This window comes from Thalassolituus marinus (genome assembly GCF_020320395.1).
GTDB classification, from domain to species: Bacteria; Pseudomonadota; Gammaproteobacteria; order Pseudomonadales; family Oceanobacteraceae; genus Venatoribacter; species Venatoribacter marinus.
Genome location: NZ_JAEDAH010000020.1, coordinates 115,343 through 173,013, shown reverse-complemented (window position 1 = coordinate 173,013; position 57,671 = coordinate 115,343). Strand labels below are relative to the sequence as shown.

General features: G+C 51.5%; 48 protein-coding genes and 4 tRNA genes (1 of these 52 cut by a window edge). 22 read left to right on the top strand and 30 right to left on the bottom strand.

The features are described 5' to 3' along the window. Window positions 1–1,459, top strand: the final stretch of a protein-coding gene (locus tag I9W95_RS05100) for an ATP-binding protein (protein WP_225672510.1). Its footprint begins 3,467 nt before the window's first position; the window shows 1,459 of its 4,926 coding nt (coding positions 3,468–4,926); its start codon lies beyond the left edge, outside the window; it ends in the stop codon at window positions 1,457–1,459. 57 nt (window positions 1,460–1,516) lie between these two features. Here the strand turns inward: I9W95_RS05100 and I9W95_RS05095 are convergent, their stop codons facing one another. The 5 genes from I9W95_RS05095 to recC are packed head-to-tail and all read right to left on the bottom strand — an operon-like array spanning window position 1,517 to window position 13,797. Then, window positions 1,517–2,191, bottom strand: a complete 675-nt coding sequence (locus I9W95_RS05095; RefSeq protein WP_225672508.1) for a hypothetical protein — start codon at window positions 2,189–2,191, stop codon at window positions 1,517–1,519. Then, entirely contained in the window at window positions 2,188–4,440 is a 2,253-nt protein-coding gene (locus I9W95_RS05090) for a DUF748 domain-containing protein (protein WP_225672506.1), read from the bottom strand. Before I9W95_RS05090 ends, I9W95_RS05095 begins: the two co-directional genes overlap by 4 nt. 56 nt (window positions 4,441–4,496) lie before the next feature. Continuing rightward, the gene (gene recD, locus I9W95_RS05085; RefSeq protein ID WP_225672503.1) at window positions 4,497–6,449 is read right to left on the bottom strand and encodes an exodeoxyribonuclease V subunit alpha; all 1,953 of its coding nucleotides are present in this window, start codon (window positions 6,447–6,449) and stop codon (window positions 4,497–4,499) included. Beyond that, entirely contained in the window at window positions 6,446–10,261 is a 3,816-nt protein-coding gene (gene recB, locus I9W95_RS05080; RefSeq protein ID WP_225672502.1) for an exodeoxyribonuclease V subunit beta, read from the bottom strand. Before recB ends, recD begins: the two co-directional genes overlap by 4 nt. Further along, the gene (gene recC, locus I9W95_RS05075; RefSeq protein WP_225672500.1) at window positions 10,258–13,797 is read right to left on the bottom strand and encodes an exodeoxyribonuclease V subunit gamma; all 3,540 of its coding nucleotides are present in this window, start codon (window positions 13,795–13,797) and stop codon (window positions 10,258–10,260) included. Before recC ends, recB begins: the two co-directional genes overlap by 4 nt. 184 nt (window positions 13,798–13,981) lie before the next feature. Here recC and I9W95_RS05070 point away from each other — a divergent pair, with 184 nt between their 5' ends. Further along, the gene (locus I9W95_RS05070) at window positions 13,982–14,311 is read left to right on the top strand and encodes a hypothetical protein (RefSeq protein WP_225672498.1); all 330 of its coding nucleotides are present in this window, start codon (window positions 13,982–13,984) and stop codon (window positions 14,309–14,311) included. Window positions 14,312–14,335: 24 nt separating this feature from the next. Here the strand turns inward: I9W95_RS05070 and I9W95_RS05065 are convergent, their stop codons facing one another. After that, window positions 14,336–14,578, bottom strand: coding sequence for a DUF2164 domain-containing protein (locus I9W95_RS05065; RefSeq protein ID WP_225672496.1), 243 nt, complete (start codon window positions 14,576–14,578; stop codon window positions 14,336–14,338). Window positions 14,579–14,746: 168 nt separating this feature from the next. Here I9W95_RS05065 and speA point away from each other — a divergent pair, with 168 nt between their 5' ends. Together speA and I9W95_RS05055 are read left to right on the top strand one after the other, a co-directional pair. Then, complete coding sequence (gene speA / locus I9W95_RS05060) at window positions 14,747–16,687, top strand: biosynthetic arginine decarboxylase (protein ID WP_225672494.1); 1,941 nt, start codon at window positions 14,747–14,749, stop codon at window positions 16,685–16,687. A gap of 14 nt (window positions 16,688–16,701) precedes the next feature. Beyond that, window positions 16,702–17,166, top strand: a complete 465-nt coding sequence (locus tag I9W95_RS05055; RefSeq protein WP_225672553.1) for a GNAT family N-acetyltransferase — start codon at window positions 16,702–16,704, stop codon at window positions 17,164–17,166. Between the two features lie 9 nt (window positions 17,167–17,175). Here I9W95_RS05055 and I9W95_RS05050 read toward each other — a convergent pair whose 3' ends face one another. From I9W95_RS05050 to I9W95_RS05030, 5 genes are all read right to left on the bottom strand, one after another. Beyond that, the gene (locus I9W95_RS05050) at window positions 17,176–17,550 is read right to left on the bottom strand and encodes a hypothetical protein (protein ID WP_225672492.1); all 375 of its coding nucleotides are present in this window, start codon (window positions 17,548–17,550) and stop codon (window positions 17,176–17,178) included. A 301-nt stretch (window positions 17,551–17,851) separates the two neighbouring features. Then, window positions 17,852–18,208, bottom strand: a complete 357-nt coding sequence (locus I9W95_RS05045) for a hypothetical protein (RefSeq protein WP_225672490.1) — start codon at window positions 18,206–18,208, stop codon at window positions 17,852–17,854. Between the two features lie 64 nt (window positions 18,209–18,272). After that, window positions 18,273–18,647, bottom strand: coding sequence for a metal-binding protein (locus tag I9W95_RS05040; protein ID WP_225672488.1), 375 nt, complete (start codon window positions 18,645–18,647; stop codon window positions 18,273–18,275). A gap of 96 nt (window positions 18,648–18,743) precedes the next feature. Continuing rightward, window positions 18,744–19,334 carry a hypothetical protein gene (locus I9W95_RS05035; RefSeq protein ID WP_225672486.1) on the bottom strand — a complete coding sequence of 197 codons (591 nt, stop codon included), beginning with the start codon at window positions 19,332–19,334 and terminating at the stop codon, window positions 18,744–18,746. An 86-nt stretch (window positions 19,335–19,420) separates the two neighbouring features. After that, window positions 19,421–19,945: a hypothetical protein gene (locus I9W95_RS05030; RefSeq protein WP_225672484.1), complete on the bottom strand. Its 525-nt coding sequence runs from the start codon at window positions 19,943–19,945 to the stop codon at window positions 19,421–19,423. Window positions 19,946–19,989: 44 nt separating this feature from the next. On the opposite strand from I9W95_RS05030, the gene I9W95_RS05025 reads away from it, so the two are divergent. Next, window positions 19,990–20,985 carry a transposase gene (locus tag I9W95_RS05025; protein WP_225672482.1) on the top strand — a complete coding sequence of 332 codons (996 nt, stop codon included), beginning with the start codon at window positions 19,990–19,992 and terminating at the stop codon, window positions 20,983–20,985. 377 nt (window positions 20,986–21,362) lie between these two features. Here the strand turns inward: I9W95_RS05025 and I9W95_RS05020 are convergent, their stop codons facing one another. The 3 genes from I9W95_RS05020 to I9W95_RS05010 form a co-directional block, all read right to left on the bottom strand. Then, window positions 21,363–21,761 (bottom strand): hypothetical protein, encoded by a 399-nt coding sequence (locus I9W95_RS05020; RefSeq protein ID WP_225672480.1) that lies wholly within the window; start codon window positions 21,759–21,761, stop codon window positions 21,363–21,365. Window positions 21,762–21,882: 121 nt separating this feature from the next. Next, window positions 21,883–22,245: a hypothetical protein gene (locus tag I9W95_RS05015; RefSeq protein ID WP_225672478.1), complete on the bottom strand. Its 363-nt coding sequence runs from the start codon at window positions 22,243–22,245 to the stop codon at window positions 21,883–21,885. Between the two features lie 392 nt (window positions 22,246–22,637). Then, entirely contained in the window at window positions 22,638–24,956 is a 2,319-nt protein-coding gene (locus I9W95_RS05010) for a YgiQ family radical SAM protein (protein WP_225672476.1), read from the bottom strand. A gap of 291 nt (window positions 24,957–25,247) precedes the next feature. Between I9W95_RS05010 and I9W95_RS05005 the strand changes: the two genes are divergently transcribed. From I9W95_RS05005 to I9W95_RS04960, 10 genes are all read left to right on the top strand, one after another. Next, complete coding sequence (locus tag I9W95_RS05005) at window positions 25,248–26,258, top strand: AraC family transcriptional regulator (protein WP_225672474.1); 1,011 nt, start codon at window positions 25,248–25,250, stop codon at window positions 26,256–26,258. A gap of 273 nt (window positions 26,259–26,531) precedes the next feature. Beyond that, window positions 26,532–28,205, top strand: a complete 1,674-nt coding sequence (locus I9W95_RS05000) for a parallel beta-helix domain-containing protein (RefSeq protein WP_225672472.1) — start codon at window positions 26,532–26,534, stop codon at window positions 28,203–28,205. 94 nt (window positions 28,206–28,299) lie between these two features. Continuing rightward, window positions 28,300–29,463, top strand: a complete 1,164-nt coding sequence (locus I9W95_RS04995; RefSeq protein WP_225672470.1) for an SO2930 family diheme c-type cytochrome — start codon at window positions 28,300–28,302, stop codon at window positions 29,461–29,463. A gap of 99 nt (window positions 29,464–29,562) precedes the next feature. Next, the gene (locus tag I9W95_RS04990) at window positions 29,563–30,717 is read left to right on the top strand and encodes a hypothetical protein (RefSeq protein WP_225672468.1); all 1,155 of its coding nucleotides are present in this window, start codon (window positions 29,563–29,565) and stop codon (window positions 30,715–30,717) included. Window positions 30,718–31,037: 320 nt separating this feature from the next. Beyond that, a complete protein-coding gene (locus I9W95_RS04985) occupies window positions 31,038–32,420 on the top strand; it encodes a CmpA/NrtA family ABC transporter substrate-binding protein (RefSeq protein ID WP_225672551.1) in 1,383 nt (460 codons plus the stop codon). A 70-nt stretch (window positions 32,421–32,490) separates the two neighbouring features. Beyond that, on the top strand, window positions 32,491–33,495 hold the full coding sequence (locus I9W95_RS04980) for an ABC transporter permease (protein ID WP_404818743.1): 1,005 nt from the start codon (window positions 32,491–32,493) through the stop codon (window positions 33,493–33,495). Window positions 33,496–33,511: 16 nt separating this feature from the next. Next, window positions 33,512–34,378, top strand: a complete 867-nt coding sequence (locus I9W95_RS04975) for an ABC transporter ATP-binding protein (protein ID WP_225672466.1) — start codon at window positions 33,512–33,514, stop codon at window positions 34,376–34,378. A 38-nt stretch (window positions 34,379–34,416) separates the two neighbouring features. Next, on the top strand, window positions 34,417–35,580 hold the full coding sequence (locus I9W95_RS04970; RefSeq protein ID WP_225672464.1) for an alginate export family protein: 1,164 nt from the start codon (window positions 34,417–34,419) through the stop codon (window positions 35,578–35,580). An 85-nt stretch (window positions 35,581–35,665) separates the two neighbouring features. Continuing rightward, window positions 35,666–36,916, top strand: coding sequence for an NAD(P)/FAD-dependent oxidoreductase (locus I9W95_RS04965; protein ID WP_225672462.1), 1,251 nt, complete (start codon window positions 35,666–35,668; stop codon window positions 36,914–36,916). A gap of 240 nt (window positions 36,917–37,156) precedes the next feature. Then, window positions 37,157–38,512 carry a hypothetical protein gene (locus I9W95_RS04960; protein WP_225672460.1) on the top strand — a complete coding sequence of 452 codons (1,356 nt, stop codon included), beginning with the start codon at window positions 37,157–37,159 and terminating at the stop codon, window positions 38,510–38,512. 352 nt (window positions 38,513–38,864) lie between these two features. Here I9W95_RS04960 and I9W95_RS04955 read toward each other — a convergent pair. From I9W95_RS04955 to I9W95_RS04940, 4 genes are all read right to left on the bottom strand, one after another. Then, window positions 38,865–38,940: transfer RNA gene (locus I9W95_RS04955), tRNA-Gly, on the bottom strand. A gap of 46 nt (window positions 38,941–38,986) precedes the next feature. Further along, window positions 38,987–39,062 (bottom strand) — tRNA-Glu (locus tag I9W95_RS04950). A gap of 215 nt (window positions 39,063–39,277) precedes the next feature. After that, window positions 39,278–39,353: transfer RNA gene (locus I9W95_RS04945), tRNA-Gly, on the bottom strand. 13 nt (window positions 39,354–39,366) lie between these two features. Beyond that, window positions 39,367–39,442, bottom strand: a tRNA-Glu gene (locus I9W95_RS04940). 125 nt (window positions 39,443–39,567) lie between these two features. Here I9W95_RS04940 and I9W95_RS04935 point away from each other — a divergent pair. Next, entirely contained in the window at window positions 39,568–40,308 is a 741-nt protein-coding gene (locus I9W95_RS04935; protein ID WP_225672459.1) for a hypothetical protein, read from the top strand. A gap of 71 nt (window positions 40,309–40,379) precedes the next feature. Continuing rightward, a complete protein-coding gene (locus I9W95_RS18480; RefSeq protein ID WP_225672457.1) occupies window positions 40,380–42,455 on the top strand; it encodes a response regulator in 2,076 nt (691 codons plus the stop codon). Here the strand turns inward: I9W95_RS18480 and I9W95_RS04925 are convergent. The 3 genes from I9W95_RS04925 to msrB form a co-directional block, all read right to left on the bottom strand. Further along, window positions 42,433–42,891, bottom strand: coding sequence for a MarR family winged helix-turn-helix transcriptional regulator (locus I9W95_RS04925; RefSeq protein WP_225672455.1), 459 nt, complete (start codon window positions 42,889–42,891; stop codon window positions 42,433–42,435). The two genes, I9W95_RS18480 and I9W95_RS04925, sit on opposite strands and share 23 nt — an antisense overlap. A 9-nt stretch (window positions 42,892–42,900) precedes the next feature. Next, a complete protein-coding gene (locus I9W95_RS04920) occupies window positions 42,901–43,377 on the bottom strand; it encodes a glutathione peroxidase (RefSeq protein ID WP_225672453.1) in 477 nt (158 codons plus the stop codon). Window positions 43,378–43,450: 73 nt separating this feature from the next. Then, on the bottom strand, window positions 43,451–43,849 hold the full coding sequence (gene msrB, locus I9W95_RS04915) for a peptide-methionine (R)-S-oxide reductase MsrB (protein WP_225672451.1): 399 nt from the start codon (window positions 43,847–43,849) through the stop codon (window positions 43,451–43,453). Between the two features lie 201 nt (window positions 43,850–44,050). On the opposite strand from msrB, the gene I9W95_RS04910 reads away from it, so the two are divergent. After that, a complete protein-coding gene (locus tag I9W95_RS04910) occupies window positions 44,051–45,268 on the top strand; it encodes a pyridoxal phosphate-dependent aminotransferase (RefSeq protein WP_225672449.1) in 1,218 nt (405 codons plus the stop codon). Between the two features lie 10 nt (window positions 45,269–45,278). Further along, on the top strand, window positions 45,279–45,710 hold the full coding sequence (locus I9W95_RS04905; RefSeq protein ID WP_225672447.1) for a hypothetical protein: 432 nt from the start codon (window positions 45,279–45,281) through the stop codon (window positions 45,708–45,710). An 8-nt stretch (window positions 45,711–45,718) separates the two neighbouring features. Here I9W95_RS04905 and pdxB read toward each other — a convergent pair whose 3' ends face one another. Continuing rightward, window positions 45,719–46,861 carry a 4-phosphoerythronate dehydrogenase PdxB gene (pdxB, locus tag I9W95_RS04900; RefSeq protein ID WP_225672445.1) on the bottom strand — a complete coding sequence of 381 codons (1,143 nt, stop codon included), beginning with the start codon at window positions 46,859–46,861 and terminating at the stop codon, window positions 45,719–45,721. A gap of 74 nt (window positions 46,862–46,935) precedes the next feature. After that, complete coding sequence (locus tag I9W95_RS04895) at window positions 46,936–49,062, bottom strand: molybdopterin oxidoreductase family protein (protein WP_225672443.1); 2,127 nt, start codon at window positions 49,060–49,062, stop codon at window positions 46,936–46,938. A 488-nt stretch (window positions 49,063–49,550) separates the two neighbouring features. Between I9W95_RS04895 and I9W95_RS04890 the strand changes: the two genes are divergently transcribed. Then, window positions 49,551–52,343, top strand: a complete 2,793-nt coding sequence (locus I9W95_RS04890; RefSeq protein ID WP_225672441.1) for a bifunctional aconitate hydratase 2/2-methylisocitrate dehydratase — start codon at window positions 49,551–49,553, stop codon at window positions 52,341–52,343. Between the two features lie 57 nt (window positions 52,344–52,400). On the opposite strand, the gene I9W95_RS04885 is transcribed toward I9W95_RS04890, so the two are convergent. The 3 genes from I9W95_RS04885 to I9W95_RS04875 are packed head-to-tail and all read right to left on the bottom strand — an operon-like array spanning window position 52,401 to window position 53,866. Beyond that, entirely contained in the window at window positions 52,401–52,616 is a 216-nt protein-coding gene (locus I9W95_RS04885) for a hypothetical protein (protein ID WP_225672439.1), read from the bottom strand. A gap of 48 nt (window positions 52,617–52,664) precedes the next feature. Then, window positions 52,665–53,243 (bottom strand): hypothetical protein, encoded by a 579-nt coding sequence (locus tag I9W95_RS04880; RefSeq protein ID WP_225672437.1) that lies wholly within the window; start codon window positions 53,241–53,243, stop codon window positions 52,665–52,667. Then, the gene (locus I9W95_RS04875; RefSeq protein ID WP_225672435.1) at window positions 53,240–53,866 is read right to left on the bottom strand and encodes an AHH domain-containing protein; all 627 of its coding nucleotides are present in this window, start codon (window positions 53,864–53,866) and stop codon (window positions 53,240–53,242) included. Before I9W95_RS04875 ends, I9W95_RS04880 begins: the two co-directional genes overlap by 4 nt. 170 nt (window positions 53,867–54,036) lie before the next feature. Here I9W95_RS04875 and I9W95_RS04870 point away from each other — a divergent pair, with 170 nt between their 5' ends. Further along, on the top strand, window positions 54,037–54,177 hold the full coding sequence (locus I9W95_RS04870) for a hypothetical protein (RefSeq protein ID WP_225672434.1): 141 nt from the start codon (window positions 54,037–54,039) through the stop codon (window positions 54,175–54,177). Between the two features lie 270 nt (window positions 54,178–54,447). Here the strand turns inward: I9W95_RS04870 and I9W95_RS04865 are convergent, their stop codons facing one another. The 4 genes from I9W95_RS04865 to I9W95_RS04850 form a co-directional block, all read right to left on the bottom strand. After that, the gene (locus I9W95_RS04865; RefSeq protein ID WP_225672432.1) at window positions 54,448–54,594 is read right to left on the bottom strand and encodes a hypothetical protein; all 147 of its coding nucleotides are present in this window, start codon (window positions 54,592–54,594) and stop codon (window positions 54,448–54,450) included. After that, window positions 54,591–54,797, bottom strand: a complete 207-nt coding sequence (locus tag I9W95_RS04860) for a hypothetical protein (protein WP_225672430.1) — start codon at window positions 54,795–54,797, stop codon at window positions 54,591–54,593. Before I9W95_RS04860 ends, I9W95_RS04865 begins: the two co-directional genes overlap by 4 nt. A 114-nt stretch (window positions 54,798–54,911) precedes the next feature. Beyond that, a complete protein-coding gene (locus tag I9W95_RS04855) occupies window positions 54,912–55,532 on the bottom strand; it encodes a hypothetical protein (RefSeq protein ID WP_225672428.1) in 621 nt (206 codons plus the stop codon). A 118-nt stretch (window positions 55,533–55,650) separates the two neighbouring features. Further along, window positions 55,651–56,259 (bottom strand): AHH domain-containing protein, encoded by a 609-nt coding sequence (locus I9W95_RS04850; protein ID WP_225672426.1) that lies wholly within the window; start codon window positions 56,257–56,259, stop codon window positions 55,651–55,653. A gap of 362 nt (window positions 56,260–56,621) precedes the next feature. Between I9W95_RS04850 and I9W95_RS04845 the strand changes: the two genes are divergently transcribed. Next, entirely contained in the window at window positions 56,622–57,617 is a 996-nt protein-coding gene (locus I9W95_RS04845; RefSeq protein ID WP_225672424.1) for a transposase, read from the top strand. Window positions 57,618–57,671 lie beyond the last annotated feature (54 nt).

The following is a 57,671-nucleotide window of genomic DNA, read 5'->3' as shown; positions in this document are numbered from 1 at the left end:
CCACGACATTAACTTTGTTGGCCCACCGGTATCTGCCATGGAAACCATGGGCAACAAATCGAATGCGATTAACACCGCAATGCGTGTTGAAGTACCGGTTGTACCGGGTTCTCACGGCATTCTGACCAGCTCGGCTAATGCTGCTGCCGTTGCCGATGAAATCGGCTACCCGGTACTGCTGAAAGCGGTTCACGGTGGCGGTGGTAAAGGTATTCAGGTAGTTGAATCCGCCGATAAGATTCATGCCCTGTTCCACCAGATTTCCACCGAAGCCAAAGCTGCGTTCGGTAATGGTGACGTGTACCTGGAAAAATATGTGACCTCTCTGCGTCACATCGAAGTTCAGGTACTGCGCGACAGCCATGGCAACACCAAGATCCTGGGTCTGCGCGACTGTTCGGTACAGCGTAATAACCAGAAAATCTTTGAAGAATCCGGTTCCACCATGCTGCCGCGAGAACTGGAACAGGCTGCGTACGACTTTGCTGCCAAACTGGCTGATGCGGTTAAGTATGTGGGCGCTGGTACGGTTGAATTTATTTTCGACCTGGACGCCAACACCATTTACTTCATGGAAATGAACACCCGTCTGCAGGTAGAGCACCCGGTTACTGAACTGGTGTCCGGCATCGATATCGTCAGCACCCAGTTTAAGATCGCTGAAGGCGAGGCCATCGACGACCTGAAACCGGTATCCAACGGCTACGCTATTGAAGTGCGTGTGAACGCCGAAAAAGCGGTGCGCAAAGGTGACGACGTTGAGTTCGTTCCGACACCGGGCCTGATTCGCGATTGCGTCCTGCCGGAAGAAGATTACATCCAGCTGATTGCCATGGCGGCACCGGGCAAACAGGTGTCTCCGTTCTACGACAGCATGGTGGTACAGATCATCTGCTACGGCAAAGACCGTAACGATACCATCGCCAAACTGCGTGAATACCTGGAACGTGTACGTATTACCGGCGTCTGCACCAATATTCCGCTGCTCAAGCGCGTACTGGATGATAAAGTCTTCCAGGATGGTATCTACGACACCACCTATCTGCCGCAATTCCTCGACCGTATCGATGTGGATGCATTGATTACCGATATCGAAGAAGCCGCAGACATGGCTGCCAACGCCGTGGATGCCGATGCGCTGAAGATCGAAGGCTCTGACGAACTGAAAGTTCTGTCACCGTCCACCAGCATCTTCTACGGTTCATCATCACCAAGCGAACCTGCTTATGTGAAAGAAGGTGACGTCATCAGCATCGACCAGACTCTGTGTCTGATGGAAGCGATGAAGATGTTTACCCCACTGAGCCTTAAACAATTTAATCGTGCAGGTGCAGAGCTGTATCCGGCTGACCAGAAGTTCAAGGTCACCCGAATCATGAACAGCGATGGCCAGCAGGTTAACCAGGGCGACCTGTTGTTTGTGGTGAAGCCGGTAAACTCGGCGGAAAACGCAGCCTGATGACAGATTGAAAGCAGGCTGCTGTAAAAACTGAAAAAGCCGCGTAATGCGGCTTTTTCAGTTTTTGAGAACCCAATGCTCGACAAAGCTTACGGATGAATCTCCTTCCGCATAATTAACCAAGCGGAAATCCACAAGCTGCTCATTTTCAAATTCACCTCTGATTAAAACAAGGTGATACGAGCCTCGATTGATACGCTCGGCCGTTACCTGCTTTCCATTTCGTTCGAATGTGTGTTGTGAAATAACCGGCTCTGGCCAGGCTATGGAGAAATTCAGTTTCCATTCGCATGATGATGTGCAAGGTCCGGTTGCATCGCCCAGTTGCTGAAATACTTCTGTACGACGCTTTCCAATTGTAAAACCTGCTCCGTCCATAATTGGTTCTGGCAAGCGATCCGATTGCAAACAATCGTTGCTTACGTCAGATGAAATCTGATAGCCGTACAGATTATCGTAATCGTGAATGACACCTGTCAGAAAATGAATGGACTGAGATCGCTCTGAGTTGGTTACACACACACCAGATATCTCATGATGCGCATCTTCAACACCAGAAAATGGAACCCTCAGCTCGTCCATAATAGTACTCAGCGGAGTATCCAGAAGTTTGAAACCCAGCACAGTGTCATGTGGCAGATATCGCTGTTGGTCTGACAGTTCATCTGCACCTGCAGGCATACCAATCAGTGGCATCAAACAAAGTAAGTAACTTCTGATAAAGTTTCTCATTCAACCCCCAACACCACACTACCCGTGTCGCCCTGCTGTGGTTTGCACAGAGATACCCGCTGTGCCAGCGAGTTACCCTGCTCATCATTGATGGCGGCCAGCCAGGCCTTCACTGCCGCGCCACGGGCTTTTGCCAGCTGCGGCCAGTTATCGCCCTGCTGAGTTGCTTCTGCCTTGCTGACAAACGGACACACCTGCAACTCGAGACGGGTTTTGCCCTGCATAATCTCTGCAACTTTCTGCAGGTGGGCTGCATGCTCCTCTGTCAGTTCGGACGATTGAGCCGCAAAAACCAGATCGTCCAGACGAATAGCAAACAGGTAATCACCGGCGTAGCTCGCCACCGTCAACATGGTCGTGTAAGGCTGCAGGCTCTGGCGCAGGTAGTACATAGCGCCCTGACGCAATGCCAGCTTGCTCAGCTGGCGTGTCAGATCTTCCAGTCCGACATTCGGATCACTGAGATCACCAGACAACGGAATCGTAAGACGAACGTTGCCATTATCATCACGTAACAGATCCAGCGCGGTATCCACCGGCATAGAAATCTGTTTACTCAGACGCTCAATCGCAGCGTCATCCGCTGGCACAAAGCGGGCATTACGCAGCAGGATTTTTACTTCACCACTGAGTTTCGCCTGATCGAAGCGGATATCTGCCTCCAGATTCAGCATGCCACGTTCAACGTGATAGCCCATGGCCTTGCCCAGATAACCGTTAAACTGCACCAGATCCAGCTGGCTGATACTGGCCTGAACCTGCCCCTGCGGGAACAACTGCCCATCACGCTCAAACAATGACAGGTCACCATCCAGCGCAATACGGTTATAACTATCCAGACCCGCCAGCAGGTGCAGGCTGATGGGTTTATTCAACTGAAGGTTTTGCTCAAGCTGACCGTCCAGCGCCCCCACATCGACCTCATGCAGCGTCAGTGTCGCCGTCATCGGCGGCGTTACACTGCTGTCACTCATCAGAATTTCCCCGGTCTGCTCGCCCTGATGCAAACCTGACAACACGAACGCCAGCACCTGACGAACGCTTTCTGCACTGCTGTCAGAGCTATCGATCGCTTCTGTCTGAGGTTGAATATCGCTCCCTTCTGGCGTGTTTCCTTCCTGCACCTTGCTCGCTACCGATTTACCGGCAGACTCATCCTTTGTGCGATTGTCAGACGCTGGATTCAGATCCGGTGTATGCACCACAAGTCCCTGATACGACTGATCCCCAACACTGACATCGTTATCCTGGTAAGAGACACCATTGATACGGTACTGGCTCAGGTTCATTAAAGGCTGACCACCCTGTTCAACAGCCAGATCCGCCAGTGTTATCTGCTCTATAGCCTGTTGGCTGGCATTTGCATCCATGCCCTGCAGTACAAGTTCCGCCAGTCTGACGCTGATGCCTTGATTAGCGCTGGTCGACAGAGCCAGATCATTCAATAACAGATCGCCTTGCCATTGTGGATTCGTCAGCGGCTCCAGCAGCTGGCCCTGCAGGGTGATCTGCAGTGGAGCATCGCTGTCAGCCTCACCAAGATTCAGCGAAGTTTCGGCTCCGCCCTCTGGCGCCGCCAGGGTCAGTTCCGATTGCAGTACGCTCAGCGCAACCGACACCTGCACAGGGCGGTTATCGCTGTTAATGTCCGTCAGATGCAGTGTCTGAAGCTCAAGCTCACCACGGCTGTCAGCGGCCGGCAATGTAACCGACCAGCCCAGCTGCTGGTTATCCAGCTCGAGGCTCCGGATAACAAACTGCCATGGTACGACGTGGCTACTTTCTGCCGCCACATTGTCCTGGCCAGCCTGGTGTGGCGGCTGGCTGGGCGCTTTATCGTCAGCAGTCAGTGGAATATCAAGTCCGGCAATCGACAGCTGCTGACGCCCCTCGTGTTCAGCCAGCAGCGGCGTAACAGCAACACCCGCAACCCGTACGCGACCTACCTCAATACGACGATCAAGCAGTGCATACGGATTCACACTGAATAGCAGCTCATTAATGCGACTCTCACCCGAGCCGACGCCCGGATGTTTCAGTACCAGACCAGACAGACGGAAATCGCTGTTAAACGGAGCAAAAGACCAACCGCTTGCGCTCAGCTCGTAACCCTCGCCTTGCTGAGCGTACCAGTGACGCGCGAATGCCAGGCCAATGCCAGGAGCTGCGTACAGCAATAACAAGGAGAGCAATACCAGCACCAGCAAACTAACCATTAGCCAGCGGCTGATCCTTAAAGCGGTAATCATAAGAAACTTCCTGATATCCGGTGTTTTTGCAGATTCATAATGAGACGTCGGTGTATTCACTGCCACAAGGCATCACGCAGACCACTGGCGCGCTGAACGCGGGTCGCCAGGCCTTGCTGCCAACAGTTGTGACCAGAAAACAGGGTGAAGGTTTTCTTCGCCCGGGTAATGGCCGTATAAATCAGCTCGCGGGTAATCACGCTCTGCCACTGCTCCGGTAACAACAGACACAGATGATCAAACTCCGAGCCCTGGCTCTTATGCACCGTCATGGCAAAGGCGGTTTCGTGGGCAGGCAATCGGCTTGGTAATAAATAACGGACGCCACCGTCGGCATCGGGGAAGGCGACTTTTAAAGTCGGTTTACCCTGCTCGTCTGTCACAGGCAAGGCAATACCAATGTCGCCATTAAACAAACCAAGATCGTATTCGTTACGGCTGATCATTACCGGGCGACCTGCGTACCAGCCGGACGCTGACGCACGGGTATCGATTAAGCCCGCCGCCTGCAACAAACGCTCAGCACGCTGATTCACCTGTTCAACACCATACGGGCCCTGGCGCAGCGCCACCAGAATCTGAAAACGATTAAAGGCGCTGAACACATCATTCGCATCGGCTTTATTCGCGGCAAAAGCGCGTAACGCTTCGGCGTAATCACGGTAGCCATCGACCAGCGTCTGCTGCCATTGAGATTGTTGCCAGAAAGGTTGTTCGGCCAGCGGACTGACACCGACAAAACGCACATCTTCAAAGGTACGCAGCACTTCATCTGCCCGTTGCTGGGCGCTGTTATTAACCGCAGCCGCTAACTGACCGATACCACTATCGGCAGTAAAGCGATGGGATACCCGCAGTGACGCCACGGCATTCTGCATCGGGCTTACCGGCTCTTCCGTTACCGACGCTAAATCAAAGCCAGTCAGTTGCTGCAGACGCTGAGCGAAGCCGGCGTCCGGGCCATGCTGCACACCGGCATCACATAAATCCGCCAGCACACTACCGGCTTCTACCGAAGCTAACTGATCGCGGTCACCGAGCAGAATTAAACGGGTATCGGCGGCCAATGCCTGGAACAGGTGATACATCATCGGCAAATCGACCATCGATGCTTCATCCACCACCACACAATCGAATGGTAAATGGCGATTGGCGTTGTAACGAAAACCCCGTGGCGACCACCCCAGTAAGCGATGCAGGGTAAAGCTGTCGTCCGGAATTTGTTCGGCAAAAGGCAGCGATGTTTCACTGCTTTGCTGGGCGCGTAATTTGGCCCCACGAATAGATTCCGTCATGCGTGCAGCCGCTTTACCGGTCGGTGCGGCCAGCGCAATCGACATCTGCGGGTTCTGACTCAGCAAAGCACTGAGCAGGCGTGTCACCGTGGTGGTTTTACCCGTGCCCGGACCGCCGGTAATCACGGCAAAATTGCGGCTACAGGCACTGGCGGCAGCGACTTTCTGCCAGTCAATCACGGCTGTTGAATCAGCGTCCGAATTAACAGCAGCCGGTTCACCAAATAATTGCATCAGCGTGTGACTCAGCTCGGCATCGTTTAATTCCGGCTGCAGCGCCAAACGCTGGTGAATCTGGGTTAATACACCACGTTCATAGAAAAAGTAACGCGCCAGATAAAGGTTATTGCCGTGCAGCACCAATGGCTGCTGAGCGTAATCGTGAAAATCGCCAACGGCTGTTTTCAGCTTGGCGTCTGCCACATACACAGTACGGCAATCAGCCAACTGCGAACTGGCCAGTAACGAATGTTCCTGCCAGAACTCGCGCCATTCGGGCAAGGCACAGGATGTCAGCGGCAGACACACCTGCCCCTTACCCAACGCGACACTGACCATTACCGACGCCACGGCCAAACACAGCAGTGTTTGTGGTTCAGTATCAGCTGCGGCCTGCACTTCCCACTGCAGAACCTGACTGGCCACCTGACGATCAATATCACGCAGGTTTTTCACTTCAATGTCAGGCAGATATTGCAGCAACAGCGGATTCATACGCCGGCCTCCGCTTTGTTATCTGAGCTGTTACGCGTGCACACAGCATCCGGCAACAGCACCTGTCGCCAGCGTTGCAACGCTTCAATGTCAACGGCGTGGTAATACACGCCCGGCACCTGAGTCAGCGCCGGTGCGGCAAATAAATCCTGCTGTGAAGCGGCAGAGTCATCGGCGAGTAAACGCGGTGCGCTGTCACCCAGGTGCATACCGCGCAGCCAGAAATAATACACGCCGCCCAGATGCTGAGCCGGGTCGTAACCGGGCAAGCGCTGGCGCAGCAGCTGATCGAGCGCGACGGTATAGAGCCAGGCCTGCAAGTCATACTGATGATCAGCCATCGCCACGATTAAGGCCGCCGGGGTGTAGTCGTTGATGCTGAACCCCAGATGATTGGATTTATAGTCCGCCACGTAATAACGGCCGTTATGGCAGAAAATAAGGTCGATAAAGCCTTTTAAATAGCCGCTCAGGGTATCGAAGTGGAAGCGTCCGCCTTTCGCCGGGTCGGCTAACAGGCGATTAATATCCGCCGCCTGCAACTGCTGCACCGGCAGATAAAACTCCATTTCATCCAGGCGGTTGGCGGCAGAAATATCCGCTAGGCTGAATTGCTCGCCCTGATCATTCATCAGCGGGCTGTTCACCACCGCCTGCATCCAGCCGGCAACCTCATCGATCTGCTTTTGTTTTTCCTCAGCGCCGACTTCATCCTCACTGAGCGCTAAACCATAATGGCTCAGTTCACGTTCAGTAATGCTATGCAGCGCTTCGCTATCAACAAAATCCCAGTGCTCAAAAATAGCGTGCAGACAAGTACCGGCGTTTGCGCCTTTAGCAAAGGTCAGGGCCGCTGCTGTGGCATCAAATTCACGCTCGCTGATTTCGTTCAGCAGCGCTGCGTCAACAAATTCGGAAACCGATTCATCGCTATCTGTTTGCTCACTGCTTTCATCCATCACCAGCACATCATCGTGAGCAGTATGCCCACTATGATCATCGGCGGTTAACTGACTGTAACTGCTTACCCGCCAGCTATCCCAGCTATGTGGCTGGCACACTGCCGCCTGTGGCGCTTCCTGAACAACAGCCCGGCGACGCAGTTCATCTGTCGGCCACTCTGGCAAATCGGTAATTAAACATTCGCCACTGGCTGACTGTTTTAAGCCAGCCCAGTCAGGATCATTGTCCACGGCCAGTAAATAGCCGAGTGCGGTTTGCGCAATGCGGGATTTTTTCTCTTTTTTACTTTTGCCATCCACCGCATCGGTCAGCCAGATAAAACAGCCCTGCACGGCACGGGTTAAGGCCACGTACAGCAAGCGCAGAGACTCGGCTAGAGAATCGCGTACAGCCAGTGCTTTGGCTTCGTCATCCGGTTCCAGATTGAGCACCATGCCGTCCGTTTCACTGAAATACTGGGTATCGCTTTTCGGGTTTGGCAGATAACTGTCGTCCCACAGGAACGGCAGGAACACCAGCGGATATTCCAGACCCTTGGATTTATGGATAGTGACAATGGTGACCAGATTGGCATCGCTCTCAAGGCGCAGCTGTGCTTCGTCGCCGCTGCGGTTATCCGAGAAAATATGCTCACCAAACCAGCGCAACAGCGCTTCGTGGCCGCGCAAACGGCGGGCAGCACTTTGCAGCAATTCACCTAAGTGCATCAGGTTGGTAATGCGGCGTTCGCCATCCTGATGACGACGTAAACGCTGTGCACGGCCGTCTTCTTCCAGCCATTGCATAATGGCTGCCATCACACCGCGACGCTGCCATAGCTGATGGTAACTGTGGTTTTGCTCCAGCGTGCGTTCCCACGCCTGCTCATCGTTTAACAGGGCATCCAGTTGCGCTGCGGTTAAGCCCTGGGTTTCGGTGGCCATGGCGGTACGCAATGCACGCTCATCACTGGGATGAGCTACCGCCTGCAACCAGGCAAATAAATCCCGCGCTTCGAGACTATCGTAGACGCTGTCGCGGGTTAAAAACACACTGCCGATCTGGCGCGCGGATAACGCCTCGCGGATTAATCCCGCCTGCTTGCGGCTGCGTACCAGCACGGCAATATCGCGTGCCTGCACCGGCTCATCACCCAGCGTCGCATCACCGTGCATTAAGGCATCAATTTTTTCTGCACACTGTTCTGCGGCACTGAATTGCGCCCGGGCACGGGAATATTCTTCGCCGTCATGCCACAGCTGCAGCGGCGTTTGTTCTTCATCGCCAATTTTCAGTGGCCGGCCGTCCGGTTTACCTGCCGCGGAGACATTAACGAACTGAATATCCTGATCGAACACAAAGGGGCTGTCGTGGCCGGCAAATATCTGATTGACCCCGGCCACCAGCTGGCTATGACTGCGCCAGTTTTTTTCCAGGGTAAAACGGCGTTCTTCGTCCAGCTGACGGCGGGCTTTGATGTAGGTAAATATATCGGCGCCGCGGAAGCCGTAGATGGCCTGCTTCGGGTCGCCGATCATGATAAGACCATGCGTTTCTGCCAGTGCCTTCTGACCTACCTGCGTCGCCAGCGCGTTGTCAGCATCATCTTGCGGCGGATAAATACGGTTAAAAATTTCGTACTGCTGCGGGTCGGTATCCTGAAATTCGTCGATCATCGCCAGCGGATATAAACGGCGGATATGGCTGGCCAGTAACTCGCCCTGTTCGGCACGCAGCGCATTGACCAATAAGCGCAACAGATCATCCGGGGTTAAGGCACCGGCTTTTTCCAGCAGCTCGAAATAACGCTCTTTAATGGCATCCATCCACGCCGCTTCCAGCAGCAGGGCTAACTGATTGGCTGCCTGCAGAAAGTCTTCGGTGGCGTCAAAGGCTGCATGCTGCGGTAATTCACCACTGTCTTTCAGCTTTTCTGCCATACCGGTTGGTGTCATACGGTACAGGTTTTTCGGCGCCGGCATATAAAAACGTCCGCCGAAATAGCCGGCCGCTTCTGCCACCCAGTTCGGCGCAAAGCGTTTGCTGTAGGATTTTTTATCCAGTCCGGAATCGGCGATTAACTGCACCACATCAGCCGCACTGATTTGCGACCAGGCGGCTTTGGCGGTCATAAAGGCTGCTTCAGCATTGTGCCAGGCTTTGCTTAATCCTTGCGCCGAAACAGCAGGCACGACCGTCATATCCGGTCGGCTGATGCGCGAGCGTACTTTAGCCAGCACATCGTCCGGGCCGGCATAACGGCTGATTAAATAACGGCCCTGGGGTTCATCCAGGGTATAGGCCTGCTGGCGCCAGATATCTTCACAGGCCTGTTGCAGGTAGCTGTCGCTGTCGAGTACTAGCTCTGCGCTGAACACCACACCACTGTCGAAAGCAAACTGTTTGAGCATGCGCTGACAGAAACCATGAATGGTATAAATCGCAGCCTCATCCATTAATGCCAGATTGCTTTGCAGCCAGGGTTTCAGTTGACGGCATACAGCGTCGATATCGCTGTGCTGGGCATCGCTGTTTTGGCCTTCGCTGTGCTGGCCATCGTTGTTTTGGGCAGCCGCTAACTGCTGTAAATAGCGCAGCTGCTGCTCGTCAATCGGCTGGCCATTTTCCAGCGACAATAAATCTTCCAATGTATCGCGCAGGCGCTGACGGATACGGCCACGCAATTCTTCAGTGGCGGCGCGGGTAAAGGTTACCACCAGAATCTGATCGCAGCCTAAACGTGGACGGCCATGACCGAGCATCAGGCGGTTATACAAGCCCGTAATGGTGAAGGTTTTACCGGTACCGGCACTGGCTTCAATCAGCGACTGGCCGTACAGCGGAAAATCAGCGATGGATAAGGTTTTCATGCGCCCTCTCCTGTACTGATACTGGCACTGGCACTGGCACTGGCACTTGAGTCTTTATGCAATTCATCGGTCTTTATGTGTTTTTTCAGGCTGGTCAGCAAGATGCCCTGCTCAGCCAGCCACTGTTCGGGCGGCTGACTTTGCAACTGCGCGACAAAATCCGGCAGGCAGCGTTGTAAATAAGGCGATGCCAGTTCGCCAAACTCGCGCTGCACCAGATTAGTGATTTCTTTTTGCATAGCATCGGCTTGCATATCAGCATCGTCGGCGTGTTTCTCACCAATATATTCCTGCGCCTGTATCAGGCTCCACAGGGTATCGGGCAGATGGGCAATGGGTTTACACCAGCATTGCCAGTACCAGTCGACGGCCTGTTTAATTAAAGCCAACGCGGTGTCCTGTGCAGGCAGGCCCAGCTGTACTTGCCGTAACCAGGTATTGCCCTTGTCTTTGCTTAAACCGAGCAGACAGACATGACTGATGCTACCCGGGCTGGCCGCTGCCACCAGCAAGGCATCCAGCCAGGCCTGCAATAAATGTTTGCCATAAATATCACCGACGCGGTGATACAGCAGATAACCGCACTCATCACCGACATGGCTCACAAAGGCTTGCTGCAGTTCGCCCTGTACGGTGCAGTTTTCCAGCGCCACCGATAGTGCTTTTACTTCCATACGGAATTCAGATAACTCGACGATCTTCTGCGCCAGCGGGCGCGAATAATCAATCAGATCATCGCTCCAGACTTTACCCAGCGCATTCACCGGTAAGTGCCCCAGTGCCTGCTGGCGGCGGGTAAAGGCCAGCTCATCGCTTAATTCTTCACTATGGCCGTGCTGAATATCGGCCATGGCTAATTGCAGCCAGTCGTCTTTCAGCTGATATAAATCCAGACCATTTAAGGCGAAGGGCTCTTCGGTTTCGTGCTGTTGCCAATACACATCGAACGAGGCTTTTAAGCGGCGGGTCACAAAATATTTAAGCGGGTCTGCCAGGGCCTGCTTCACGTCTTCCCAGGCAACCACGCTGGTATCGATATCGGCCGGAATAGCCAGCGGCTCACTGAAGAAATGGTCGCTTTCTGTTTCCTGGCCAGCACCCTGCTCAGCAGCGACATCCGCCCACACCTGCTGATAGCTGCGCACATGGCGCTTTAATAAATCATCAGCCGCAAATGCCTGACGGTTGTAGGGCTGCAGTGGCAGCTCTTCCTGCAACCAGTGCAACATCTTCTGGCGGCTTTGCTGGTGCGGTAAATCCAGATCCTGCTCAAGGGCAAAACCATCGCACAAATAGTCGCGTAGCTCCGCCACCAGCACCGATGGCTGCAGTTCGGCATTTTCGCGCACATCGTGGCCACGGTAGCTGATGTAGAGATAATCCTGCGCCGAACACACCGCTTCCAGAAACAGATAACGGTCATCTTCACGGCGTGAACGGTCACCACGGCGACTGCGTCCGGCAACCATTAAATCGAAGCCCACCGGCGTTACCCGGCGCGGGTAATCTTCGTCGTTCATGCCGAGCAGACACACCGCTTTAAACGGAATAGAACGCATCGGCATCAGGGTACAGAAGTTCACCGGCCCGGCGAGAAAACGCTGCCAGCCGCCCTGCTGCCCTAATTGTTCGTTAAACCAGCTGCGCACCACAGGCGCGGATAATTCGCCGTTAAAACCGGCCAGGGTTAATTCTTCCTGCCAGCGCTGAATGGCATCGCGGATACGCTGCAGCGAGTTCTGTTCGAGATTGTCGGCCAGATACAGATCATCCAGCAGACTAAGTAAGGATGCAGACCAGTCCGCAACCTGACGCGGGCCGGCAGCAAACAGACGCTGCCAGTGTTCAAGCACGTCGATAAAGGCCATTAAATGCCCGAGCAATTCGCCTTCGTTGCCTTCGGTGGCCGCCACCGGAAAATCGCCCATAAAATCCTGACGGCTGTCCGGAGTCAGATAACCCAGCAGCAACTGGCGCAAGCCTTTACGCCAGCTGTTCTGTTCAAACGCCGGCAAGCCCAGCTGCTGACGCTGTTCGCTGTTTAAGCCCCAGCGAATTTGTGCCTGGGCCAGCCAGTCGCGCAGCGCCGGTAAATCGTCTTCGCTGATATTAAAACGGCTGCGGATGGCGGATACATCCAGCCAGTCCTGTACGTCGGTAATCAGCAGGCGTGATTCACCCAGCCCCAGCAAACTAAGGAAGCTGTCGATCAGCGGATCTTCCTGCGCCATCGACTGGTCAGCTATCGCCCAGGGAATACGGTACTCACCGCCCTGCTCGGTGCGCGCACGACTACTTGCAAACACAGCGTCGATATAGGGCGCGTACTGGTCGATATCCGGCACCATCACCACGATATCGCGCGGTTTAAGCTCGGGGTCGTTATCCAGCCAGTGCAGAATCTGATCGTACAGGCGCTGCACTTCACGCAGCGGACTGTGCGCGCTGATTAAACGCACGCTGCCGTCATTCGCGGCAATGCCCTGCTTAAAGCGGCTGTGTAATTGCGCCTCTTTACTGAATGCGCCCTGCTGACGGTCGGTTAAGGTCAGAATGTCCTGCTGCAAATGTGCCAGCAGCGTTTGTGGCTCGCCATCCTGCTCAAGATAAGCATCCACATCCTGAATACGGCCTTCGAACTGTTCGGCGGTTTCATGCACCAGCGTCAGAAAATCACGTCCCAGCCGCCCCCAGGAGGCGAGCAAGGGGTTGCCGCTGTCGAGCAGGGTTTCAACTTCGGGGTTGTCACGCAGCATACGGATTTTCTGCCGTTCGCTAACGATATCGCCCCAGAAGTTTTTGCATGGATTGAGCAAAAAGAAATGCACTTCGATCACCGGCGAGATCGCCTGCAACACCTGCCAGTAGCTGCCGGGCAACGCGGCGATACCAAATACAAACAGGCGTTTGGGCAGATCGGCCAGACGTTCAGGATGGGCCTGTACCAGCTGTTCCAGTTCCTGCAGCAAGCGTGCTCGGTGATCCAGCGAATGACCCAGCTCAGCACTGTCGGCCACTAACGCCCGCCATACCAGCGGCTGCCACGGATGGGCCGATACCTGCGTATCGGCGACTTCATCATCACCCAGCTCCCAGCTCAGCAGCCAGTCCGGGCGATACACCAGATACTGGTCAAACACGTCAGCGATGGTCTGCGCCAGCTGATAACACTTAACGCCATCGGCATCGTTCTGCAGGTAATGAGCAATGGCCTCACAGCCCTCGGTCAGCGCCAGCTGTGGTAACAGACGCACCAGCTTCCAGGCCATGATCTGTTTATCGAAATGGGAGCGTTCCGGCAGTTCCGGTTTGAGGCGGTTGAATACCTGCCAGACAAAGCTCGATGGCAGCGGAAAATCCACCTGCGCGGCAATACCCAGCGAATCAGCCAGCTGCAGCTTTAGCCAGTGCGACATGCCCTGACTCTGCACCAGAATGGCTTCCTGACCAAAAGGGCCAACGGGCGATTCCTGCATCTGATGGACAAGAATACCCTTAAGAATTTCGAGATCGTTGGAATGATAAAGACGGAACATGCGATCCCTGACGCGCCGGTAAAAAACAAGATCACAGATTACCAGAATGCGCTGCCAGGAGCTTCAGATACACTGAACTTTATGCGCTGGATTGCGTCGCACTATATGCGGCTGCAAGCCGCAGAGGGTACAGCGAGTGACATCCTACCGCTGAACCACAAGAAATCTCATGCATGGAGGATTTATGCGATCAATTAACGTTCTGTTAACTGCACTGCTGGCGACGGCTGCCCTGACGGCCTGCGATAACAACTCAGCTCAGGAGCTGGGGGCGAAAATCGACGATGCTGCAAGCAAGGCCAAAGCCAACGTCAGCGAAGCCTACGACCAGGGCAAACAGAGCCTGAGCAATAGTGCTCAGTCGTTGCAGCAAAGCAGTGAAGAAATGGCCGAAAAGGTTACTACCCAGGCCCGGGAAACGGCCAACAAAGCCGGCGAAACAGTGAGCAAGACCGTGGAAAAGACCTGCGAAACACTCAGTGAGACGACGAATAGCGACAAGAGCCATTGCTGACCCCATCCAGCCCGCTGTCAGTAATCACAGCGGGCGCTCCAGTTCCAGCAACTGGTCGGAAATATCAGCAAGCTTCGCTGTAATAGCGGCTTCTGCATCGTACAGTCCACGATTGTAGAAAAAAGCACCCATTTCGCTGGCAAAAAAGTCTATCAGGAATTCCGCCTCAAACCCGCCCAGCGACTGATCCATTTCACGCTCAAAGTACGCCTGTACTTTGGCCACCATACGTTCCTTTTCTTCACGGCTGAAGGTCATCCCCTCCATAACGTCCATCCTTCAAAATCAACAGATTACGACAACAAATCCAGGCGCAAGCGGCGACAAAAGTCTGGCCAAGGCTGGCTATGCGGGATACGGTAACACCATCGCGCGCGAAAGGCGCCCATGATCATGCTAAGCCGACGAAACGAATGATCGGATAAGGAGCACAGAATGACATCATCCAGCAACTGGACCATTGAAGACGCCGAAAGAATCTATGGGGTTTCGCGCTGGGGCGGTGGTTATTTCTCGGTTGGCGATAACGGCAATTTACAGATCACACCCAACCCGGACAGCCCGGATGTGCGCATCGACTTTAAAGCGGTGCTCAGCGAAATCCAGCAGAAAGATGTGCAGTTCCCGGTGGTTGTGCGTTTTCACGATATTCTGCGCTCACAGGTCGCCCGGCTGAATACCGCCTTTGCCGATGCCATTGAAGATGCTGGTTACCAGGGACGCTACAGCGGCGTTTACCCGATTAAGGTCAACCAGATGCGCGAAGTGGTGGAAGAAATCGTCTACGCCGGTAAACCTTTCCAATACGGCCTGGAAGCTGGCTCCAAAGCGGAATTGCTGGCAGCGCTGGCGATGAATACCAACGAAGGTTCACTGACCGTACTGAACGGCTATAAAGACGAAGAGTTTATGCGTCTGGCGCTGATGGGCCGCAAGCTGGGTAACCGCATGGTGGTTGTGGTCGAAAAATACTCAGAGCTGCTGCTACTGGTCAGAATCGCTAAAGAGCTGGGGATCGATCCGATTATCGGTGTGCGCGCCAAGATTACGGCCAAAGGCCGTGGAAAATGGGAAAGCTCCGGTGGCGATAAAGCCAAATTCGGCCTGACCATTGCCGAAATTATTAATGCAGCACGCTACCTGAAAAGCGAAGGTCTGGATCATTGCCTGAAATTGCTGCACTTCCATATCGGCAGTCAGCTGACGGATATTCGCTCGGTACGCGAAGCCATTGCCGAAGGCGGCCGCATTTATGCCGAACTGCATAAAATGGACTTCCCGTTGCAGTACGTGGATGTCGGCGGCGGTCTGGGTATCGACTACGACGGTACCGCTTCAACCAACGACTCATCACGCAACTACAGCATTCAGGAATACGTGTCGGGCATTGTCAACGGCATGAAAGAAGTGTGTGAACTGGAAGACGTGCCGCACCCGGATCTGGTCAGTGAAAGTGGCCGGGCGATTACTGCTCATCACAGCTGTGTGGTCACCCAGGTGGTGGGCGAAATCCGCTCCAACAGCTCAGGCGTAGAAACCAGTGCTGCCGACGACGAGCATATTATCGTCAGCAATATGCGTGATATTGCCGAAAATCCGTTACTGAATGGCGACGACCGTCGCGCCATGCAGCAGGCGTTTAACGATGCCTCGCACTACAAGGAACAAGCGCTTGATGCCTTCAAGCTGCGCGTATTAAGCCTGGAAGAACTGGCCAAAACCGAAACCCTGTACTGGCAGATCATGCAACGCCTGCACACGTATTACGCTGATGAAGACTTTATTCCGGATGAGCTGCAGGAAATGGCACATTCATTATCGTCACAGTATTTGTGCAACTTCTCGGTGTTCCAGTCAGCAGCCGATACCTGGGCGATTGACCAGCTGCTGCCGGTTGCCCCATTAACCCGCATGAATGAAAAACCGAATGTCAGCTGTTCTCTGGTGGATATTACCTGCGACAGCGACGGTAAAATCGATCAGTTTGCCGTAGGGCGAGAAATAACCCAGGTACTGCCACTGCACGAGCTGAAAGCTGGCGAACCCTATTTTGTCGGACTGTTTTTAACCGGCGCCTATCAGGACGTTATGGGCGATATGCATAACCTGTTTGGCCGTCTGAACGAAGTGCATATTTTCAGCTACGACGACGACCCGGAAGACTTCTACGTCGAAGAAGTGGTGCATGGCTCATCGGTAAAAGACGTTCTGACCATTATGCAATACAACCCACAGGCCATGGCATCGGACGTTAAACGTATGATCGACCGTCAGGTAGCAGAAGGTAATATCAAACCGCGGGAAGGTGTGCAGTGGACAGATTTCTATGAAGCCTGCATTAACGGCTACACCTACCTGAAACCTCAGAAACCCTGAACTCAAACGTCGTGATGCAAGGCCCGGACAATAACAGCCTGAGTATTCAGTTTTCTGCAGACATCAGTCTGCAGGCACTGAATGCACTGTACAAAGCCAGCGGTGATAGCGGCCGCTGCTCACCCACAGACCAGCGCTGCGGGCTGATACTGAATAGCAGCGGGACAAACGAATTGGTGTGTGGCGCGCGCCTGCTGCAATACGATAGCGTCTGGCTGCTGCGCAACCTGTGTAGCCACCCTGACCACCGACGACAGGGTTATGCTTCAGCCTTATTGAAACACCTGACGTCTGATCAGGCACTCTCACCGCTATTTACCATCCCCCTGCCCCATCTGAATGACTGGTATCTGAGCAATGGATTTCAGTTAATAAGTGAAGGATGGCTGCCAGAGGCTTTAGAACGCGTATTAAAGCAAAGCCGCAGGCGGCATAAAGACGTGCAGATGATGAAAGCGATAAAAGCCAACGATTGTTAATAGGCCAATCTAACTGTCTGTTGTACTTCTCAGATATTCTGCACAGTACGAGTTATTGTCGAAGCCTTCTTCGCTATCCAGCAACAGCACATGAATATCATCAATTAACCAACGTTCCGACTGGTAGCGATAGCCCAGATTAAACTGAACAGGTTGTTTATCGTCGTCATAACCATTAACCGTTAAACAGCCATACTGCTTCTGCACAGTCTCATAATGATCACGAATATCAGCCATATAGTTACGGAACAGCAGTTGCTCAACCGACGCATCTGCTGCCAGAGGTACAGTGCCAATGACCTTTTCGCTAAAGAAATCAGCTGCCTGCTGACGGACATTATCGCTATCAACGCTATTAGCATATATCTGGTACGCGTCATACAAACCACTTTGATGTGGAGTGATAAATGAGCATGCCCCTAGTAAAGCCAGGGTAAAACATATGAATATCGGTTTCATAAAGCTAATATCTGTAACTCTGCATCGTAGGCCCGATGACGGCCTTTCATAGTCCTTGCTGCCCAGCACAGAAGCCCAGAACAAGCTATTTATGTAGCAATTGTATTTACTTCTGGTTTTCTCTGTCATTTATAGACCCTAACCAGGCGCCCCATCACACGCCTTCTAGTCTTTTCGACCTGTACCGACCCCGCAAGCGCGTAATGAGTCGGCTTTATTGCGTTTATTAGGGCTCCAGCCTGATGCTGGATGGTATCCAGCGTGCTTGATGCCTGGCCGAATGACCACCTGTCTCTAAGCATATGAGGATAATGCCTTTACAAGAGCTGCACTGATATACGCTACTTCCGTTGTATGGATAGTATGAGAGGGCAGCAGTTGCCTCGAACGAAAAAGGGTTTTCTACCCCTTTTTTATAGATTTCGAATCCGTTGCTATTCAGTGACTCGATCTCTGCAATTTTTGGCAGCTTCGTCTCAAGCTCATTAGAGTTAGTCCAGCCTCTAAGGTTTTCTTTATGACACTCTTCACAATAGTCAGACTCGTTAAGAGGAATGATTTCTCTAAGGCTGTCGATATTCATAATGATCCCCTAGCGCAGAGCGCACTGGCGCGCTTTAGTGCAGTGATCTTGTCTTGTTAAATGCTTACGCACGAGTGCCACCAGAATAGAGGTGGTTAACACAGTAAGCACTGCCTTTCACTTGCTTTATTTCACAGCCTGACCACATACATAATTCGCTGGAGAGACCGCAACGGTTTTGAACCATTTTCTCTTTTATGAGTGACTCACTATCAAATGCTTCCCAGTTTTCTGATGAGGGAATTTTTACTGCATAGCAGGTTTGATATTTATCCCACTCATCGACTTTGTAGAGTTGATTGCATTCAGGACACTGCATTAGCAAAACCCAATTACCAACATCAAGTTGGTTTAGCTTTGATTTGAAATCAGAGTGGTTGTTGCTGATATCAATTAAAGCGGGGTGTTCATTGCAATTGCACATAGCTTCCCCTGGCATGTAACGCCTGGCTCAGTCGCCTTAAAAAATGGCGGTTGTTTTTCCTGCTTTTAGGCAAAACAAATGACAGTTTTTGCGGTCGGTCGTAGCCAATTGTTACATTTTGACTACGCAATACACTGAACTCGGTGTAACTACATATAAATTATCAAGCTCAGATATTGAGTCAACTTCTGTAAAAACACAATTACCATAAGTGCTTTTGTGATAGCTAAAGACAGACTCATCTTGAATAAAACATATACACAAAGAGCTAGAAACTTTACTCCTGAATTTACTATTTCTTATTTTATCGGCATCATTTAGAAACTTCTGAAAGTCACCCTTTTGCCTGTACTTCCCTTTAATGTATTTAAGCTCTATCGCCAATAAAACAGGAAGGTGGTAGATATATTCATCATACTTTCCATTTGGCTGAAAGTCACTTTCACTCATTGATTCGATAACATCAGCGTTTAGACAGCACAAATCGAATCTATCTAAATATTCCGAGTTAATCAGGTCTAATGTATAATCACTTTCTGATGATGAAGGAACTGATATTTTCTCATTGATTTCTAATCTCAATCTACCAAACAAATCACACTGTATATCGCTTTCAAGAAGGTATTTAAATGGGTATCTTTGAAAGCTAATTGCTAGTGAGTTTATTGACTTTAAGCATTGATCCGTTCTTCCTTGATTCATTCAATATACTCTCTAAAAAATGTAACGCCCAAAGCAGCGGCGCGCGCTAGCGCGTCCAGCCCGAAGGGCAATGCTGCCCTTGTTTGTTAATTGTTTTGCCAATTAGGAACCTCCAAATTATTTAACACCTGAAGGTACGCCGCTATCGTTTCACTACCACTAACCTTCTCTGATTCAAGAGCAGCTATTATTTTCATTCGGATCTTCTCTGCCTCCCCAAAGCTTCCTGTTTCCGAAAGCCCATTAAATAGGAAGTCTTGGGATCTAAGCCATCTGTTCATTGACTCAGGCTTAGAACCAAACCAGCTTGCTACCAATCTGGGATGGTGCTCCCATGCAACAACAAGGACATCTCCGGTTTCGATACCGTTGACTCCGTCTGCTAGTTCCCAAGCCAAGATGACCGTGGCAATTATTTCTGTCAGATTTTGGCTGGCTGAACTAGAGAGGATGGCCTTATATTCTTCTCTATTCTTCATGACTGCCACTAAGCTCTGCTCATGCAGGCGCTCTGATTTCGTCAACTCCTCCAAATAGTCCGCACCATTACCAAGACGCACCATTACCAAGACACCCACGCTAACACATTCTTCCGATTGATCAATATTCAATCACCACCTACGCTGAAAATTCAACCAGCATACGGAACCTGACCATGCCAAAGCCAAGGAAGCAGCAGGTATCTATTGAAGATACGCCTTACTATCACTGCGTTTCGCGCTGTGTGAGGCGGGCATTTCTTTGTGGGACAGACTCAGTTACTGGTGAAAGTTACGAACATCGTCGTGGCTGGCTTGAGAATAAACTCTTAGAACTCCCACAGGTCTTTGCTATTCAGATTGCCGCTTATGCCATTATGAGCAACCACTACCATGTTGTTCTGTATGTTGATTCTGATTCCAGCAAGCGCTGGACCGATGAAGAAGTCGTAGAGCGCTGGCATTCACTGTTTAAAGGCAACCTGCTGTCTCAACGTTTTATGCGCGGTGATGAACTGAACAAAGCTGATCTGGCCCGCCTGCAAATTTATCTCACCGAGTGGCGCTCCCGGCTCACAGACATCAGCTGGTTTATGCGCGTTTTGAACGAGTCCATTGCCCGTGAAGCGAATCTGGAGGATGACTGCACCGGTCGATTCTGGGAAGGACGTTTCAAATCGCAAGCATTGCTTGATGAAGCCGCACTCATGGCCTGTATGGCCTATGTTGACCTCAATCCCGTTCGAGCCTGTATTGCGAAAACGCCAGAAGACTCTGAGCATACGTCGATTAAACTCAGAGCTGAAAAAGCACAAACAGCGCACTCACCTAATCATTTACATCAACAACCCAAGGAGTTGCTGCCCTTTGCCGGCAATCATCGCCAGGATATGCCCAAAGGCATCGCAATGAAGTTGACCGACTATCTGGAACTGGTCGATGCAACCGGGCGAATCATCCGCGACGACAAACGTGGATTTATTTCAGACAGCTCCACGAAGATTCTCGAACGACTTGGATTGGATGAAGACCGCTGGCTCAGCATGACACAGCACTTCGAAAATACGTTCAGTACCTTCGCTGGGAATGAAGAAAAATTACGCTCTACCTGCGAGAGGCTACAATACCAGCGTCCGCCTGGGCTAAATCGTTGCCGGACTGCCTTCGGCTAGTATTTCTTTCGTAATCGCTTAAAAATCAGGCTCCTCTGAGGGATTAGCGCGCCTGAAATCCCAGGGTTTCACTGCATAATTCAGACTGATGACCCAGGCTTACTCCGTAGAACGACAACCAGAACCGATTGTGCTTAGCGCAACAGCACTTCTCCCTGCCGAAATGGATTTTCTTAGAGTGGCGATTTTCTTAGAGTGGCTGTCCTTTTTATTCTGGCGAGAGGCTACAATACCAGCGTCCGCCTGGGCTAAATCGTTGCCGGACTGCCTTCGGCTAGTATTTCTTTCGTAATCGCCTAAAAATCAGGCTCCTCTGAGGGATTAGCGCGCCTGAAATCCCAAGGTTTCACTGCATAATTCAGACTGATGACCATGGCTTACTCCGTAGAATGACAACCAGAACCGATTGGGCTTAGCGCAACAGCACTTCTCCCTGCCGAAATGGATTTTCTTAGAGTGGCTGTCCTTTTTATTCCTACTAGATAGTCGAACGAGTCCCTCGTCGTGACAAACATCACTTCTTTTTTTATCGAACGGTCAATTTTAGACGCCTTTCGAATTTCTTGTGCTTCTAACCAAGCTCTTCGAGATGCATTCAAGAACAGTGCTGTAGAGTTTGGCAGTAATATTCGAATCGTCTTCTTCTTATTGATCTTTGCAACAGATAAGCGGGTTACTTGGCTGCCTCTCAGCGCAATCTGCCCTGCTGAAAGACGAGTATCTTCAGCAACATAGTGGACATCCTCCATTCGCCAATCGTTATCAGGATCTTCCATGAAACCTCGCAGTTAATACAAATAACGCCGCGCACAACCGCCGGAGGTAACTGGCGCTTTTTGTGCTCTGCACAAAAGGTGACAGTTGCCGGAGGTCGGCTTGCTGCGCCTTGTTATACGATTACAACTTTTCATGACTAAACCTTGTTTCTTGGAATATTGTACTTAGCTCCCAATATTTATTGAGTATATTTCCAGAAACAAAATCAATTTCACCTTTAGTCGCAGCTCCATTTACATTGTGCATTAGTTCTTTGATTTCATCTAATTGTAGCTTCGCTGATTCTTTGGATTTTTCTACAATTACAAAATTTTCAAATGATGAAACAAGTGGTTTTAAGCGAGCCGCCATTTTAGATGTGTATTCTTGGCGGGAATCTTTATTGTAACTTTCTAGTCCAGCTACAATATCATTCAGTACGAGGACTAACTCTTTTGCTTCACTTGCTAGATTCATATTCCCCTCGTATAACAGTTTATTCATGAGCGTGCTCACTTTGACGCTCCGCTTCCTTTCGATTTTTCGAGCATAACTCCCTGTCACTACTATGAAAAGTGCCTGAGGCGACGCCTTTTGCCAGTGTGAAAGTATGCGTGCACGTTTACACACCTGTGTCGTCTTTACACTTGGCATACTATCACGCCAAAAACAACCACAACCCACTGATTTATATATGCTTTTCTTCCCAGACGAATTGCAAAGCGAGCCACACCAGCGTCATATAAACGCGCATTGTTTTTCCTATTTTCGACAACCTGTTGAAGTTATCTGGAAATCTGCTCCGCAGGAGTATTACCACATAAGGATCACAAACAAAAAAGCCAGCAATCTGCATTGCTGGCTTTTGGTTTTAGCACTCTGTCTGAACGCTGGAATCAACGCAGTTTGCGTGGCTTACGCGCTGTCGGCTTAGCGCTGTTACCATTGCGGTTCTGCAGTGGTTTGCTCTGTCCGGAAGCCTTGCCCTGCCCTGACGCTTTAGCTGAGCCACTCTTAGCCGTTACGCCGTTCGCTGCTGGCTTAGCCTTGCTGTTGCCGCCTTTAGGTTGGGCACCTTTAGACTGGCCGCCTTTCGCCTGACCACCTTTAGCTTTAAAGCCCGGACGCGGTACGCGGCCATTCGGTACTTCTTCTGCCGGTACCAGCGCTTTTGGCCCTTTACCAATCAGGTCGGTACGGCCCATCTCTGTCAGTGCTTCGCGCAGCAGTGGCCAGTTTTTCGGATCGTGGTAACGCAGGAAGGCTTTTTGCACTCGACGCTGCTGAATATCACGCGGGATAAACATTTTTTTCGACTTGTAGCTCATGCGGTGCAGCGGGTCGCGCTCCGAATGGTACATGGCCGTGGCCAGCGACATGGGTGAAGGGTAGAAAGTCTGCACCTGATCGACGCGCATTTTCTGCTGTTTCAGCCACAGCGCCAGGTTCATCATGTCTTTGTTTTCTGAACCCGGGTGGGCAGCAATAAAGTACGGAATCAGATACTGTTCTTTACCGGCTTCTTTCGAGAACTTGTCGAACATATGCTTGAAGCGGTCGTAGGTACCCATACCCGGCTTCATCATTTTGGTCAGTACGTTCTGTTCGGTGTGTTCCGGCGCGATTTTCAGCAAACCGCCCACATGATGGGTAACCAGCTCGCGTACATATTCCGGATCTTCTACCGCCAGGTCGTATCGCAGACCCGAAGCGATGGCGATGCGTTTAATACCCGGCAGCGCCCGCGCCTTACGGTACAGTTCCGTGGTCTGGTGGTGGCTGGTATTCAGGTTTTTACAGATACCCGGGTACACACAGGACAGGCGGCGGCAATTCTTAAGAATGGTCTCGCTCTTACAGGTCAGGTGGTACATGTTGGCCGTTGGCCCACCCAGATCGGAAATGGTGCCGGTAAAGCCTGGCACTTTATCGCGGATTTCTTCGATTTCTTTCAGTACCGATTCCTGCGAACGGCTCTGAATAATGCGGCCTTCGTGCTCGGTAATGGAACAGAAGGTACAGCCACCAAAACAGCCACGCATAATATTGACCGAGAAACGGATCATCTCGTAGGCCGGAATGCGGGCATCACCGTAACTCGGGTGCGGTACGCGCTGATAGAACAGGCCGAATACTGAATCCATTTCGTCGGTTTCCAGCGGAATCGGTGGTGGATTTACCCAGATTTCTTTGGTGCCGTGGCGCTGAATCAGCGGGCGTGCGTTATACGGGTTGGATTCCTGATGCAGGATACGCGAGGCGTGAGCATACAGGGCGTTGTCGTTGCGCACTTTCTCGAACGATGGCAAACGGATAACTGTGGTATCCAGATCGTGTTCTACTTTGCGCTGCAACGGCAGTGGAATGATTTTTACCGGCATGACGTCGTCGTCTTCGGCGCCGCCATTCTCAGAGGCACAGCTGCTGCTGTTGCTCTCTTTCATATCGTACGGGTTCGGGATTTCGTCGATACGTCCCGGCCAGTCGATACGGGTGGAGTCGATTTCGGTCCAGCCTTCAGGCGTGCTATCACGCACAATGGTGGTACCACGCAGGTCTTTCAGATCATCCAGGGTTTTACCATTAGCCAGCGCATGGGTCAGCTCGACCAGCGCACGCTCGGCGTTACCGTAAAGCAGAATATCGGCACCGGAATCAATCAGCACCGAACGACGCACCTGATCGCTCCAGTAATCGTACTGGGCAATACGGCGCAGACTGGCTTCAATACCGCCAATTACGATGGGTACATCTTTGTACACTTCGCGGCATTTCTGCGAATACACAATCACCGCGCGGTCAGGACGCTTACCCGGCTCACCGTGTGGGGTGTAGGCATCGTCGCTGCGGACTTTAAGATCGGCGGTGTACTTGTTGATCAGCGAGTCCATATTGCCAGCGGTAACGCCGAAATACAGATTCGGCTTACCCAGGCGTTTGAATTCTTCCGGGTTGTTCCAATCTGGCTGAGCAATAATGCCGACGCGGAAGCCCTGGGATTCCAGCAGACGCCCGAGCACCGCCATGCCGAAGCTTGGGTGGTCAACATAGGCGTCGCCACTGATCAGGATGATGTCACAGCTGTCCCAACCCAGTTGCTCCATTTCCTCACGTGACATTGGCAGGAAAGGCGCGGTACCGAAACATTCGGCCCAGTATGGGTGGTATGAAAACAGGTGCTTCGCAGCAGGTGCTTTGGTGGCTTGGTGACTCATAGGATCTGACCAGGAAGAAACGGCCGTTATTGTCCCAAATTACGCCCCCGGGCAAAAGGCTGAGTTGCGAATTTTCCCGGTATTTTCCTGCACCAAAGCCCTGTAGTTACTGGGGTTTTGCCGCACGATCACATACAAACACGGCCTGATCTGTAACGCTTTTACAGTTGCGTTTTTAAGAAAGCTGGCTGACCATCGGCCGACTTTAAGACAGATAATAAAAACAACATGATGACCAGCCAGACTATTTTTGAGCTGTTTCTCGCCGCTTTCGGCGCCGGAATCAGTCTGATGTTATCGCTCCTGCTTCTGCGCGATTTCCACAATACCGTCGCCGCACGCCTGTTTGTGCTGTTACTGGCAGCGGCCAACATGCACCTGTTCCACCAGTGGATCGCGGAAGACTGGCGAGGCTATTCATTTGTCATTCAAAGCGCGACACCTGCCCTGTTCTGGATGTGCTGCCGGATTATCTTCGTCAGTCCGGATGCCAGCCGCTCTTTAATCTGGGGGCTGGCATTCTACAGTTTCTGTGGCCCATTGCTGTTCCTGCTGATTGGCCAGCCGCCGTGGCTGCATCTGGTTTTGAAGGCCATTCCTCAGTGGCTCGAGTACCTGCTGATTATCATTGGTTGGTGGGAAGTCATCGTGCACTGGAATGACGATCTGGTCGAAGCCCGGCGCCGGTTGCGCGGTGGTGTCATGCTGGCCACCGGCATCGCCGTCGGCTGGGGAATTTTCAGCTTTAACCTGCGCATAGGTGATGCAGTATCACGCTATATGGCTATTGATGCCGCCATTCTGATTCTGGCGTGGTTGCTGCTGCAGGGCCGCTCAGCCCTTTGGGATCTGATGCCGAGAGATCCACGGCAGCCAGCTGCAGCGCCGTTGCCACAGCAAGATCTGCAACACACGACGCCATCGGCAGACAGCAGTGAAAGCAACAACCCACCACCGGCAGAAGAACTGGAACAGCTGACACAACTGATGCACGAGGGCTTCTACCGCAGGGAAAACCTGACTCTGGCAGTACTGGCCGATGCACTGGCTATTCCCGAGTATCGTCTGCGGGCAACCATTAACAAATCACTGGGCTACAGTAACTTTAACGAATACATCAATGAGCTGCGTATTGGCGAAGCCGCCGACCGCCTGGTCAGCGAACCGGACACACCGGTCACAAACATTGCTCTGGATGTGGGTTACCGCACCATGAGTTCGTTCAACCGCGCGTTTCGTAAAATTCACAACACGACCCCATCTGAGTACCGCGAGCACCGCGGCCAGCTGCCTGTTTCCTGACCAAAGCGATCTGTTTCAGCTGTGCAAATTCTGCATTTCAGAATTTGCACAGCACCCCCAGCAGCCACCTTCAAATGACCTGAAAGCCCCACCACTACTGGCTTTTAATGAAATGCACAGTGGCTGCCAAAGATTGCAGCATGAATTCTTTTTACCGCTGAGTAGCAATCCGTTTTGATGGCCAACGCATGGAATGCATCTCATGTGCAGAACTTCTGAGACCCTCGCGGGACGGACCCCGTCATCCAAAAAAACAAGAAACAGGTACTCAACATGGAAAATATCCGTACTCCCCGTCTGGCGATGGCCGCCGCTGTGGCAGTGGCATCCATTACGCTGGCCGCATGTGGTGGAGACAGCAGTAGCAGCAGTGACAGTGGTGAACTTAAAAAAGTATTCAGCTGTGAAGACAGCAGCGCAGCTGGGGCACGCGTTGTCTGTATTGGTTCTAAGAAAGATCTGAGCGATGAAACAGTCGCGGCCGAACTTATAACCGCACTTAATACCGCACAAACCGGCGATACCATTGTGCTGCCGCAGGGCCGCTATGAAATCAGCTCAGAGCTGACCTTCGACGGCAATGGCTCTCTGGGTCAGGTAGGCATGGTTACTGATCTGACCATCCGCGGTGCCGGCATGGATAAGACCATTCTTGATTTCGATGCCGCTACCAGTGGTGGTGACAAAGCAGATGGTTTCTTTATTTCCAACACCGAAGACATTCTGATGGAAGACCTTGGTGTGTATGAAGCGCCAAACAACGCCATCAAGCTGAAGAAAACCGACGGTATTGTGCTGCGCCGTGTCGCAACCGTATGGGAAACCGACTATCAGGCCAGCAACGGTGCCTATGGTCTGTACCCGGTTGAGACCTCTAACGTACTGATCGAAGACTGCTATGTGAAAGGCTCTGCTGACGCCGGGGTGTATGTCGGTCAGAGTGAAAATATTGTGGTGCGTAACAATATTGCAGAGAAAAACGTTGCTGGTATCGAGATTGAGAACTCAAAAAATGCTGACGTTTATAACAACGTTGCCCGTGGCAACACCGGCGGCATTCTGATCTTCGATCTGCCGATCGGCAACGGCATTTACGGTGACGGTGTACGCGTATTCGGCAACACCGTGGAAGCCAATAACGCACCGAACTTCGCCAACGTGTCGGATTTCGCCGGCGGCGTTCACATTGTGCCACCGGGCACCGGTGTCATTGTGCTGTCGACCTCCAATGTTGAGATTTTCGACAACGATATTACCGACCACCAGACCACTTCTGTGGCGATTACCTCATATATGCTTCCGGACGACAAAGTTGCCCAGGAGCCAAACCAGGCTGTTGGCACCGAAGTTCTGAGCTACGGCGACATCGCCACCTACGCACCGGAATATCTGGACGGCTGGAGTCCTCTGGTGCGTGGTATCAATGTGCATGACAACCGCATCAGCGTGGCCGAAGGCATCTACGCCCCGGAAGGTAAGCTGATTACCGATCTGATCACAGGTTACAACGCCTATGGCGTGCAGATACCACATATTCTGTATGACGGTATCGGTGAGCTGCTGGCCAATGCTGGCTCCATGGGCCAGATCGCCGATGGCATCAACCAGATTGCTGCTGCGCTCGACAATAACAGTCTGGAAAGCGATGGCCTGCAGATTCCTGATACCGGCGTATTCGCTCAGTACGGCAATGGCGACCACGTGTGTGCCAGCAATAATGGCGACGGCGTTACCCAGGCCTCTGTTTATCCCACCAACCCGGCAGAAGCGTCGTTTACCGATGGCGTGCCAGATCCGGCTTTTGTTGCCAGCAACGACAGCATGACCTGTGGTGGCAACACCGGCTTCACCCCGGTAACCGTGGCTGCGGCAACCGTCAGCGTGCGTGGCGTGAGCTACGGCTGTGGTGCCGATGACACCAGCAGTACCCATTGCAGCGCCGACTGAACATCAGCGCAGTACCACCCGGCGGCCTGCGGGCCGCCTGTTTCACACAGAATAACAACGGGCCTGAGCCCGGAGATTACACAGAGGAAGAACGATGACGTTCCATGCATCTCTTTCATTGAGCCTGGCTCTGCCTTTAACCCTGCTGCTGACAGCCTGTGGGGGTGATAGTAGCAGCGACACTCAGAATACCGTCAGCGACACCTGTGTGGCTGGTGAAACCAGCGTGCAATGGGAAAAACTGCTGAGTGAAAATGCCGCCAACCTGTCGGACTATCAGCTGTTCAGCAACCCGTGCAATGCCACTGCCGATCCAAGCCCACGTGGTATTCCTTACACCCTGTCGACACCGTTATTTACGGATTACGCCAGTAAATACCGTTTTGTCTTTGTACCGCAGGATACGGTAGCCACCTACAGCGAGGATGATTCCTTCGACTTCCCGGTAGGCACCGTCATTACCAAAACATTTTCACTGCCGGACAATACCGCCGAGCGCGGTTTCGACAATGAGCGTCAGATTGAGACCCGCTTACTGGTTCACAGGGAAAGTGGCTGGGTTGCCCTTCCTTATGTGTGGAATGCCGAGGGTAATGATGCGGTGCTGGACGTGAACGGTGAACTGATCAGCACGGAACTGACCCACAATGAGCAAACCTATGCGATGGACTACGGCGTACCGGACCCGCAGAAATGTAAACGCTGCCATCAGACGGAAGGCGTGTTCACGCCGATTGGTCCGAAAGCGCGATTTCTGAATTCAGATTACGATTACAGCACAGGCCGCGAGAATCAGCTGCAACACTGGATGGCTGCCAGCATATTGCAAGGCCTGCCAGCGGATGCCGACAGCATTGATCAGGTACCCGAATTCAGCGATGCCACCGATCTCAGTGCAATACCGCCAAGTGAGCTGCAGACCTATGCCAAAGGCTGGCTGGACATCAACTGCGGCCATTGCCACCGACCGGGCGGTGATGCCAGCAATACGAATTTCCATGCTTACTGGGAACTGGACTTCGATAGCAACCAGAACGCCCATGGCGTATGCCAGAAACCGATTTCCTTCGGTGGCGGCAGCCTGTCGTGGATTATCTACCCTGGCAATGCCGATGAATCGATCATGATTCAGCGTATGGCCGCAACCGATGGCGGTGATCGTATGCCACCACTGGGGCGTGATCTGGTACACGGCGAAGGGCTGGAGCTGGTCAAAGCCTGGATCAACAGTCTGGCGGATAACCCGGCCTGTCATTAATTAATGCAGCGGCTGGAAGGACTCTGCCCGCTTTCCTCACCTTCCGGTGAATCTGCTACGGTGTCCGCCCTGTCCGGCGGGCCCCACACCGACCTTGCTATGCGTGTTTGTATTCTCCTGATATTTACTCTGCTTACCGGTTGCTTTGCGAATGAAAAGCATACCGTCAGCGCTGAACCACCCTATGAGGCCGGGGCAGTTAACCCGCCACAATGTTCAGCGTCTGTTACAGGGATTAATGCCGATGCTCTGCTGAATGCAGCACCCTGTCACCGGCTGTCCGAATACGGCCTGTTCATTGATCCGACCGAGCCCAGGCTGCACCCCAGGGCACCGGGTATTACCTACCGACTGAATTCCACGCTGTTCAGCGACCACGCACGTAAATATCGCTGGCTGTTTCTGCCGACGAGCGATGGTGAAGTGCAACCAGCACACTATTCAGCAGAAGGACCGCTGGATTTTCCCGTCGGCACGGTACTGGTTAAGGTCTTTGCTCTGCCATCCGATACGTCTGATACAGACCTCGACAGTGAAGAAATTGTCGAAGTACGCCTGTTGATTCACCGCGCCGATGGCTGGCTGGGCCTGCCCTACCGCTGGCACGCAGAGCTCGGCGATGGCTATTTCCTCGGCAGTGGTGACACCCTGTCACGCACGCTGGTGCATGATGGCCTGACGATTGATGTGCAATACAGCGTTCCCACGTACGGCAGTTGCCGCACCTGTCACAACGACAATGGCCAGATGGTTCCGATTGGTCCCAAGGCCAGACACCTCAACCGCCTGATCAGCTTGCCCGGTGCGACGCCTCAGAACCAGCTCAGCTGGTGGTCAGATCAGGGATTGCTGCAAGAACTGCCCGTGGACATCAGCCACCTTCCTCTGGCACCTGACTGGCGGGATGCAACGGCCCGCTTACAGGACCGTGCCAAAGCTTATCTGGATATCAACTGCGCCCACTGCCACTCAGACAATGGTGCGGCTGCGCTATCCGGATTACGTCTGGAATATTTCCGTACTTCAATCGACTACACACACGGCGTCTGCAATTCCGCCCACGGCTGGCGCGGCGGTGGTTTCGATATCTGGCCAGGACGCGGCGAAGATTCCAGTCTGCCATTAAGAGTGGAACTGAACGGTGCTGCAGATCGTATGCCTCCCCTTGGGCGCAGCGTTGCCGATGGCGAGGCTGTCGAACTGATTCGTCGCTGGATTGACTCTCTTCCTGCAACAGAATGCGGCAGCGGTTGAGCCGGATTCTGCCCTCTGTTTGCACAACAACAGCGCACCCTTCCGATTTCGGTGCACGGTTTTGGCTGGAACAATACGGGCCAATCCATTAACCGCAATCCCGGAAAATCCGGTTACCGAACAAAAAAACCATATAAATCAGTAGCTCAGACTATTTTTGAAAAATTGGCACGATACTCGCTAACGGGAAATCAGGTGATTAACGATTCCAATGGCGGAATTTTTTAAACGTCACTGACAATTAATTTTTCAAGCAAAGGCGCTTACAACCCAAGGGGTTGTGGCGCCTTTTTTTTGTGCTTTAAAAAGGGGACGCAATGATGCGAGGACTCAATACCGTACGCCGCACGTTAATGAAAAGTGCACTTCTTCTGGCCGCAGGTGCAGCAACGCTGGGCATGCCATCCGTTTCGGCAGAAGAATACGCTGAAAAAGAAGAGCTGAAATTCGGCTTTATTAAATTAACTGACATGGCGCCTCTGGCCGTTGCGTACGAAAAAGGCTTCTTCGAAGACGAAGGCCTGTACGTCACCCTGGAAGCACAGGCTAACTGGAAAGTACTGCTGGATCGCGTTATCGACGGTCAGCTTGATGGTGCTCACATGCTGGCGGGTCAGCCACTGGGTGCGACCATCGGTTTCGGTACCCAGGCTCACATCATCACCGCATTCAGCATGGACCTGAACGGTAACGGCATTACGGTTTCTAACGACATCTGGCAACAGATGAAAAAGAACATCCCTCACGAAAACGGCAAACCAGTTCACCCGATCAAAGCGGATGCACTGAAGCCAGTGGTTGATAAGTACAAAGCTGAAGGTAAGCCATTCAACATGGGAATGGTTTTCCCGGTTTCTACCCACAACTATGAGCTGCGTTACTGGCTGGCAGCCGGTGGTATTAACCCGGGTTACTACGCACCACATAAAGGTGACTCTTCCGGCCAGATCGGCGCAGATGCTCTGCTGTCCGTTACTCCACCACCACAAATGCCAGCCACTCTGGAAGCGGGCACCATTTACGGCTACTGCGTAGGTGAACCATGGAACCAGCAGGCTGTATTTAAAGGCATTGGTGTACCAGTAATTACTGACTACGAAATCTGGAAAGACAACCCGGAAAAAGTATTCGGTGTGAGCAAAGCATGGGCTGACAAATACCCTATTACTCACAAGAAAGTCGTGAAAGCGATGATTCGTGCAGCGGAATGGCTGGATGCGAACAACAACGCAAACCGTCCTGAAGCAGTAAAAATTCTGTCTAAGCCGCAGTATGTTGGTGCCGACTACGAGGTTATTGCTAACTCAATGACCGGTACTTTCGAATACGAGAAAGGCGACAAGCGTGACGTGCCGGACTTCAACGTATTCTTCCGCTACAACGCCACCTACCCTTACTACTCAGATGCGATCTGGTACCTGACTCAGATGCGTCGCTGGGGTCAGATTTCCGAAGAAAAGTCTGATGACTGGTTCATGGAAACGGCCAAGAAAGTTTACCGTCCGGACATCTACGCGGCAGCGGCTAAAGAACTGATTGCGGAAGGCAAACTGAAAGCCAAAGACTTCCCGGATTTCGCCACTGAAACTGGCTTCAAAGCGCCTCAGAAAGGCTTTATTGATGGCATCACCTACGATGGCACCAAGCCTAACGAATACCTGAAGAAATTTGAAATCGGTCTGAAAGGCGCAGACAAAATCTGAGCCGACTGAACAAGATTGAAACAACCTCGGCAGCCAGCCGACTGGCTGGCTGCCAACAGGAGTAAGACCCATGAATATTTCACTGCTGAACATGCCCTGGATTGAACCTCTGGTAAATATCGCCAAAGGTGAAGACGTAAGCCGTAACGTCCAGACAATCGTACGTACGATCGGAATTCCTCTGGCTGGTATCCTGGTTTTTCTGATGATCTGGCATGCTGCTGCCAGCAGTATTGACACATCACTCGGTCAGTTTCCGGGACCATCTGATGTTATTGAACAATCACAAAACCTGATCAGCGAACACATTGCAGAACGTGATAAAGCTGAAGCATTCTACGAGCGTCAGGAAAAACGCAATGCTGAACGCATGGAAAAAGATCCTGATTATGTTCCTAAGATCCGCCCTTACACAGGTAAGCCGACTTACGTTGATCAGATCGGCACCTCACTGGTAACCGTGCTTAGCGGCTTTTTCCTCGCATCACTGATCGCTGTACCACTGGGTATCGTGATTGGTCTGAGTGCCAACCTGTACTCAGCGTTTAACCCGATCATCCAGATCTTTAAACCGGTATCCCCTCTTGCCTGGCTGCCACTGGTAACCATGGTGGTGAGTGCTCTGTATGTATCTGATGATCCTATGGTGCCGAAGTCATTCGTTACTTCAATGATTACCGTCATGCTGTGCTGCCTGTGGCCAACCGTTATTAACACTGCTGTGGGTGTGGCCTCAATATCTCAGGACCTGAAAAACGTAAGCCAGGTACTGCGCCTGAACTATATGACCCACGTTATCAAAATTGTTCTGCCATCCTCTGTACCAATGATGTTCACCGGCCTGCGTCTGTCGCTGAGTATTGCCTGGATGGTACTGATTGCTGCCGAGATGCTGGCGCAGAACCCAGGCCTTGGAAAGTTCGTGTGGGATGAATTCCAGAACGGATCATCTGACTCACTGGGCCGCATTATGGTTGCCGTTATTACCATCGGTTTAATTGGTTTCCTGCTCGACCGCATCATGCTGATGATTCAGCGTTATGTGTCCTGGGACAAATCAGCAACCCTGCGCTAATCACTGGAGAATGACTATGAATAAAATGCTCGAAATTACCGGTGCTGGCATTGAATTTAATACCCCTAAAGGTTCATTCCGCGCACTGCAGAATGTAAACCTGAAAATTCCACAGGGTGAATTTGTTTCTTTAATCGGCCACTCTGGCTGCGGTAAGTCGACAGTTCTGAATATTGTTGCAGGTCTGCTGCAAGCGACCGAAGGCGGTGTTGTTCTTAACGGTAAAGAAGTGAACGAGCCGGGCCCTGAACGAGCAGTGGTTTTCCAGAACCACTCTCTTCTGCCCTGGCTGAGCGCTTACGAAAACGTAGAACTGGCGGTTAAACAGGTATTTAAAGGCAAAAAATTCAAAGCCGAAATGAAGGAATGGATTGAGCACAACCTGAATCTGGTTCACATGACTCATGCCATGCACAAACGTCCGGATGAAATTTCCGGTGGTATGAAACAGCGTGTAGGTATTGCCCGTGCTCTGGCCATGGAGCCAGATGTACTACTGATGGATGAACCATTTGGTGCCCTTGATGCACTGACCCGTGCTCACCTACAGGACTCTCTGATGGAAATTCAGAAAGACCTGAACAACACCGTCATCATGATTACACACGATGTGGATGAAGCCGTTTTACTCTCTGACCGCATCGTCATGATGACCAATGGTCCTTCCGCAACAATCGGCGAAATTCTGGACGTAAATCTGGAACGTCCCCGTAACCGTATTCAACTTGCAGATGACCCTGCTTATAACAAGTACCGTCAGCAGGTACTGAGTTTTCTGTACGAAAAGCAACGCAAGGTCGATGACGTACCGTCATCCAGCCCGGCAAAAAAGGCAGACCAACCAGCAGAAGCACCTTCTGCTGAGAAAAATAAAGTCGCGTAATTTAAGTGATCATTGGGCTTCAAACCAAGGAGAAAGCCATGCAACCTCAAAAAACGCTGTTAGCTGTAGCAATGGGCATCGCCATGTCACAGGTTTCTGTGGCACAGGCTGATATTGTGGAAACACTGAAAGAAGGTGATGTTATCGCGGATTTTCGTCTGCGTTACGAAACCAATGACACCGAGGGTGGTGCCGACGCAGCGACCGCGCTGACTGTGCGCTCCCGCCTGGGTTACGAAACACCATCGATGGGTGGTGTAAAAGTTCTGGCTGAACTGGAAGATGTACGCGCTGTTGTTGACGAGTACGCTCCGGAAGATACCGACTATGACACCGTAGCGGACCCTGCTAACACCGAAATCAACCGGGCTCAGCTGTCTTACGCCAAAGATAACTTCGCTGCTGTGATTGGTCGTCAGCGCATCATTCTGGATAATGCTCGTTTTATCGGCAATGTAGGATGGCGTCAGAATGAACAGACCTACGACGCGGCACTGTTTAACTACAAAAAAGACGCGGTATCGGTGTCTTACGCCTACATTGATCAGGTGAATAACATTGCCTTCAAATCTGTAGATGTCAGCGCTCATGCACTGAACGCAGCCTATACCGGCCTGGCGGCGGGGAAAATCGTCGGCTATGCCTACCTGATCGACTACGACGACATTGACCGCACCACCAATACCTACGGCGCGTATTTTGACGGTAAACAACCGGTCAATGATCTGACCATTAATTACCGTGCCGAAATCGCCACCCAGAGTAACGAAACCAATGGTACCGACTCCGACGCGATGTATTACGCACTGGAAGCCGGCGTCACCGTATCCGGCGTGTCATTTGGTATTGGTAATGAAACGCTGGGCAGCGACAGCGGTAATTATGGTTTCGATACGCCACTGGCCACCAAACACGCCTTTAACGGCTGGGCGGATAAATTCCTCGCCACTACTCCGGCGGTTGGTTTGTCCGACACCTACGCCAAAGTGGGCGGTGCGGTTTCCGGTGTAAAACTGCTGGCGGTTTATCACAGCTATGAAGCGGACGAAGGCAGCGCCGACCTCGGCTCTGAAGTCAACCTGCTGGCTGCCAAAGCGATCGATAAAAACTTCAGTCTGGGTGTGAAATACGCCGCTTACTCCAAGGGTGATGCCGGTGCAGACACCGACAAACTCTGGGTATGGGGCGAAGCGAAATTCTGATCCGTCATAACGGGCAGAAAGGAAGTGGTGGCGTAGCCACCCTTCCCTTTTTTATTGCAGATAATTACAGACAACGCGTGAATATATGAGCAACAACACACTGATCATTATTGGCAATGGTATGGCCAGCAACCGGGTTCTGGAAGAACTGGGCAGCGAACACCCTTTCGACAGCATTCAGGTGCTCAGTGATGAAAGTATTGCTCATTATAACCGCATCATGTTGTCACCATTACTGGCCGGCGAAACGACCCTAGAGGCGATTACCGCCCATGACAGCCAGTGGTACGAAGAGCGCCGCATTCAGGTTCATCTGCAAAAATCCGCCAGCGCAATTGATACCGCAGCAAAGCAGGTTATCTGTGCGGACGGTGAACGCCTGTCTTACCAGGCGCTGATTATTGCCACCGGTTCACGCTCATGGATTCCTGCATTACCCGGTAGTAACGCCCGTAATGTTATTGGTTTCCGCACCATGCGCGACGTCGACACACTGTTTGACAATATACCGGCTATCCGCCACGCAACGGTGATTGGCGCTGGCCTATTGGGTGTAGAAGCCGCCGTTGGATTACGCGCACACGGCATAGACGTTACCCTGGTACACCGTAATCCGGTTTTAATGAACCGTCAGCTGGACGCCACCGCCGCCTCCTTACTACAGATGGAACTGGAACAGCGTGGTATCGATGTCAAAGCCGGTTTTAATCCTGACCAGCTGCAAACCGACAGCAGTGCCCAGACGGTTCAGACGGTCACTATCAGCAACGCACGGCAGAAACTGAAGATCGACACCGGGCTGGTCATTTTTGCCACCGGTATTACCCCGAATAAAGAAATTGCAGAAAGCGCCGGTATCGCCTGCGCTCAGGGCATTCTGGTGGATGAACACATGCGCACGTCTGCCCCACAGGTGTTCGCGCTGGGTGAATGCTGCGAATTTAACGGTAATACCTACGGCCTGGTTGCACCGATCTGGGATCAGGCACGTGTACTGGCCAGCCTCATTCAGCATCCTTCTGACATTCAATCCGGTGTGCGCTTATCGGAGCCTTATCAGGAACGGCAGCACCTGACCAAACTGAAAGTATCCGGAGTCGATATTCACAGCATCGGCCGCTACGAAGCGGAAGAAGACGATGACGTACTGGAGTTACTCGACCGGCAGGCTGGCATTTACCGCAAAATTATTCTGCGTAACGACCGTATTGCCGGCGCACTGTGCGTTGGCGATGTGAACGACAGCCAGTGGTATTACGAGCTGATGGACAGTAGCGAAGCGGTAACCGATATTCGTTCAAACCTGATTTTCGGCAGGATCACTCTGACGGGATGACGCGTAAAGTCTATTTGGCTAGGAAAATATGCTGAGTCATGAATCAGCAGCTATTGATCATGATGCTGGCTTGTGTTTGCATGGCCAGCGCTGAAGATAAAGGGATTACCCTATGTAATCAGCCCAAGGCAAACCAAGCCGGGAAAACGCAGTCAACTTACCTGTAACAACAAGGGATATTGCAGGAATAGAGACTGCATTTAACATCCCCACTCAAAGTGGTGCCAATGGAAATGGCCAATGCAAAAAAATATCACCGTCGCAATGTCTTTTGTCTTTGCTCTCAGTTTTCTTGGAATTCCCTCGGAAAGCCATTCTAACCAACAATTAAATGGAGTTGAAAAAATGACACAGAAGTCACAATCAGAAGTTGCCCCGCTAACTGAATACCCAAGTGCAATTGGTTATTACCTTCGTACAGGAAAGCACCAGTTCTACCATATTGGGGAATACATTCTTCGTGGCGAACTTGGTTTGAATAAATTAGGTCAGGTTACTCACGTTCCTCTGGATAATGATATTGATAGCTTTGAACTCATTATCAATGCAGCCAACGTGGTTGATTTACAGCGTCTTGCTCCGCGTTTTTACGCACAATCGGCTGCCATTGTTAACCCGGATTTTGTAAAAGTACTCGATGTTCAGGCCGAACAGGTTGCAGAAAATATCTTCCGGGTTAAAGCTGGAAACCTTGAGAAGGGAGATATTATAACGATTGTCGATACCAATGCTGTTTATGCAGTGTCACTTGGTGAAATCAGTCAAAATCTCGTAGACACTTTCTCAACGATTGATTGGCCAGCTTCAGAAATCGTTTACAGCCTTGAACAAGCACTGAAATCCTTTCCGGATAATCAGGACCTTAAGAATCTCCTCGCCCAGAAGCGCGTGAATCAGGGCAATGAGAAACTGGCTAAAATAAGCAAAGATATTGACCAGAAAGTGAACAACTTTAACAGTGCAGAAAAGCACGCTTCCAAGCGTGTTCATGCGGGTGATGTTATTCACGAGATTGAATACTACGAGGCCGTTGCTGAAGAAGCTGGAGAGTCTTTACCTGATCATATTGTACAACTGAAGAAAGAGATGAAGACATTTCTGGAAACCCCGGAACGTCAGGTTCTTCCTGAACTGGATAAATCTAAAATCGCTTCAGAAGTTACTTATTTCCAGGTGTCCCGCTTCAATGGAACGAGCGCAGGCTCAGGCAACCTGATTGTCTCCGTTCTGGCTGTTGGTGAACAGGATATGCTCATTCGTTTCCGTGGCATCGCTAATGAGTTTGATGGAAAAGTACTACGCGCGCGCAAAGAGATTACCAACGACTCGACTAAAACCTATATTGCCAAAACAACAGAAGTTACGGGTAATAACTGGAATCTCTTTATGTATGAAAATGATGGCTGGTCCAGTGGCAGTTTTTCTGCATACCCTCCTGCCATTCAAACGAAAGTTGACCTTTACCGCAGCAGTGGTGATGACATCAGTACCATTGATTCACCAGAAGCAATGTTCAGTGACTACATGAAGTCAGTTGACAGCAAAACCTCTTCAGAAGTGAAGAACAAGCCAGAAGTCAGCGCGATGCAGTGGTAAGAATAAAAGGGAGCTTAAGCCCTTTCTATTATGAAGACCTCCGCTAATAAGAAGCCGGATCAGCAATGATCCGGCTTTTCGAATTTGGAGCGGGACAAAAATGTCCGGAACATTTGAGCGCGAGCGCAGCAAATCCGCAGGGTCAGGCGGCCCGATAACCCATTGCCGCGGCCCAATAAAAAAGCCGGACCATTGCTGATCCGGCTTTTCGAATTTGGAGCGGGACAAAAATGTCGGGAACATTTTTGCGTGAGCGCAGCGAATCCGCAGGATCAGTCCCATGGAAGGGACTGACAAACCGTTGAGCGCGCAAAAAGAAAAAGCCCGGCTGTAAGCCGGGCTTTCATAAATATGGAGCGGGAAACGAGATTCGAACTCGCGACCCCAACCTTGGCAAGGTTGTGCTCTACCAACTGAGCTATTCCCGCAAATGCTGCTTAGCGTGCCTTTGTGTAATGCCACCTTAAAGAAGGATGGCATCCCCAAGGGGATTCGAACCCCTGTTACCGCCGTGAAAGGGCGGTGTCCTAGGCCTCTAGACGATGGGGACATCGCTAAACGTGCTGCGCATTTTACAATGCTTTTGTTGATTTGCAAGAACTTTTTTCTTTTAAATCAACAACTTCCTGACTTTGACGCTTGGTGGCGCTTCAAACTTTTAGTTTGGAGCGGGAAACGAGATTCGACCGGGCTGGCGTTCCAGCTCGCGACCCCAGGTCGCTCCGGCAGACATATCGCTATATCCCAATACCCTACTTTTCAATTTGGAGCGGGAAACGAGATTCGAACTCGCGACCCCAACCTTGGCAAGGTTGTGCTCTACCAACTGAGCTATTCCCGCGCAACTGAAAAGTTGGCATCCCCAAGGGGATTCGAACCCCTGTTACCGCCGTGAAAGGGCGGTGTCCTAGGCCTCTAGACGATGGGGACGTCTCTGTCAGCGAGCGCGCATTCTAGGGATGTACCCCGAAATCGTCAACCCCTCTTTTTAAGATTTTTTGTCTACACTAAATAAGTTACCTCCAGCCGGAATGGGCCAGAAAGGAATTCACCGCATGTCTACGACGTTACTGGTTTTGCTTGCCATCTTTACCGCAGGGGCTTCCGTCGGGGCACTCTGGTTTTTACGCTGGCAGGAACAACAACGCCTGGAGCGGGCGCGGCAGGCACTGGTACATACCGATGCCATTGGTGAGATATCAGTCATCGGTGAAGCACTTATGCCCTGGCTGAGTCGCGAAGGACTGAATTTTCTTGTCGCCCAGATACATCATCATCACCACCAGCTTGAGACCCTGAAAGCCCCCATCGAAAAAAGAGCCCACAGGGGGCTGGAGCTGGCAACACAGTGGCAGGATCACACTCCCTCTCCTTCGCCACTGCCCTCCGATCACAAGAAAGCTCAGGAACTAAGGAATCTCCTGCAGCGATTCAATGAGTATCTGAAAGAAGCCTATAAGAACGGAACGACAGCCGCGAACACCGCAAAGCCACTACTGAGCGAGGCACGTATTCTCAATACCCGTTTGGCAACCACTGTCTATGAAAGTCGAGCAAGAGGCTCAATGACACTGTCTAACCCTCAACAGGCTATGCGCTGGTACAAAAAGGCTCAGGCCGCTTATAAGCAGCTCGATCCATTGCCAGACGCCCTGGCCGACGCAGCAAAAGGCGTCGATGATGCTCTGCAGGAGCTGATTAAAGCCAATCAGGAGTCACAATCAGGCACCCGACTGGAAGAAGGCGCAGAAGCCCTGGCCGCGGAAGATGAAGCCTGGAAGAAAAAGCATTTCTGACGAAGCAGGCTGACTTAAGACGCTATTGTCGTATAGAGTGCAATACAGACTTCAGGGATTTGGAGAACCATGTGCAGGTAGTATCAGGCAAACAGAGACTGGCGTTCCGGCTGGCTGTCCAGTCCGCTATTCTGGCACTGAGCCTGGCATTGCTTGTAAGCCTGATTACAGCCCTGCAACTATTGAAGTCACTTCCACAGGAACAGGAAGGAACACGCAAAGAGCTGCTGGCCGCGACTCTGCCTGCCTTTAATCTCGCCACATTTAACTACAATAGTCGCCTCAACCAGCATCTGGCCGATGGATTAAGCCAGTACTCAGGTATTGCCTCAGTTATCGTGCTGAACACGCAGGGGACCATACAGGCCAAAGCCAATTCAACACAGGCATGTACATTAAGCGAAACAGACTTCCTTCTGTTTGGCGAGCCAACCATTGACGTTACCCCTCTGAGCTATGCCGGCACGCATCTGGGAAAGCTCATCATTGAGACAGACCTCTGTCCGGTAACCCGGAAATTCTACCTGACGTTGCGTCAGACACTGGGATTCAGCCTGCTGTTTGCCACCATCGTCAGCGCATTCGTTTATGCCGCGTTCTACCGTCGTATAACACGTCCTTTGCAGGAACTTTCCGCCCGTATCTCAGCCATCAATGCCAGTAATATTGAGTCGGTGGATTTATCAGAAATGAAAGCGGCCAGAGACGACGAGCTGGGCCTGCTTATGCGCTCTGCTGCTGAGCTGTTTACGCTGCTGCAGCAACATATCCGGGACCGCAGACAACAGGAAACGGACCAGAGTGAATATTCGGCAAAGCTGGAGATGCTGGTTCGCAAACGAACAGAAGCGCTGAGCGATTTACATAAAAAACCCACCCGCCTGCCCACCGAAGAACATGACTCCGGAGCCGTTCCTCTGCTGTCGGTACTGGAACCAGAGATGCGTAAGTTTCTTACGCCCCTGCAAAACAGCCTGCCCGCCGATGAGGCACAGCAACTCAGTAATCTGATCAATCTGGCCGCACGCCTCACTGTGGTTGAAATACCAGAATCTCCGGACCTCGTGGATATCCATGAAGCCCTTCAGCATCAGGATTACCGCCCCGAAAATCTGCAACTGCGACTGGAAGCCCCCGGACAACTTATTCTGGCACGCAAGCGCCTCAACCTGCTGATTCAGGGCCTGTTTAACATCGCTGACCAGACAGATGCCGACAGCCTCAGCCTGACCACTCGTTACCGTCATAACCAGCTGGAGATCGACCTCGGCGGAGACCACTTCAGCCTGGCCTGTAGCCAGCTGAATGCCATTATCAACGATGACTTCTCGCTGGCATCCGGTGCTGTCGCAGCCATAGCAAAAGCGATGAAGGGACGAATGGATGTTCTCACCCAGGAAGACGGTAAGGTTATTCTGCGCTGCAGCCTGCCGGCTCGCTGGCTTGAAGACGAATTACTGCCGCTCAAACATCAGCTGCGTCATACAGCACTGTTTCTGGATATTGATAACGACATTCTCAATGAACAGATCAAACGCTGGCTCAGCTCCTGGGATGTTCCGTTTCATCTGGCGGGAGACAAGCAAGGCATCGGCAGCGTGACCCTCACCGACCATCATGACGCGTCCCAGTCCCATGCAGGTATTACACTGCCACTGACGCTGCTGGCAGACGGAGAGCCATACCGCCCTATTCATCTGCTAAACGATCTGCAGCACCTGACGCCCGACAACAAAGCAACGAAACGCGCATTGAACCTGCTACTGGTTGATGACAACACGATCAACCGCATGCTGTGCCAGCGGTTTCTGAAGAATCTGGGCATATCACCGGAAACCGCTGATAACGGTTTGCAGGCGCTGGAGCAATGCCGGCGCAGACATTACGACCTGATACTGATGGATTGCCAGATGCCGGTGATGGATGGCATGGAAGCAACACGCCAGATTCGCAGACACTCAATCAATATGAAAACGCCGATCATTGCGCTGACGGGGCTGACCGGCGAGCAGGAACGTCACAACTGTCTGACCGCCGGGATGAATGACTTTATCAGCAAGCCATTCACCCAGGACCAGATTCAGGCAACGCTGTTGCAGTGGCTGGAATCAGACGGGCAGGATTTCAGCTCTGCTGAAGCACCCTGATCATCGCCAGCATTTCATCACGCATAGCAATACCCCGTTTTGGATCTACACCCGTGCGACAGAGCAGTTCAAAAGGAACCGTTTCAGCCTGCGACCGCAGCGAACGCCCCTGCTCCGACAGATAAATTTCCACCACCCGCTCATCCACAGAAGATCGCCTGCGCTGCAGTAAGCCAGCCTCTTCCATGCGCTTTAATAAAGGTGTCACCGTCCCGGTATCCAGCAGCAACTTTTCCGTTATAAAGCGAACCTGAACCGGCAGTTCTCCCTTCTCATCGGCCTCCCACAGGACAAGCATCACCAGATACTGGGGATAGGTCAGGCCCAGCGCTTTCAGCAATGGCTGATAAGCCTGGGTAATCAATCGCGACAGCGTATAAACCGGAAAACAGAGCTGATTATCCAGATGCAACTGTGGCGCAGTGTCCTTAGTCATTTAACCGACTCACAACAGTTTTTCGATGTCGGCTTTCAGCTTTTCCGGTTTGGTTGTCGGTGCATAACGGCCGACCACTTCACCACGGCGATTAATCAGGAACTTGGTAAAGTTCCACTTGATGCCTTTGGTTCCGAGAATACCCGGGGCCTGTGTTTTCAGATCGTTGTAGAGCGGAGCCGCGCCGGCACCATTCACTTCAATCTTTTCGAACATCGGGAAGGTAACGCCGTAATTTTTCTGGCAGAACGCGCCTATCTCAGAGCTGCCACCCTTCTCCTGCTGACCGAACTGGTTACACGGAAAGCCGAGAATCACTAACCCCTGATTCTGGTAGTTCTTATACAGCTCCTCCAGCCCTTCGTACTGATAGGTAAAACCGCACTCACTGGCGGTGTTCACAATCAGAACAACGCTACCAAGGAACTCAGACAGATCCTGAGGCTGACCATTCAGCAACGGCATGGTGTATTGCAAAACAGACATTGGGCTAACCCTCCATATAAATTGAAAACAACTATATTGTGCACAATATATCCACCAAAAGAGAAACACAACCTCAGTCGTGCTCCCGCTTAAGCTTCAGTGATGCCGAGTTGATGCAATAACGCAAACCCGTCGGTGCCGGGCCATCCGTAAACACATGCCCCAGATGTGCATCACAGCGACTACAGCGAACTTCTGTCCTGACCATAAAGTGGCTGGTGTCGGTATGCTCATCGATGGCATCCCCGGACAAAGGCTGGAAGAAGCTCGGCCAGCCGCAACCAGAATCGTATTTACTGTCGGACAAAAACAACGGCTCGCCACAGCAAACACAATGGTATACACCCGCGTCTTTGCAATCCCAGTACTCGCCGGTAAACGCCCTTTCAGTACCCGCCTCACGGGTCACGTGATAAGTCTGAGGGTCGAGCTGAGCGGCCCACTCCTCTGGTGATTTAACCGTTTTCTTCATATTTTCAGTTCCTCGCGAACCCTGGTTCGAGCCCTTGCCTGGCGGATATTGCAGCCGATTTGCCGGTCAGCCAGAACGAATCTGTGATCGGCCTGTCTATTTAACAAACTCAGACGCTGCGCCACTTTCAGAGCCCGCGTCTGAGGAGTATCATGCCATCTTCCTTTTTGCTTTCAACCTAATCAAAGGCAGTACATCCCCATGCAGGAAATTCTCAAATCCAACAAATTGGCGAATGTGTTTTACGATTTGCGTGGACCTGTACTGCAAGCGGCGAAGCGTCTGGAAGAAGAAGGCCATCGTATTCTGAAACTGAACATCGGTAACCCAAAGCCGTTCGGCCTCGATGCGCCGGAAGAAATCATTCAGGACGTCATTTACAACCTGCCTGATTCCGAAGGTTACTCCGATTCAAAAGGTCTTTTTTCTGCGCGTAAAGCCATCATGCAGTACGCCCAGCAGAAGAACATTAAAAACGTAGCCATCGAAGACATTATCGTTGGTAACGGCGTGTCAGAACTGATTGTTATGGCACTGCAGGCCCTGCTGAATAATGGTGACGAAGTTCTGGTGCCAGCACCTGATTACCCGCTGTGGACCGGTGCTGTGTCTCTGTCCGGCGGTCGCGCCGTGCATTACATCTGTGACGAAGGTGCTGGCTGGATGCCGGATCTGGACGATATGCGCAGCAAGATCACCGAGAAAACCCGCGCACTGGTGCTGATCAACCCGAATAACCCGACGGGTGCCGTTTATCCGGAAGAAATGCTGACGCAGATGCTGGAAATCGCGCGTCAGAACAACCTGATTGTTTTCTCCGATGAGATCTACGACAAAATCCTGTTTGATGGTGCCACACACACCTCAACGGCTTCACTGGCCGACGACCTGCTGATCATTACCTTCAACGGTCTGTCCAAGAACTACCGTCTGGCAGGCTTCCGCTCCGGCTGGATGATCATCAGTGGCGCCAAACACAAAGCACGCGACTACATCATGGGTCTGGAACTGCTGGCCTCCATGCGTATGTGCGCTAACGTGCCAGCCATGTATGCCATCCAGACTGCATTGGGTGGCTATCAGAGCATTAATGACCTGGTTGCTCCGGAAGGCCGCATCTGTCAGCAGCGCGACATCGCCTGGGAGATGCTCAACGAGATTCCGGGCGTATCCTGTACCAAACCGCAAGGGGCGCTGTACTGCTTCCCGAAAGTCGATATTAAGAAATTTAATATCCGCAATGACGAACGCATGGTGCTCGATCTGCTGGAACAACAGCGCATTCTGGTCGTTCACGGTACTGCATTTAACTGGCCATACCCGGACCATTTCCGCGTGGTGTTCCTGCCTCGTCCGGAAGATCTGAACACGGCCATGGAAAAAACTCAGCAGTTCTTCGCGAGTTATCGTCAGGCCTGAGGAAACCACCATGCTGGACGTCCATATCGATGACTTCTACATGGATTGCGCAGCCATTCTGCTGAGTGGGCTGCGCGCCTTTCCGCGCCAGCAACCGCTGTTTATCGAAGATATTTCCGGCCCCGATACCGTTGACGAATTCGGCCTGCACAGCCCCCGCCACATGGCAGCACTGGGCGCTGTGCAATGGTTACAGGAAGAAGGATTTATCCGCTTCAGCAACATCAACCGCCAGGACTCGGTGGATGACTTTGTTCTTACCAGCAAGGCCTTTACCCGGTTGATCCCGCCTGTCGAAAACCACTACCTGCGTGACCATAACGGCGCCTTAACGGACGCAACACCGGTATTTCAGGTACTGGAATTCGCTCGTTTGCAAAACGATTCGCTGTGGGTCGGAGAGCTGATCAGAGAGTGCCTGCTGGCCAGCCAGCAGGCGTAGACAGGCTGTTATTTAATCCGCACATCAAAGCCAGCCGCGGCCAGCACATCCTGCAGATCATGACACTTAGCCGGTACACCGACACGCAGGGTCGGAATATCTCGGCGTAACGGATAGTTTTTCCGCAAAGCATCAAAGGTCGCACGCAAATCATCAGAACGCTTCATCGCCGTGCGCATCACACCGTCATCGACCCGAATTTCATAGGCTGCACGAATCGCGGTACGCAACGCCTGATTGAGCGGCACCTGATCGGAGAAATTCACCCGCTTAACGCCTGGCTCCGGCAGGAACTGCGCCAGTTTGCGGCGAATCGGCAGACCGTAGAATTCACACAAGCCCTGATACACATATTCGGTACCGCGCATTTTGCCATCCAGCGAATAACCGGCAATGTGCGGAGTTGCCAGTAAGCAACGGTGCATAACGTCCAGATCAACTTCTGGCTCGTTTTCCCAGACATCCAGAATCGCTTCAAAATTGCGGTTAGCCCGCATATGGGCCAGCAGCGCCTGATTATCCACCACCGGGCCACGGCCAGAGTTAATCAGACAGGCATCTGTTTTCATCTGCGCCAGACGCTCTGCATCAATCAGATGCCAGGTCGGATGCTCGCCATCTTTGGTCAGAGGGGTATGCAGCGTCACCACATCAGCTGTCAGCGCTTCATCGAGAGAAACCAGCTCTCCCACCTCTTCCGGGTCCCTGAACGGATCAACCGCCAGCACCGTTACACGCATAGATTCCAGCCGGGCACGCAGTAAAGAACCAACATTACCAACGCCGATGATGCCCACCGACAAGTCGGAGAACTGCACACCGCGCTCATCAACCACCACAGACAACGCACTGAGCACGTAATCAACCACTGCCTGGGCATTGCAACCCGGGGCACTGGCAAAGGCGATACCGGCCTCCTGCAGATAGTCAGTGTCGATATGATCGGTGCCGATGGTGGCAGTACCCACAAAACGAACCGTGGTACCTTCCAGCAGCTGACGATTAACCTTCGTTACCGAGCGCACGAGCAGGATATCTGCGCCCTCCAGGTCGGACTTGCTCATAGAGCGCCCCTCAACCCGGGTGATCTCGCCGATTTCACCAAAGAACTCGTTTAACAACGGAATGTTTTCGTCAGCAACTATGTGCACAGGCTTCTGCTCTTAAGAAAAGGATTCGGCATTTTGGCAATTGTCAGCGCTAAAGACAATTGCCACAGATGACCTCAGCCAATGGCGCGAATGCTAACCGGCACACCATTCAGCGCGGTATTACCGGTCAGACGGTCAACAAACTGATCATCGGTCAGCTCGTTACAATTAACGCCGGGCGCTGAACTGGCGATTGTCAGGCGTGAGCCATCGTAATTATGACCCCAGCCATGCGGCAGACTGACCACACCTGGCATCAGCTCTTCAGTCACTTCGGCCTCGACCTGTACACAGCCAACACGGGAGCTGACCTCAACGGTTGCCCCCTGCTCAATCCCCTGACGACTGGCATCCTGCGGATTGAGCATCAGTGTGCAGCGTGACTTCCCTTTAATCAGGCGCTGGCTGTTATGCAGCCAGGAATTATTCGAGCGAATATGACGGCGGCCAATCAACACAAACTCAGGTGCCGGCTCTGACAAACTGCCCGACAATTGCTCAAGCGCGTCGACATACACCTGCGGCGTCAGATCCAGCTGCTTATCACGGGTAAACAGCCGCGCCGGCATACAGGAACTTAACGCCCCCAGATCCATACCTTCCGGCTGCCGCTTCAGCTGTTTCAGCGTCAGTTTGTAAGGGCCGGAGCGCAGCAAACGATCGAGAATCCCTTGCGGCTTCATCCAGCTCATAACTGACAACGTCAGCTTCGTCATCAGGCGCTTTTTCAGCGGCCCGCGCGTCAGACGCCTGGTTAACCCGGCCAGAATCTGCCAGTCTTCCGGCGATTGTTTATCACGCTTCATCAGCGGCGCCGAGTACTTAGCAACGTTACGCACCGCCAGCACATTGAATATCAGATCATAGTGATCCCGCTCTAACGGTCCGCACGGTGGCAGAATCAGGTTGGCATGACGTGTGGTTTCGTTGACGTAGTAATCCAGCGACACCATAAAATCGAGCGATCCCAGCGCTTTATCCAGCTGGCTGGCATTCGGGGTTGAGATAACCGGGTTACCCGCCATGGTAAACAACGCCCGGATCTGTCCTTCGCCCTCGGTGAGAATTTCCTCGGCCAGTGTCGCCACCGGCAGCTCGCCGCCAAATTCCGGTAAACCGCGAACACGACTGTGGTATTTGGCGTAATGTCCGCGCCCACCCTGAGCAGCGGTCACCGCAGGTAAATCCGCCGCCGGGCGGGTAAACATCGCCCCACCCTGACGATCAAAATTACCCGTTACTATGTTCAGCACATTAATCAGCCATTGGCACAGTCCGCCGTGCTCCTGTACTGATAAGCCCATACGGCCATAGCAAACGGCTGAACGGGCCTGCAGCCACTGCTCAGCCAGTGAACGAACCTGTGTGGCAGCAATACCGGTACGTGCCTCGGTTGCTTCCGGCGTCCAGCTTTTAACCCGTTCTTTTAAATCAGCCGCTTTAACATAGGCAGGCAACTCAGGAAGTGTCTGAGTGTATTCATGCAGCATGACATGTAACACCGACAGCAGCAGGAACACATCCTGCCCCGGACGAATAAACCAGTGCTCATCAGCAACATCTGCCGTTTCTGTACGACGCGGGTCGATGACCAGAACTTTGCCGCCACGTCCACGAATGGCCTTAAGGCGATTCTTGATATCCGGCGCCGTCATCAGACTGCCGTTAGAGGCCAGCGGATTGCCGCCCATAACAATCAGAAAATCCGTGCGATCAATATCCGGCACCGGAATCATCAGCTGATGGCCAAACATCATCAGACTGGCCATATGATGCGGAAGCTGATCGACGGAGGTAGCCGAGAACTTGTTCTTTGACCCCAGGGCACGCAGCAGCATCGGCCCAAACAGCAGGTTGCCGTAGTTATGTACGTTGGGATTACCCAGGTAACTGGCGACTGAATCCCGACCATAGCGCTGCTGCACTCCAGCCAGGCCGTCGGCAGCTTCCTTCAGAGCCTGTTTCCAGCTGATGGTCTGCCAACCATCGGCAGTACGCTTCAGCGGCCGGCGCAGTCGATCCGGATCATTCTGCAAATCCTGTAATGCCGTAGCCTTGGGGCAGATATAGCCGCGACTGAATGGGTCGGACTTGTCGCCTTTGACAGACGCAATGTCGCCTGTTTTGTCGTCATAACGAATTTCGATACCGCAGGTAGCCTCACACAGGCTACAGGTACGTTTGTGCGTCTGAATGGTCATGCTGATGTCCTGGCTGCAGATGGCCGACTAAAGTCGGGCTTATTGTTTTTTTCGACTATACCGGTTACTCAATGGCACGGAACAGGCCTTTTGTGCCAAAACTCAGGATCAGCCAGACCTGCAACAAGGGTCATTACACCGCCCTGAAGCCCCGCCACGGCGGGCCGCGGGGCCAGTTGCGACCTGCGGATCTGTTCCTGATAATCCGATCCGCCCCCCCGATAAACTGAAAAAATAGCGCCTATACCAACCATTAATCTTATGAATGATGCACATCAGGGGGACTAATGATCTTGCCGGCATTATTCCGCTATAATACGCGCCACCATAGATGGATAACCGGTTTTAATGGGGCTGATCGTCCTTTTAAGAAACCACCCATCGAACATAACGGTACTCAGCCATAGCGAAATGTCAGAGCAACATACTGTCTTCGTTGATGACCTGAAGTGCCAGCACATTGCTACTAAGGCTTGAGAGGGTCGCTAATGAGTCTGTATTCAGAATACCTGGAAGAAATCGAGGTTCGTAAAAAGGACCTGGGTTTACACCCAAAACCAATCGATAGTGCAGAACTGCTGTCTGAAATCATTGCTCAGATCAAAGATACCGGCAATGCAGAGCGCGAAGCTTCTCTGAACTTCTTCATCTACAACACTCTGCCAGGTACTACTCCAGCGGCTGGTGTTAAAGCTAAGTTCCTGAAAGACATCGTTACTGGTGCAGAAACTGTTGCTGAAATCTCTCCGGAATTCGCTTTAGAGCAACTGTCTCACATGAAAGGCGGCCCATCTGTTGAAGCTCTGCTGGACATCGCTCTGTCTGACGATGCCAACAACGCTGCAGCTGGTGAAGTTCTGAAGTCTCAGGTATTCCTGTACGACGCAGACACCACTCGTCTGGCTGAAGCTTTCAAAGCAGGCAACGCCATTGCTAAAGACATTCTGGAAAGCTACGCAAAAGCAGAATTCTTCACCAAGCTGGACGACATCCCAGAGAAAATTAAAGTAATCACCTACATCGCTGCTGAAGGTGACATCTCTACCGACCTGCTGTCTCCAGGCAACCAGTCTCACTCCCGTGCTGACCGTGAACTGCACGGCCTGTGCATGATTTCTCCTGAAGCTCAGCAAGAAATCAAAAAAATGGGCGAAGAAAACCCAGACGCTAAAGTGATGCTGATCGCAGAGAAAGGCACCATGGGCGTAGGTTCTTCCCGTATGTCCGGTGTAAACAACGTGGCGCTGTGGGCTGGTGAAAAAACCTCTCCATACATCCCGTTCGTTAACAACCGTCCGGTAGTTGCTGGTACCAACGGTATCGCGCCTATCTTCCTGACCACTGTTGGTGTAACCGGCGGTATCGGTCTGGACCTGAAAAACTGGGTACAGAAAAAAGACGAAAACGGCGAAATCGTACGTGACGCAAACGGCGATCCAGTACTGGAAGAGAAATTCTCTGTTAAAACCGGTACCGTTCTGACCATCGACACCAAAGCCAAGAAGCTGCTGGACAGCGAAGGCAATGTACTGGTTGATGTAGCCTCTGCTTTCACTCCACAAAAAGTGGAATTCATGAAAGCCGGCGGTTCTTATGCAGTAACTTTCGGTAAGAAAATCCAGACCTTCGCTGCTGAAACTCTGGGCATCGAAGCACCGGTTGTTTACGCTGCGTCTAAAGAAATCTCTAACGAAGGCCAGGGCCTGACTGCTGTTGAAAAAATCTTCAACCGCAACGCCGTTGGTGTAACTTCCAAGACCCCACTGCACGCTGGTTCTGACGTTCGCGTTAAAGTAAACATCGTAGGTTCTCAGGACACTACTGGTCCTATGACCTGTCAGGAACTGGAGTCTATGGCGGCTTCTACCATCTCCCCAAGCGTTGATGGTGCGTTCCAGTCTGGCTGTCACACAGCTTCTGTATGGGACAACAAAGCTAAGGCCAACACGCCTAAGCTGATGGCGTTCATGAATGCATTCGGTGTTATCACTGCACGTGACCCGAAAGGCATCTACCACTCCATGACCGACGTAATCCACAAGGTACTGAACGACATTACTGTTGACGATCGCGCGATCATCATCGGTGGTGACTCTCACACCCGTATGTCTAAAGGTGTCGCGTTCGGTGCGGACTCCGGTACTGTTGCTATCGCACTGGCCACTGGTGAAGCAGCAATGCCAATCCCAGAGTCTGTGAAGGTAACTTTCAAAGGCAACATGAAGCCACACATGGACTTCCGTGACATCGTACACGCCACTCAGGCGCAGATGCTGAAGCAGTTCAACGGCGAAAACGTGTTCCAGGGTCGTGTAATCGAAGTACAGATCGGTACTCTGCTGGCTGACCAGGCCTTCACCTTCACCGACTGGACTGCAGAAATGAAAGCGAAAGCTTCTATCTGTATCTCTACCGATGAAACCCTGATCAAGTCTCTGGAACTGGCTAAGTCCCGTATCCAGATCATGATCAACAAAGGCATGGACAACGAAGCTGGCATGCTGCAGAAGCTGATCGGCCTGGCTGACAAGCGTATTGCTGAAGTTAAGTCTGGCGAAGCACCTGCTCTGGCTCCGGATGACAACGCTAAGTACTACGCCGAAGTTGTTGTTGACCTGGACGCAATCGACGAACCAATGATTGCTGACCCAGACGTAAACAACGAAGACGTATCCAAGCGTTACACCCACGACGTAATCCGTCCGGCTTCTTACTACGATGGCCGTAAAGTTGACCTGGGCTTCGTTGGTTCTTGTATGGTTCACAAAGGTGACATGCAGATCATCGCTGCTATGCTGCGCAACCTGGAGAAGAACGGTCCTATCACCTTCAAAGCACCACTGGTTGTAGCGCCACCAACGTACAACATCGTTGACGAGCTGAAAGCTGAAGGCGACTGGGACATTCTGGCGAAATACGCTGGCTTCATTTTCGATGATGCACATCCGAAAGAAGCAGCACGTACCAAGTACGAAAACCAACTGTACCTGGAGCGTCCTGGATGTAACCTGTGTATGGGTAACCAGGAAAAAGCCGAACCGGGTGACACCGTACTGGCAACTTCTACCCGTCTGTTCCAGGGCCGTGTTGTAGAAGACAGCGCTGAGAAGAAAGGTGAGTCTCTGCTGGGTTCTACCCCAATGGTTGTTCTGTCTACTATTCTGGGTCGTTTCCCGACTCTGGAAGAGTACAAAGCAGCAGTTGACGGTATCAACCTGACTTCTTTCGCTCCGCCGTCTGAAGATCTGGCTCGTCCAGCCATCCCTCTGAAAGCTATCTAAGCTTTTGAGGGAATCAGCCCACTGCCCTGACCTTCTGGCTCAGGCAGCGGGCTTAGCTCAGAATGAAAGATTGGGTTTTGTTTCCCACACCGTGGGCAAGCACAAAAGATCAATGACGAAAGCGGATTCAGGCAACAGCCTGTGCAGCTCACTGAACTGATCGGCTTCTACTGAAAACAAAACGCGATCAAATAAAAAAACCGGCACTCGAAAGAGGAGCCGGTTTTTTTGTGTCTGGAAAAGATCGACTATCCTCCCGCCTAAATCACTCATTCTTCAGTGATCTTTAAATTTGAGTGAGTAACTTAAAACGGGCAACTGTCAAATTGGGGCAGGATTACTACACATTACTTTTTCAAACTTTAGACCTTTAAAACCATTTTTTTCGTAAAGGTTTTTGAATTCGCCAGTGCTGTAACTGTGCACAAGACGATCTGTGCTACTTTTGAATATAACGGCACCGTCCAGTACTTCTTCATTAAAGAGAATATTGTCTAAACCAAGGTGAACGCCAGAGTCAATCACATCTATCGCGTTATCTTTAATCACACCCTCTTCAGGAATGACGAGTAAGGTATTAAATAGATAGTATGTCGAACCATTAACATTGGTGGGCAGGAATTCACCAGACCGTTCGAGCAATGATTTAAAAACCTTGTAAGCATATTCGCTGAACACTAGATTGCCAGTAGACCAAGTACATACATCCGGAGGCATTACTGAAGGGTCACCTTCGTAATTATGACTTGCGAAAAATTCGGCATCAGGGGCTACCCAACTCCCAGCTCGCGGCTTAGCCCTAAAACGAGGAGAGTAGTCAGGCATTTTTGTCCATAGCTCTTCGTTTTCAATATGAAAAGATAAGGTGCTCTTGTAATCGTGAAGTAACTTATAACTCATAATGTTTGATTCTTTTTCAGCCAGTCGTAATATTCAGCCCCATCTATTTCCTGTTGAAGCTTTATTTCTGGTTTGATATTGCCGTGCAGAAGCTGAGTTCTGACTGTATTCAGAAAAGCCCTTACTTGTAGTGGATCGTCCATTATGGCTAACGAGTTCTGAATCCAGTCATAGTATCGCTGGCGATGAATTCTATTATGGCCGATGGCATCAGGATAGATAGTTGGACGGGCATCGGCTTTAGTTTTTGGCATCCAGCTGCCGTTGTCAGGGTCATCAATTCGTATTTTGATATCCACATCAGCTAAATAACTTCTAGAGACACTGGCTTCTCGGTGATCCCCCGAAACAATGTGATGCGCCTCCCAATTAGCTCCTGGACGCTCGACGCCAGCCCAACGAAGATGCTTGCCAAGTACTGCTGAAGAATGCTTTTCTCTAAGCAGATCTATTGAGCTCATCTGAGTGCCGGAGGCGATGTAAGCTTGCACCTTCGCTTGAGTTTTGAATCTTGCGGCCTTTGCGAACTTACTTTCTACTCGTTCGAACACTTCGTGGTCTTTGTCAGAATGGCTTTCTGATATGGCCTTATGCAGAACCGTTCCTTCCTTAGCATTCAACATCTTCTGATCCTCCGTGACGTCTTCTTTGATGGTTGTATAGACTGAATAAACAGCCGTAAATGTGCCCAAGAATCGATTGTATCATCAGTCTACGGGATACTTCTCGGACTTAAATAGTCAACTATTGGAATTACACTTACAGCCAACGCAACAGGACTAGGCTCTACCCAATGATTGTTCTGGGCACTATTCTGGCTCGCTTCCCGACTCTGGAAGAGTACAAAGCAGCGGTTGACGGTATCAACCTGACTTCTTTCGCTCCACCGTCTGAAGATCTGGCTCGTCCATCTATCCCTCTGAAAGCTATCTAATTAGCTTGAGGCGATTAGCCCACTGCCCTGACCTTCGCGTTCAGGCAGCGGGCTAAGCTCAGAACGAAAGATTGGGTTTTGTTCCCCACAGCCATATGGGACAAGCACAAAAGATCAATGACGAAGAGTAGATTTAGGCGGGTTTAAAATCAGCTTATGCAGCTCACTGAACTGATCGGCTTCTGTTGAAACAAAACGCGATCGAATAAAAAACCGGCACTCGAGAGAGGAGCCGGTTTTTTGTGTCTGCATCTGTAACAATAGCTTTGATTAACGTGCAGTTTGCTTAATTTTATTTTTCGCTTTTTGCATTGCCAAAAACACTTTTGTTTTTGCTTCTTTCGGATCGACTTCGCCAGCAAGTGGCTTCAGCTGCTTATCCTGCTCTGACATCAGACTGGAGTTTTTTTGTATCACTCATCTTTATCTTCCTTTTCATATTCATCAGGGTCACTCAGAAATTTCTCCATATCCCCTGACGCAAGCCCTTCCGGCTCTTCAATATGCTCTGCGTTATTGTTGCGGATAAGCTGCTTTGCCCGCTTGATAGCGTCCTGAATCGTTTCAGTTTGCTTCTCGCTCCGCTTTTCCGCCAGGCTTTTGACTTTCTCATTACTCATAGTCTGCGCCTCACAACGTTATATAAAGATAATCTGCCTTGGGTACATAGCCCAAAATAAAGCGCGAAGTTACATGGACCGCAATGTAAAAGCGCCTTTCTTGATAGGTCCCACTTAATTTCCGATGTTCTGAATTTCTTCATCAAGCGAGGCTATTGCTCCGCAGGGCGAAAGGGTAACGCCCTTGAGATCGAAATCTTCCAGAGCACGTTTAAAGCGCTCGGTACAGTAAAGCGACGTAGAGTTATCAAACTCCGTTTTAAAAACAGGCGGATCGTTGGCTTCCTCTTGAAATCCAATGCTCAGAATATTTAGAGACGCACCACCGACGTTGTCCCAAGCGCTCAACGTAGGGTCTGCGTCTTTTCGACTAAGGCAGTTGAATATCCAATATGGATCGGATTCATTCATAATCCTTACAGGTAGAAACTCCCCATAAGGCTGGAGTAAATATCCAAGAAGTCTTTTGGCTTTTGGGCTGAGTACCAATGCAGCGCCTGCTTGCCATATGACTATGTCTGGCACCCTCGGGTTTCTCGCGCCAGAATTTGGAATGAAAGATGTTTCAGGGGCGCGCCACCATGAAGAGAATTGAGTATCTCGACTACTGAATGACATGATATCGTCGAATTCCAACCCCTGATCTCGGGGCGCCTTTCGAATGATGTCCATGGCATCAAGCGATAACATCATGTAATCATAATCGGTGTATTTTATAGCGTAGAAACTAGGCAATGGTCGTTTCTCCTGCCTTATCAATCATGACTGTTACATTGTTCTGCTGCATAAGTCGACCGATCACCTGGAGTTGCGTTTTTATTTTGTCCTGGCCATTTAGGTGTGAAAGCCTTTCTCAGACGAGTCTTTCGTAGCCCTCGGTATGATACGTTTTGTGCCCACGGGAGTCAGGCATTGACCAGTGAGGAGTTTCTTTGTCACGAGTCATTAGATAAACCCCATTCGCGGGATCATTTATTCGAATACCGTGTGTATGTAAATGAACCCTGGTCTGTCTGGATATTGCGGGTAGTTTGCCTTTGCCAGGGCAGATATGATGCGCAGTGTGACGTGCGCTGGGTTTTGGCACACCCTCAGCTGCCATATTACGTTCAAGCACCCTTACACCGTTGTATCCGTGATGGGACTCCGCTTGCAACACATCGAGTGCTTCCGCGCGACTCCACATATCAGAGTTTTCTGATGTCGCTTTCATTCCTTGCGCACGGTAATCCCGAAGTTGATCCTGCAGTGAGGCAATAGTGCTGAGTTTAGCCCGCTCCATACTCAAGAAGGACATGGCTTCAGCCACTGCTTTTCTCCGTTCATCCTCGGTTTCTGTACGAGAGCTCGAAGCATAGTAGGTCTTTAGTCTCTGTTCATACCCATCCAATGCTGCCTCAAAAGCATCTTTTTCATGTACGAACTTGGTAATACGAACACCATTCTTGTATTCAAGTTTCATCGGTTAGCAGATTCCCTTCAGCTATTGGAGTAGACAATACCTATCAACAGCGACCTAGTAAACTGAGGCAATAGATGCCATGGAAGCTCATAGTGATCGCTGACGAGCCCCCCCACATTAGCACTTCTCCTGCGATGATATGCCAAGGCCCGTTTTACGGCTCAAATATCACCCATTTATGAGCCGCAAACAAAGACCACTCAGACACCCACGTTAACACACCGAATCTGGAAGAGTACAAAGCAGCAGTTGAAGGTATCAACCCACTACTACCGAGACACCCACGCTAACACATTCTTCTGATTGATCAATATGCAACCACTGACTACTCTGGAAATTCAGCCATCCGTCGGAATCTGATTATGCCAAAGCCAAGGAAGCAGCAGGTATCCATTGAAGATACGCCCTACTATCACTGCATTTCGCGCTGTGTGCGCCGTGCATTTCTGTGTGGCGCCGATGACATAACCGGTGAAAGTTACGAACACCGCCGAGGCTGGCTTGAGAATAAACTCTTAGAACTCCCTCAGGTCTTTGCTATTCAGATTGCCGCTTATGCCATTATGAGCAATCACTACCACGTCGTTCTTTATGTTGACTCTCAAGCTAGCAGGTCCTGGACAGATGAAGAAGTCATAGAGCGCTGGCACTCGCTGTTTAAAGGCAATCTCCTCTCTCAGCGCTTTTTACGCGGTGATGAGCTCAACAAAGCCGACCTGGCTCGTCTGCAAATATACATCACCGAGTGGCGCTCCCGGCTCACGGATATCAGCTGGTTTATGCGTGTATTGAACGAATCTGTCGCCCGTGAAGCTAATCTTGAAGATGGCTGCACTGGTCGATTCTGGGAGGGGCGTTTCAAATCGCAGGCGCTGCTTGATGAAGCCGCACTCGCCGCCTGTATGGCCTATGTTGATCTCAACCCTGTTCGAGCCTGCATGGCAAAAACACCGGAAGACTCTGACCACACATCTATTAAGCGCAGAGCCGAAAAAGCACAAACAGCACAGGCACCTAATCACTTATTTCAACAACCCAAAGAGCTTCTGCCCTTTGCCGGTAATCCTCGTCAGAATATGCTTGAAGGCATCGCAATGAAGTTGACCGACTATATGGAACTGGTTGATGCAACCGGACGAATCATTCGCGATGACAAGCGTGGGTTTATTTCAGACAGTTCCGCTCAGATTCTCGATCGACTGGGATTGGATGAAGACCGCTGGCTAAGCATGACGCAAAGCTTCGAAAATACGTTCAGCACCTTCGCTGGAAACGAAGAAAAGCTGCGCTCAACCTGTGAGCGGCTAAATTATCAGCGCCCACCTGGACTAAATCGCTGCCGAACAGCCTTCGGCTAGCATTTCTTTCGCAATCTTTTAAAAATCAGGTACGTCTGAGGGATTCGCGTGTCT

What these genes read in the sequence shown, in the direction of transcription:
- I9W95_RS05095 (WP_225672508.1), bottom strand. Translation starts at nt 2,191, where the DNA reads ATGAGAAACTTTATCAGAAGTTACTTACTTTGTTTGATGCCACTGATT.
- I9W95_RS05090 (WP_225672506.1), bottom strand. Translation starts at nt 4,440, where the DNA reads ATGATTACCGCTTTAAGGATCAGCCGCTGGCTAATGGTTAGTTTGCTG.
- recD (WP_225672503.1), bottom strand. Translation starts at nt 6,449, where the DNA reads ATGAATCCGCTGTTGCTGCAATATCTGCCTGACATTGAAGTGAAAAAC.
- recB (WP_225672502.1), bottom strand. Translation starts at nt 10,261, where the DNA reads ATGAAAACCTTATCCATCGCTGATTTTCCGCTGTACGGCCAGTCGCTG.
- recC (WP_225672500.1), bottom strand. Translation starts at nt 13,797, where the DNA reads ATGTTCCGTCTTTATCATTCCAACGATCTCGAAATTCTTAAGGGTATT.
- I9W95_RS05070 (WP_225672498.1), top strand. Translation starts at nt 13,982, where the DNA reads ATGCGATCAATTAACGTTCTGTTAACTGCACTGCTGGCGACGGCTGCC.
- I9W95_RS05065 (WP_225672496.1), bottom strand. Translation starts at nt 14,578, where the DNA reads ATGGAGGGGATGACCTTCAGCCGTGAAGAAAAGGAACGTATGGTGGCC.
- speA (WP_225672494.1), top strand. Translation starts at nt 14,747, where the DNA reads ATGACATCATCCAGCAACTGGACCATTGAAGACGCCGAAAGAATCTAT.
- I9W95_RS05055 (WP_225672553.1), top strand. Translation starts at nt 16,702, where the DNA reads ATGCAAGGCCCGGACAATAACAGCCTGAGTATTCAGTTTTCTGCAGAC.
- I9W95_RS05045 (WP_225672490.1), bottom strand. Translation starts at nt 18,208, where the DNA reads ATGAATATCGACAGCCTTAGAGAAATCATTCCTCTTAACGAGTCTGAC.
- I9W95_RS05040 (WP_225672488.1), bottom strand. Translation starts at nt 18,647, where the DNA reads ATGCCAGGGGAAGCTATGTGCAATTGCAATGAACACCCCGCTTTAATT.
- I9W95_RS05035 (WP_225672486.1), bottom strand. Translation starts at nt 19,334, where the DNA reads ATGAATCAAGGAAGAACGGATCAATGCTTAAAGTCAATAAACTCACTA.
- I9W95_RS05025 (WP_225672482.1), top strand. Translation starts at nt 19,990, where the DNA reads ATGCCAAAGCCAAGGAAGCAGCAGGTATCTATTGAAGATACGCCTTAC.
- I9W95_RS05020 (WP_225672480.1), bottom strand. Translation starts at nt 21,761, where the DNA reads ATGGAAGATCCTGATAACGATTGGCGAATGGAGGATGTCCACTATGTT.
- I9W95_RS05015 (WP_225672478.1), bottom strand. Translation starts at nt 22,245, where the DNA reads ATGAATAAACTGTTATACGAGGGGAATATGAATCTAGCAAGTGAAGCA.
- I9W95_RS05010 (WP_225672476.1), bottom strand. Translation starts at nt 24,956, where the DNA reads ATGAGTCACCAAGCCACCAAAGCACCTGCTGCGAAGCACCTGTTTTCA.
- I9W95_RS05005 (WP_225672474.1), top strand. Translation starts at nt 25,248, where the DNA reads ATGTTATCGCTCCTGCTTCTGCGCGATTTCCACAATACCGTCGCCGCA.
- I9W95_RS05000 (WP_225672472.1), top strand. Translation starts at nt 26,532, where the DNA reads ATGGAAAATATCCGTACTCCCCGTCTGGCGATGGCCGCCGCTGTGGCA.
- I9W95_RS04995 (WP_225672470.1), top strand. Translation starts at nt 28,300, where the DNA reads ATGACGTTCCATGCATCTCTTTCATTGAGCCTGGCTCTGCCTTTAACC.
- I9W95_RS04990 (WP_225672468.1), top strand. Translation starts at nt 29,563, where the DNA reads ATGCGTGTTTGTATTCTCCTGATATTTACTCTGCTTACCGGTTGCTTT.
- I9W95_RS04985 (WP_225672551.1), top strand. Translation starts at nt 31,038, where the DNA reads ATGCGAGGACTCAATACCGTACGCCGCACGTTAATGAAAAGTGCACTT.
- I9W95_RS04980 (WP_404818743.1), top strand. Translation starts at nt 32,491, where the DNA reads ATGAATATTTCACTGCTGAACATGCCCTGGATTGAACCTCTGGTAAAT.
- I9W95_RS04975 (WP_225672466.1), top strand. Translation starts at nt 33,512, where the DNA reads ATGAATAAAATGCTCGAAATTACCGGTGCTGGCATTGAATTTAATACC.
- I9W95_RS04970 (WP_225672464.1), top strand. Translation starts at nt 34,417, where the DNA reads ATGCAACCTCAAAAAACGCTGTTAGCTGTAGCAATGGGCATCGCCATG.
- I9W95_RS04965 (WP_225672462.1), top strand. Translation starts at nt 35,666, where the DNA reads ATGAGCAACAACACACTGATCATTATTGGCAATGGTATGGCCAGCAAC.
- I9W95_RS04960 (WP_225672460.1), top strand. Translation starts at nt 37,157, where the DNA reads ATGCAAAAAAATATCACCGTCGCAATGTCTTTTGTCTTTGCTCTCAGT.
- I9W95_RS04935 (WP_225672459.1), top strand. Translation starts at nt 39,568, where the DNA reads ATGTCTACGACGTTACTGGTTTTGCTTGCCATCTTTACCGCAGGGGCT.
- I9W95_RS04925 (WP_225672455.1), bottom strand. Translation starts at nt 42,891, where the DNA reads ATGACTAAGGACACTGCGCCACAGTTGCATCTGGATAATCAGCTCTGT.
- I9W95_RS04920 (WP_225672453.1), bottom strand. Translation starts at nt 43,377, where the DNA reads ATGTCTGTTTTGCAATACACCATGCCGTTGCTGAATGGTCAGCCTCAG.
- msrB (WP_225672451.1), bottom strand. Translation starts at nt 43,849, where the DNA reads ATGAAGAAAACGGTTAAATCACCAGAGGAGTGGGCCGCTCAGCTCGAC.
- I9W95_RS04910 (WP_225672449.1), top strand. Translation starts at nt 44,051, where the DNA reads ATGCAGGAAATTCTCAAATCCAACAAATTGGCGAATGTGTTTTACGAT.
- I9W95_RS04905 (WP_225672447.1), top strand. Translation starts at nt 45,279, where the DNA reads ATGCTGGACGTCCATATCGATGACTTCTACATGGATTGCGCAGCCATT.
- I9W95_RS04895 (WP_225672443.1), bottom strand. Translation starts at nt 49,062, where the DNA reads ATGACCATTCAGACGCACAAACGTACCTGTAGCCTGTGTGAGGCTACC.
- I9W95_RS04890 (WP_225672441.1), top strand. Translation starts at nt 49,551, where the DNA reads ATGAGTCTGTATTCAGAATACCTGGAAGAAATCGAGGTTCGTAAAAAG.
- I9W95_RS04885 (WP_225672439.1), bottom strand. Translation starts at nt 52,616, where the DNA reads ATGAGTGATTTAGGCGGGAGGATAGTCGATCTTTTCCAGACACAAAAA.
- I9W95_RS04880 (WP_225672437.1), bottom strand. Translation starts at nt 53,243, where the DNA reads ATGAGTTATAAGTTACTTCACGATTACAAGAGCACCTTATCTTTTCAT.
- I9W95_RS04875 (WP_225672435.1), bottom strand. Translation starts at nt 53,866, where the DNA reads ATGTTGAATGCTAAGGAAGGAACGGTTCTGCATAAGGCCATATCAGAA.
- I9W95_RS04870 (WP_225672434.1), top strand. Translation starts at nt 54,037, where the DNA reads ATGATTGTTCTGGGCACTATTCTGGCTCGCTTCCCGACTCTGGAAGAG.
- I9W95_RS04860 (WP_225672430.1), bottom strand. Translation starts at nt 54,797, where the DNA reads ATGAGTAATGAGAAAGTCAAAAGCCTGGCGGAAAAGCGGAGCGAGAAG.
- I9W95_RS04850 (WP_225672426.1), bottom strand. Translation starts at nt 56,259, where the DNA reads ATGAAACTTGAATACAAGAATGGTGTTCGTATTACCAAGTTCGTACAT.
- I9W95_RS04845 (WP_225672424.1), top strand. Translation starts at nt 56,622, where the DNA reads ATGCCAAAGCCAAGGAAGCAGCAGGTATCCATTGAAGATACGCCCTAC.